The following is a 54,084-nucleotide window of genomic DNA, read 5'->3' as shown; positions in this document are numbered from 1 at the left end:
GAGCGTCACCTCGCGCGGCGCCCCACCCTCCCCGTCCGCGTGGACCGAGCGGGCGGCGGGGTCGATCACGAGGTCGGCGGCCCGCAGCCGTTCCGCACTCGGAGCCTCCGCGACGGCGCCTCCGCGCGTCCGCCGCAGCACCGCGCGGATGCGGGCCAGCAGCACGCGCGGGTTGAACGGCTTCGAGACGTAATCGTCCGCACCCATTTCCAAGCCGAGCACCTTGTCGATGTCCTCGTCCTTGGCGGTGAGCATCACGACCGGCGGCCCGCCGCCCTCGCGCAGGCGGCGGCAGATGGACAGGCCGTCCTCGCCGGGCAGCATCCAGTCGAGCACGATCAGGTCCGGCGCCGGCCCCTGGGCGAGGCGCCGGTCGAGGGCGGCGCCCCCGTCGAGACTCTCGACGCGAAAACCCTCTCCCTCCAGGAAGCCGCCGAGCAGCGCCCGGATTTCGGGATCGTCCTCGACGATGGCGAGCGTGGTGCCCTCGTTCATAACGGGAAGAATAGGCGCCCCGGCCCCGCCCGCAACGGCGGAAAAGCCGCCGTCACAAAACGTTACAGGACGAAAGCACGCCTTTACCTCGGCCGTTGCCGTGCCATAACCCCGTCTTGAGGAACGCCAGAGCCGAAGGCCGCACGCGATGAAACTGCCCCGCCGCTTCTTCCAGCCGCTCGCGACCGGCGCGCCGGCCCCCTTCCGGGACCTGCCCGTGAAGCTGGAGCGGATGATCCACTTCGTGCCGCCCCACAACGACAAGGTGCGCGCCCGCGTGCCGGACCTCGCCCCGACCGTCGACGTGGTGCTCGGCAACCTGGAAGACGCGGTGCCGGCCGACCAGAAGGAGGCCGCGCGCAAGGGCTTCGTCGCCATGGCGCAGGCGACTGACTTCGCCGCCACCCAGACGGGGCTGTGGACGCGCATCAACGCCCTGAACTCCCCGTGGATTCTGGACGACCTGTTCACCATCGTCGCCGAGGTCGGCGACAAGCTCGACGTGGTGATGGTGCCCAAGGTCGAGGGCCCGTGGGACATCCACTACATCGACCAGTTGCTGGCGCAGCTCGAAGCCCGCCACGGGGTGAAGAAGCCGATCCTCGTCCACGCCATCCTCGAGACCGCCGAGGGTGTCGCCAACGTCGATGCCATCGCCTGCGCCTCGCCGCGGATGCACGGCATGAGCCTGGGGCCCGCCGACCTCGCGGCCTCGCGCGGCATGAAGACCACCCGCGTCGGCGGCGGCCACCCCGATTACCGGGTCATCGCCGATCCGGCGGGCGACGCCCCCCGCGCCAGCGCGCAGCAGGACCTCTGGCACTACACCATCGCCCGGATGGTCGATGCCTGCATGGCGAACGGCATCAAGGCCTTCTACGGCCCGTTCGGCGACTTCTCGGATCTGGCCGCCTGCGAGGTCCAGTTCCGCAACGCCTTCCTCATGGGCTGCGCCGGGGCCTGGACGCTGCATCCGAGCCAGGTGGCGCTGGCCAAGACGGTATTCGCGCCGGACCCGGCCGAGGTCGCCTTCGCCGCCCGCATCGTCGCCGCCATGCCCGACGGGACCGGCGCCGTGATGCTCGACGGCAAGATGCAGGACGATGCCACGTGGAAGCAGGCCAAGGTCATCGTCGACCTCGCCAAGCTCGTGGCCGCCAAGGACCCGGATCTGGCGAAGGTTTACGATCTGGGGTGAGGCGCCGCCAGCATCCCCTCTCCCTGCTTGCGGGGAGAGGGCTGCGACGACCTTGTCGTCGTCGCAGCGAGGCGACAGCCGATGGTGAGGGGCGCTGCCGGAAGAGTCTCTTACGGTGAGCCCCCTCACCGTCGCTCGGGCTTCGCCTCCGCTCCCGTTTGCACGACGAGGTGCAAACGGGCCTCTCCCCGCAGGCGGGGAGAGGGGAGCCCCCACGTCTCACACCGTCTCGCTGCCCCACAGCCACGCCGCCCCGCGCACGCCGGAATCGTCGCCGTGCAGGCTTGCGCGGACGGGGGTGTCGAACGCGTCGGAGAAGATGTGCGGGCGCATGGCGTCCGGCAGGCCGGCGATCAGCTCCGGGATGCGCGAGAGCCCGCCGCCGACCACGATCACGTCCGGATCGAGGACGTTCACCACCTGCGCCGCCGCCCGGCCGAGGCGGTCGAGATGGAGCGCCAGGGTCTCCCGCGCCGCCGCGTCGCCGTTCCGCGCGGCGGCCACCACGGCCTCGGCGGTCGGCGTGCCGCCGTGACGCCGGGCGTGGTCGGCGGCGAGCGAGGGACCCGAGACCCAGGTCTCGACGCAGCCCCGCCGGCCGCAATAGCAGGCCGGGCCCGGCCGCTCGTCGTCGTGAGGGCCGGGCAGCGGGCCGTGGCCCCATTCCCCGGCGATGCCGTTGCGCCCCGCATGCAGCCGCCCCTCGATGGCGAGGCCGGAGCCGACGCCCGTGCCGAGGATGATCGCCCAGACCACGCGCCCGCCCGCCCCCGCCCCGTCCGTCGCCTCGGAGACGGCGAGGCAATCGGCGTCGTTGGCGACCCGCACCGGGCGGTCGAGCCGGGCGGCGAGGTCGGCGCCGAAGGGATGGCCGATCAGCCAGTGGGAGTTGGCGTTGCGGACGAGGCCGGTGGCCGGCGACAGGCTGCCGGGCATGCCAATGCCGACGCTGCAGGGGCGCCCCGCCTCCCGCTCCAGCCGCAGGACGAGATCGGCCACCGCCGCGACGGTGGCCCCGTAATCGCCCCTGGGGGCCGGGACGCGCGCCTGCGCGAGGCGGCTCCCGTCCCGAGCGAGGACGACCCCGGCGATCTTGGTGCCGCCGAGGTCGATCCCGAGCCTTGCAGGTCCCTTTGCCGTCGCTGTCGTCACTCCGCGGCGGCGACCTTGGTGTCGGTCGCGATCGGGGCGGGCGAGTTGTCCGTCACCGCCGTGCCGATCCCGATCGGGTTGGCCATCACCTCGTTGAGCTTGGTCCGGTCGAGTTCGCCTTCCCAGCGGGCGACCACCACGCAGGCCACGCCGTTGCCGACGAGGTTGGTGAGGGCGCGGCACTCGGACATGAACTTGTCGATGCCGAGCACGAGGGTCATCGCGGCCACGGGCACCGGATTGTTCGGGATGGCCGAGAGGGTGGCGGCGAGGGTGATGAAGCCCGCGCCCGTCACGCCCGAGGCGCCCTTCGAGGTCAACATCGCCACGAGGATGATCGTCGCGTACTGGCCGATCGACAGGTCCGCCCCCACCGCCTGCGCGAGGAACAGGGTGGTGAGCGTCATGTAGATGTTGGTGCCGTCGAGGTTGAACGAGTAGCCGGTCGGCACCACGAGGCCCACGACCGAATCCGACGCGCCGAGGCGGCGCATCTTGGTCATCATGTGCGGCAGCACCGTCTCGGAGGACGAGGTGCCCAGCACGATCAGCAGCTCGTCCTTGATGTAGGCGAGGAACTTCAGGATCGAGAAGCCCGACACCCGCGCGATGGTGCCGAGGACCACAAGCACGAACAGCAGCGAGGTCAGGTAGAAGGTCGCGACGAGCTGGCCGAGGTCGTAGACCTTCTGGATGCCGTATTCGCCGATGGTGAAGGCCATCGCGCCGAACGCGCCGAGGGGCGCGAGCTTCACGATGATGCCGATGATGCGGAAGAAGATCTGCCCGGCGGTGTCGATGGCGCTGCTGACCACGGCGGCCTTCTCGCCGAGCCCCGTGACGACGCAGCCGGTGAGGATCGAGACGAGGAGCACCTGCAGCAGGTCGCCCGTGGCGAAGGCGTCGAAGAAGCTCTTCGGGATCAGCGCCATGATGTGCGCGACGGTCGAGTCGGCGGCGGCCTTGCTCGCGTAGCTCGCGACCTTGCTGGCGTCGAGCTTCGACGGGTCGGCGTGGAAGCCGGCGCCGGGCTGGATGACCTCGCCGACGATGACGCCGATCAGTAGCGCCAGGGTGGAGACCACCTCGAAGTAGACGAGCGCCTTCAGGCCGACCCGGCCGACCTTCTTCAGGTCGCCGATCGAGGCGATGCCGTGGACGATGGTGCAGAAGATGATCGGCGCGATCATCATCTTGATGAGGGCGATGAACGCGTCGCCGAGCCACTTCAGCGACTTGCCGGTGGCCGGGTCGTACCAGCCGAGCAGGATGCCGAGCGCGATCGCGATCAGCACCTGGATGTAGAGCACCTTGTACCAGGGCTCCTTGGGAGCGGTCGTCGTGCCCCCCGTCGCGTGGATCGCCTGTGCCATTCTCTATCCTCCGCGCGATCCCCGCGCGCCTCCCTACGTGTCACGCTATCCGGCTTCGGAAGCCTTCTCAACGGCGTCTCCGTAGTCCGCCGCGAGCCCCCGGTGACAAAAACCTGTCAATTGCCGCCGCCACTCGGTCTCCACAGGACCGGCAATGCGTCACCTTAGCTGTAGGCGTGCGCGATACTGCAACCAAGAGGGTTCGTGTCGACGCCGGCCGCCGCGACAGCCTCCGGTGACACCCCATGTCGAGGACTTTCCATCTCCGTGCCGCCCTCCTCGGGGCGGCGCTGACCTGTCTACTGCCCGCCCTCCCCGCCGCAGCGGGCGTCGTCGCCCGGATCGATCAGGGGCAGCAGCGGATGCGGGTCTATGTCGACGGGGCGCCGGCCTTCGAATGGACGGTCTCCACCGCGCGGCGCGGCTTCGTCACGCCGAACGGCGCGTATCGGGTCGGCCGGATGGCCACGATGTGGCGCTCGCACAAGTATCACGGCTCGCCGATGCCGCACGCGATGTTCTTCCGGGGCGGCTATGCCATCCACGGGACCTATGCCACCGGCGCCCTCGGCCGGCGGGCGAGCCACGGATGCATCCGTCTCTCGCCCGGCCATGCGGCGACCCTGTTCCGCCTCGCCAGGAACTATGGCGGGGCGGCGGTGATCATCCGCAACTGAGGGGGTTTCCCCCTCAGCCCTGGTTCTGGGTGCGGCGGGGCCGGACGGTCCAGCGCTCGAACACCGCGCCCGGATCCTCCGGCTTCTCGGCCTGGGCCGGGTTCTGGTGGATCGCCGCGCCGAGGGCCGCCGACAGGCTCTCGATCACGTCGTCGATCCGGGCATCGCCATGCACGGCCTCGGCCGGGGTGCCGGACGCGGCCGGCTGGCCGTGATCCTCGGCGCGGGGCGCCTCGTGACGGGGCTCCTCGACCGGCTCGTGCTGCGGCTCGGGCTCGGGGGCCGGCAGCTCGGCCAGCGCCGGGGCGGGCTCGGGGGCCGGGATCGGCAGCGGGGCCGCCATGTGGATCTCCGGCTCGGGGGCCGGGCGGGCGGGCTCGGGGGCCGGCGGCGGGGCCGGACGGCGCAGGGTGCCGGCGAGGCTGTCGAGGTTCTCGGAGGCGCGCGTGGGGGAGTTGTAGCGGCCGAAGCCGAAGCGCGGCTCGATGATGTCCAGCACCGCGTCGAGGGCGGCGTTGCTGAGCGACAGCTCGGCCGCCGCCGGCACGCCCTGGATCGCCAGGGCGGAGCGCTCGAAGGTCGGCTCGTTCGTCACCTCGCGGCCGAACCACACCGGGGCCTGGAAAGCGGAGGCCTGCCCGGCATCGTCGAACACGACGCTCACGAGGTCGATGCTGCCGGGGGAGACGTAGCGGTCCACCACGATCTCCCGGCCGCCGGCGGCCAGGGTCGTGCGGTCGTAGGCGGCCTTGCCGGGGCAGACGTCGAGCAGGGCGTCGCCGTGGGCGCGCGGCACCTCGGTGCGCTCCTCGACGCCGTTGTTCACGAGGATGAGCTGGCAGGCCTGTCCGTCCACGCGGACGAAGGAGTTGCGGCCGCCCTGCGGGGCGAAATGACCTTCGGTGATGCGGCTGCTGCCCCGCTCCTTGCGGAGGAGCCTCACGAGGGCCGGGGCGACGAGGAACCTGCGGGTTGTGCTCATGGACTGTTTCACTCCTCACGCCCGGCCCGGCATGGCGCTCGGGTACGACCGATTGGTCCGGTCACCTTCGACGCACCGAGTCACGTGCAAGTCGAGCGAACGGTTCGGTGGGTTTCGACCTTGCGCTGCATCGCGAAAAAGCAAAGCCTGACTGTAGCTTTCCGCAACAGGCGCATGACCAATCCCGTACTCTTTAGAGCGACTACGCAAAATGGCGCCGGAATCAAGGCGCGAAGCATGGGGCAAGGGGGATCGTGAGGGGAGTTTCCCCACGATCCCCGCTCCCCATCCACGGGATTCGTCAGGCGGGCTCGAAAGCCAGGGCCGCGCCGTTCATGCAGTAGCGAAGGCCGGTCGGGGCCGGGCCGTCCTCGAAGACGTGGCCGAGATGGCCCTTGCAGCGGGCGCAATGGACCTCGGTGCGGGACATGCCGTAGCTGCGGTCGGTGGTGGTCTCCACCGCGCCGTCGAGGGGCGCGAAGAAGCTCGGCCAGCCGGTGCCGGACTCATACTTGGTGCCCTGCTCGAACAGGGGCTGGCCGCAGCCAGCACAGGCGAAGGTGCCGGCCCGCTTCTCGGCGAGGAGGCAGGACGTGCCGGCCCGTTCCGTGCCGTGCTCGCGCAGCACGCGATACTGGTCCGGGCTGAGGCGGGCGCGCCATTCCGCGTCGCTCAGGGTCTCGGCGGGGGCGGTGATGCTGTCGGACATGGAGATCTCCTTTCCCCGAATATAGGAAGCCTCCCCCCGCCCGTCATGCCGCCGCGCCGACCGTGTCGGCCATCCGCGCCCGGCGGGCGCCCAGCGGCAGGGGTTGGCCGGTGGTGGTGTCGCGCCCGGTCTGGTGCTCGATCTCGGCGTTGATCTCCCCGCCGAGTAGCACGATCGTGGACGAGATCCAGATCCAGGTCATGAAGCCGATCACGGCGCCCAGCGACCCGTAGGTCTCGTTGTAGGTGCCGAAGCTCGACACGTACCAGGAGAAGAGCAGCGAGGCGACGAGCCAGAGCAGCCCCGCCACGAGGCTGCCGACGCCGACCCAGCGCCAGCGGGCGTGCTCCCGGCTCGGCCCGAACCGGTAGAGGACCGAGAGCGCGCCGAGGATCACCAGCAGCAGGGCGGGCCAGCGGAGCGCCGCGATCAGCCACGCCTCGGAGCCCAGGCCGAGGAAGTTGAACACCACCGGCACCACGACGATGGCGTTCAGGGCGATGATCGCGAAGATCAGCCCACCCACCGTGAAGGTGAGGGAGCGCAGGTTCAGCATGAAGAAATTGCGCTTCTCCTCCTCCTCGTAGACGACGTTCAGGGCATCGAACATCGCCTTCATGGCGGCGTTCGCGCTCCAGATCGACACGAGCAGGCCGGTGAAGAAGGTGAGGCCCAGCGTCCCGCTGGGCTTCGAGGCGATGCGCTTCACCTGATCGCCGATGATCTCCACCGCGCCCGAGGGCAGCACCGCGTGGAGCTGCGCGAGGTGCTCGTTGATGACGCTGGCATCCGCGAACAGGCCGTAGAGCGTCACCAGGGCGATGATGCCGGGGAACAGGGCGAGCAGGGTGTAGAAGGTTACGCCCGCCGCGACGGCGAGCACCCGGTCCTTGATGAACTCCAGGTAGACGCGGATCAGGATGTCCTTCCAGCCGGAGGCGGGGATATCCGCCGGGTGCTCGGCGTGGCGCCCGCGCTCGGGCTGGGTCGCGGTGATGAGCCTCGCGGCGTGACCCTCGATGGAGCGCGCTCCGAGGGTCGAGGCCGGTTTGCGGTTGCCCTTCGGTTCCGGCTCCGGCGCGGGGATCGCCGCGGCGTCCCGCCTCGGCTGGGCGAGGGCCAGCGCGACGAGCGCCGAGCCGAGCATCAGGATCCACAAGGTCGAGGCTTGATCGGGCGGGCCGCCCGGGCGGGGGGAAGGCGTCGTCATCGGGGTTCGGCCGGGGCGAGGTGGGCGGTATTGCCACGCTCCGCTGTTTCGCAAACGTCGGCCCCGCGCGCCCGTTCCGCGTGACGGAACGGCACTTCGCGCGTTAGGCCCCCATGCCAAACCGCGCCCCCTCGCCTGCACGCCTCGGATTCTGCTGCACCTTCGTCCTCGACGAGCCGCCGGGCACCCATGCCACCCTCAAGGCGGCGCGGGAGGCCACCCGCGCCATGAACCTGACGACGGTGACGATGGCGCATCTCGCCAAGCTCGACCCCGCCGCCCGGCGGGAGAAGCTTTTCGGCGTCGTGACGCATAATCTGACGGCCCTGTCGCGCCAGATCGCCTGGGTCGGCGCCCGCCCGCCCCTGGAGCGGCTGCTGCGCATGGGCAGCAACGTCCTGCCCGGCTACACGCACCACTCCGTACAGGCGCTCTATGCCGAGCCGGAGATGCGCAAGACCGTCGAGACGGGCCTCGCCGAGGCCGGGGCGCTGGCGCGCAAGCTCGGCGTGCGGCTGAGCTTCCATCCCGGCCCGTTCTGCCTGATCGCGAGCCGCAACCCGGCGGCGATCGAGAACGGCCTGTCCGAACTCGACTACCACGCCGAGCTGTTCGGCCTGATGGGCTACGGCGACGGCTGGCACCGGCACGGCGCGCACATCAACATCCATGTCGGCGCGGGCGACCCCGGCGTCGCGGGCTTTCGCGAGACCCTGCCGCGGGCGAGCCGCCTCGCCCGTGACCTCGTGACGGTGGAGAACGACGAGAACCTGTTCGGCCTCGACGAGGTGCTGCGGCTGGCCGACCTCGTGCCCGTGGTCCTCGACCTGCACCACCACTGGGTCCAGAGCGGCGGCGAATATCTCGAACCGGACGATGCCCGGATCGGCCGGGTGATCGAATCCTGGCGCGGGGTGCGGCCGGTGGCGCATATCAGCGTCTCGCGGGAAGCCGTCATCACCGACGGCGCGGAGAGCCGCCTCCCCGACTTCCCCGCGTTGCGCGAGGCGGGCCATTCGGTGCGCGACCTCGCGGCCCATTCGGACCTGATGTGGAACCGGGCGGTGAACGACCTCGTGTCCCGCCACCTCGCCTGGGCGGATTTCGAGATCGAGGCCAAGCACAAGAACCTCGCCTCCATGCAGATCGCCGCGCACATCCTGGCCCTGGAGCAGGCGGCAGCGGCCTGAGTGCCGAGGCTTGCGCGGCGCCGGGGGGCTGCTCTAGGCATCCTGTGATGAAGACCGCCGATTGTGACATCCTGATCGTGCCCGGGCTCGGGGGTTCCGAGGAGGGCCACTGGCAGGCGCGCTGGGCCGGGCGCCTCCCGACGGCCCGGATCGTCGCGCAGGACGATTGGCACGTCCCCACCCCCGAGGAATGGTGCGGGCGGGTGGCCGAGGCGGTCGCGCAGGCGACGCGGCCCGTCATCCTCATCGCCCATAGCCTCGGCGTCGTGGCCTGCGTCGAGGCGGTGCCGCGCTTTCCCGAGGGCGTGGTGCGCGGCGCCCTGTTCGTGGCGTTCCCCGATGTGGAGGAGGCCCCCAACCTCCCCGACACGGTGCGCGCCTTCGCCCCCGTGCCCCGCGACCCCCTGCCCTTCCCGTCCCTGCTCGTGGCGAGCCGTACCGACCCACACTGCGCTTATGACCGCGCCGACGACTTCGCCCATTCCTGGGGTGCGCTGACCGTCGATGCGGGCGAATCGGGCCACATCAACGTCGCCAGCGGCCACGGGCCCTGGCCGGAGGGGTTGATGCGGTTGGCCGGGTTCTTGAGGGGATTGTGATAGCGCAATGTGCTTGCACTATGTGAGGTGCAGGCATATTTTGCCATCATGAACAGCCGCCAGCTGAAGACGTTGCGTGCGGTCTTCACCGACCCGGTGTCGCCTGACATCGAGTGGCAGGCCATCGAGTCGCTGTTCGTCGCCGTTGGCTGCCGCGTGATCGAGGGATCCGGTTCTCGGGTGAGGTTCGAGTGCGAGGGCCTGATAGCCTCGTTCCACCGTCCGCACCCGACCAAGGAGGCCAAGCGGTATCAGGTTCGCGACGCGCGCGAGTTCTTGAGCAAGATTGGTGTCACGCCATGAACACGATGAGCCACAAGGGCCTCCACGCCCGGGTCGAGTTCGACGCCGAAGACGGTCTTTTCGTCGGCCGGATTGCGGGAATCGATGACGTGGTCGGCTTTCACGGCGAGAGCGTGTCCGAACTGAAGGCCGCGTTCCAGCAGGCCGTGGACGATTACATCGAGACCTGCCTCAAGAGCGGGAAGGAGCCGGAGCGAGCCTATTCCGGCAAGCTGATGCTGCGCGTGTCGCCTGATCTCCACGCCAGGGCGGCGCGAGCGGCGGAACTCTCAGGCAAGAGTCTGAACCAATGGGGCGAGGACGTGCTCCGCGCCGCGACCGCGCGATAGGATCGGCTGGTCGCAGGATCAAATCGGGGCGGCTTTCACCCCCCGTTAACCCCGCGTTTACCCTCGGGGCGTCGAGTGGTGGCCCTGGGGTGGCGTGCTGCCGTCCCGCCCCCGGAGAAACCCGTGACGCGCAAAGAGCTCCTCGCCCGCCTCGACGCGGTCCAGGCCGCCCTCGGCCCCCGTGCCCACAAGACGTTCAACTCGTCGCTGTTCAACGATGCCGCCCTTTTGAAGCGGATCGAGGCGTTCGAGGCTCAGGTCGGCGAGCCTGAGAAGCCCAAGGTCGCCGATTACACCGGCAACATGTTCTCCCGCATCGCCAACCGGCGGGCGGCCGCCGGGCGCTGAGCGCCCGACGACGGTGAGGGCGATCAGGCCGTCTCGGCCTCGCCCTCGCCTTCCTCTTCACCCTCGATATGCTCCACCGAGACGACCTTCTCGGTCTTGTCGGTGTTGAACACGGTCACGCCCTGTGAGGCGCGGCCGACGATGCGGATATCGTCCACCGGCACGCGGATCAGCTGACCGCCATTCGTGACCAGCATGATCTGGTCCGACGCCTCCACGGGGAACGACGCCACGAGGTGCCCGTTGCGGGCATTCACCCGCATCGCCGTGATGCCCTTTCCGCCGCGCCCCGACGTCCGGTACTCGAAGGACGAGGACCGCTTGCCGTAGCCGCGCTCGGAAATCGTCAGCACGTATTGCTCGGCCCCGCCCATCTCGTTGTAGCGGTCGAGGGAGATCGCGGCGGCCTCGGCGCCCTCCTCCGGCTCCTCGTTGCCCTCCTCGACCTCGCCGGTCACGGCGCGGCGCATCTTCAGGTAGCCCGAGCGCTCCTCGGGCGTGGCCTCGAAGGCGTTGAGGATGGTCATCGAGATGACCCGGTCGCCCTGCGCGAGGTTGATGCCGCGCACGCCGGTCGAGTCGCGGCCCTTGAACACGCGCACGTCCTCGACGGGGAAGCGGATGCACTGCCCGAGCGCCGTGGTCAGCAGCACGTTCTGGTCCGGCCGGCAGATCTCGACATGGACGATGTGGTCGCCCTCATCGAGCTTCATGGCGATCTTGCCGTTGCGGTTCACGGTGGTGAAGTCCGACAGCTTGTTGCGCCGGACGTTGCCGCTCGCGGTGGCGAACATCACGTCCAGCGTCTCCCAGGAGGCTTCGTCCTCCGGCAGCGGCATGATCGTGGTGATGCGTTCCGACGTGTCCTGCAATTGCAGGATGTTGACGAGCGCCTTGCCCCGGGCGTTCGGCGCGGCCATCGGCAGGCGCCACACCTTCTCCTTGTAGGCTTGGCCCTGGCTGGAGAAGAACAGCACCGGTGTGTGGGTGTTGGCCACGAACAGGCGGGTGACGAAATCCTCATCGCGGGTCGCCATGCCGGAGCGGCCCTTGCCGCCTCGCCGCTGCGAACGGTAGGTCGAGAGCGGTACGCGCTTCACGTAGCCCGCGTGGGACACGGTGACGACCATATCCTCCCGCTGGATCAGGTCTTCGTCCTCGACGCTCGAATCGAAGTCGACGATCTCGGTCAGGCGCGGCGTGGCGAATTGCTCGCGGACTTCCGCCAGTTCGCCCTTCACGATGCCCTGGATCCGAGCCCGCGAGCGCAGGATGTCGAGGTAATCCGCGATCTCGTCGGCGAGCTTCTTCAACTCGTCCCCGACCTCGTCCCGGCCGAGGGCCGTGAGGCGCTGCAGGCGAAGGTCGAGGATCGCGCGGGCCTGCAACTCGGAGAGGCGGTAGGTCCCGTCCTCGGCGACGCGGTGGCGCGGATCGTCCACCAGGGCGATGAGCGGGGCGATGTCGTGCGCCGGCCAGTCGCGGGCCATCAGCGCCTCGCGGGCTGAGTTCGGGTCCGGCGAGGTGCGGATCAGGCGGATCACCTCGTCGATGTTGGCGACGGCGATGGCGAGGCCGCACAAGACGTGGGCGCGCTCGCGGGCCTTGCCGAGGAGATACTTGGTCCGGCGGGAGACGACCTCCTCGCGGAAGTCCACGAAGGCCTGCAGCAGGTCCTTCAGGTTCATCAGTTCGGGGCGGCCGCCGTTGAGGGCGACCATGTTGCAGCCGAAGGAGCTTTGCAGCGGCGTGAAGCGGTAGAGCTGGTTCAGCACCACCTCGGCCATGGCGTCGCGCTTGATTTCGACCACGATGCGCATGCCGCTGCGGTCGGATTCGTCGCGCAGGTCCGAAATGCCCTCGACCCGCTTTTCCTTGACGAGTTCGGCGATCTTCTCGACCAGCGTCGCCTTGTTCACCTGATACGGGATCTCGGTGAAGATCAGCGCCTCGCGCTCCTTGCGAAGCTCCTCGACATGGGACTTCGCCCGCATGATCACCGAGCCGCGGCCGGTGGTGTAGGCCTGCCGGGTGCCGGCCCGGCCGAGGATCATGCCGCCGGTCGGGAAGTCCGGCCCGGGGACGATCTGGTTCAGTTGCTCGATGGTCAGCTCCGGCTCGTCGATCAGAGCGATGCAGGCATCGATCAACTCGCCGAGGTTGTGCGGCGGGATGTTGGTCGCCATGCCGACCGCGATGCCGCCCGCCCCGTTGACGAGGAGGTTCGGGAACCGCGCCGGGAGAACCAGGGGCTCCTCGCGGGACTCATCGTAGTTCGGCCCGAAATCGACGGTGTTCTTGTCGATGTCGCTGAGCAGCGCGATGGCCGGCTTGGCCAGGCGGGATTCGGTGTAGCGCATGGCGGCGGGGGGATCGCCGTCCACCGAGCCGAAATTGCCCTGCCCGTCGATGAGCATCAGGCGCATCGAGAAGTCCTGGGCCATGCGGACCAGGGCATCGTAGATCGATTGGTCGCCGTGCGGATGGTAGAGACCGATCACGTCGCCGACGATGCGGGCCGACTTGACGTATTTGCGCTCCGGCAGGTGCCCCGACTCGAACGCCGAGTAGAGGATGCGCCGATGCACCGGCTTCAGTCCGTCGCGGGCATCCGGCAGCGCGCGGCTCACGATCACGCTCATCGCGTAATCGAGGTAGGAGCGGCGCATCTCGTCGGTGATGGAAACGGGGCGGATGTCGCTGGCGGGCGGCGGGGCGCCCGTCGGATCGGTCTCGGCCAAGTTGTCTGTCCGTCTGTGTCCGGGCCTCAGGCAGCGTCCTGCCGGGGCCACGCGGGTCGCTGTGGAAGCGCAAAGATATCAGACGGTTGGTTAAGGGCTTTCGCGTGCGCGCGCAAGGCGCGCCCCGGCGTTTCGGCCGGGGCGCGACGGTGTCACTCAGTAGAAGAAAGCCGGGCCGCGACGGTAGTAGCGCGGGCCGAAATGGCGGCGGTAACCCCAGTGACGACGGTAACCGTAATGGCGACGGAAGCCGTAGTGACGGCGGAACCCATAGGGGCGGTAGCCGTAGTGGCGGCGGTAGCCGTAGTACTGGGTCTTCTCCACGGCGGCGGCCGGGGCGGTCTCGGCGGCGGCCATCGGCACGGGGAGCGGGGCGGCGCTCACCGGGGCGGCGGTCGGGCCGAAGAAGAAGGCGGCCAGCAGAATCAGGATCGGCCAGCGCGGCAGTCTCAAGGAGCGCATAATCTCGTCTTCCTCCCGGTCATCGCAGACGGCCCGCAGGATCGCAGGTCCGTCCGCGAGCAACGGCGGGAGGCGCGAAACGGTTCGATCGTTCCCGCATAGCTTGTGTCGCAGACTGCGCAGACGGCTAACCGGAGGTGACTCGGCGCCCGCCGCGTCGCCGCACCCGCCCTTGCGGCGGCGGACTGAAATCCCATTATGCTCCCCCGTGACCGAAATCCGTCGAGTCGAGCCCTCATGACCGCGTTGTCCGAACGTTTTCGTGCCTTGCTGCCGGGCCGCCTGCGCAATCGGCGCCCGCGCGTCGCGGTGGTCCGCCTCTCGGGGACGATCGGTGCGGCCTCGCCCTTGAGGCCGGGCCTCTCCATCGCCTCCGTGGCGGGCAGCCTGGAGCGGGCCTTCACCCTGCCGGGGGTGAAGGCGGTGGCGCTGGTCATCAACTCGCCCGGCGGCTCGCCTGCGCAGTCGCACCTGATCCATCGGCGCATCCGGACGCTCGCGGAGGAGAAGGGCCTGCCGGTCGTCGCCTTCGTGGAGGATGTCGCGGCCTCGGGCGGCTACATGATCGCCTGCGCCGCCGACGAGATCGTCGCGGACCCGACCTCCATCGTCGGCTCCATCGGCGTGGTCTCGGCGGGGTTCGGCTTCCCCGGCCTGTTGGAGAAGCTCGGCATCGAACGCCGGGTGCACACGATCGGCGAGGCGAAGGCGATGCTCGATCCGTTCCGGCCGGAGGACCCCGCCGACATCGATCGGCTGAAGCGCATCCAGGCCGACGTGCAGGGCCTGTTCACCGAACTCGTCTCCTCCCGGCGGAAAAGCCTGCTGGCGGGGGAGAACCTGTTCACGGGGGCCGTCTGGACCGGGCGTCAGGCCCTGCCCCTCGGGCTGGTGGACGCCATCGGCGACCTGCGCGGCACGATGCGTGCCCGCTTCGGCGAGAAGGTCGATCTCGTGGTGGTCGCGGAGGCGAAGGGCGGCTTCTTCAGCCGCATCCTCCGCCGGGGGGCGCCGGGCGGGATCGGCGAAGCCGTCGCCGCCCTGCCCGGGGAAACCCTGGCCGCCCTCGAAGAAAGGGCGGCCTTTGCGCGCTTCGGTCTCTAGGCCGCGACCTGGGCGAGGAACTGGCCGATCTCGCTTTCCAGTTCCGAGGCGACGCTGTCCACCGAACCGGCGGCGGCCGTGACCGTCTCGGCCAGCCGCGCCGAGCGCTGGGTCGCGTCGCTCACCACGCTCATGCCGTGGGCGATGGCGCCCGTGGCTTGCGCCGTCTCGGCGACGTTGCGCGAGATCTCGGCGGTGGCGTCGCCCTGGGCCGAGACGGCGATTGCGATGCCGGCGGTCGTGGCCTGGACGGCGCGCATCTGCTCGCCCATCCGGCCGATGGCGGCGACCGTCGTGCCGGTGGCGGCCTGGACCGCACCGATCTGATCGGCGATCTCCTCCGTGGCGCGGGCGGTCTGCGCGGCTAGCTGCTTCACCTCGGCGGCGACGACGGAGAAGCCGCGCCCCGCCTCCCCGGCGCGGGCGGCCTCGATCGTGGCGTTGAGGGCGAGCAGGTTGGTCTGCTCCGCGATGGTGCGGATGAGGCCGACCACGGTGCCGATCCGCGAGGCCGCCTCGGCGAGACCGCCGATCTGCTGCTCCATGGCGGAGGACTCGCCGGCCGCCGACGAGACCAGGGTCTCGGCCTGCCCGAGCTGGCCGCCGATCTCGGCGATGGAGGCGTGCAACTCCTCGGCGGCGCTCGCCACCGTCTGCACGCTCGATGAGGTTTCCTGCGAGGCCCGCGCCGTGCCGGCCACGGCCGCCTCGGCCTCTCCGGCGCGCAGGCGCATCTCCTCGGCGCGGCCGCGCATGTCGCCGGTGCTGGCGGTGAGTGTGCCCTTGAGGGCATCGACCCGGCTACGGAAGGCGGCGATGGTCTGGTCGAGCATCATCCGGCGGCGGGCGGCCTTCTCCGCGTCGGTGCTCTGCAGGCCTTCGAGTTCGTGGGTCCGGCGCACGGCCTCGCGCAGGGTCTCCAGGGAGCGTGCCACGGCGCCGATCTCGTCGCCGCGCTGGGTGTGGCCCACCGGGCTGTCGGTGTCGCCCGCCGCGAGCGCTTCGATCCGGCTCGACATGGCGGCGAAGGGGCGGAACAGCCGCGAGGCGGCGATGCCCACCAGGGCGCAGGCGACGACGGCGATGACCAGGGCGGCGAGGCTCAGCTGGCGCATCGTCTCGGCGTGGGCGTCGTAGTACATCTCGATGGGCAGGCCGACGAAGAGCACGCCGTTCACCTTGCCGGCGCCGTCGAAGACCGGCTGGTAGACGGTGTAGAAGCGGCGCCCGAACAGCACCGTCGGCCCCTCGTAGGTCTTGCCCGCGCGCAGCACACCCTGGGCCGGGCTGTCGGCGGCGAGCGCCGTGCCGACCGCGCGGGAGCCGTCCTCCTTGCGGACGGTGGTCTGCCGGCGGACGAAGCTGTCCTTGGCCGCGTCGTAGGAGAAGATCGTGGCGACGCCGCCGGTATAGGCGACCGCATCGTCCACCACCGACGTGTCCGCGAAGCCCGCGAGATCGGGCGAGGTCACGCGCGAGACGCGGGTGCCTTCGAGGTCGGTCTTCGCCCCCGGCAGGCGTCCGGCGAGGACGAGGGCCAGCGTCCGCAGGTTGCGCTCGCCGTTCAGCCGCTGCCGATCCTCCATCTGCGACCAGGTTTGGCGCGAGACCGATGCCCAGATCGCGCCCGTGGTGAGGGTCACGGCGAGCATTGCGAGGAGAATGACTTTGGCCGAGAGCGTGAGCGCTCGAGACTTGCGGCGGACATATGAAAGCATGACGGGTCCCCGGATATCGAGAACCCGTACTTCGCTCGCGCAACTCAACGTTCGATTAAAATCGACTGGATCTGATCACGCGAATGTCACTCAGTGCACAATGTCGCAGGCCGTGTCGCAGTCAGCGCCGGCCGCCACGTCGCCGTGCCACCTCGGCGAGGGCGGAAAGGTCCTTCTCGCCGTCGCCGTGGCTCATCGCCTCGATCAGCCCGTCGCGGAGCACGCTGGCGAAGGGCATCGGCACGCCGGCCGCCTCCCCCGCCTGGAGGGCGAGGCGCACGTCCTTCGCGCCGAGGCGCAGGCCGAAACCCGGCGGCTCGTAGCGGCGGGCGGCGATGGCCGCGCCGTAGTTCTTGTAGACCGGCGAGGCGAAGATCGTGTTCGTCATCAGGTCGAGGAATTCGGCGCCGGTGACGCCGTGGCCCTCGGTGAAGGCGCAGGCCTCGCCCATGGCCTCGATGGCCGCGATCAGCATGAAGTTGCCCGCGAGCTTCACGGCGTTGGCGCGCTTCGGCTCCTCGCCGTAGCGCCAAGTCTTCGCGCCCATCGCGTCAAGGAGCGGCGCGGCGCCGTCGATCGCCGCATCGGGGCCGGCGGCGACGATGTTGAGCTTGCCCGCCTCGGCCACGTCGGGCCGGCCGAAGACCGGCGCGGAGACGTAGGGGATGCCCGCCCGCCCGTGGATCGCGGTCAGCCGCTCGGCCAGCGCCACCGAGATCGTGCTCATGCCGAGATGGACGCCCGGCCGACCGGCGCCGTCGAGGAGCCCGCCCTGGACGAGCACCGCTTCCAGCGCCGCGTCGTCGGCGAGCATGGTGATCACCGCGTCGCCTCGGAACGCCTCCGCCGCGCTGGCCACGGCGGTGACGCCCGGCAGGCCCCGCGCCGCCTCCGGCGAGCGGTTCCAGGCGCGGACGCTGTGCCCCTGCTCCGCGAGGCGGGCCGCCATGCCCCGGCCCATGCGCCCCATTCCGATGAACCCGACATCCATGTGACTCTCCCTCGTCTACGGTCGCCAAGATGGAAACCATCCGGCGCCCGGAAAGTGCGGTGGCGCATGGGCCGCCCGTTCCGGCCGGTCCCGGCCCGTGGCACAGTCAGGCCATGAGCGATTCCCGCCGGAGCGGCCTTCTCACCGACATTTCCGGCATCACGGTCGGCCACGCCCAGGATCTGGCGGTGCGCAGCGGCGTCACCGCGATCCTGTTCGACCGGCCGGCGGTGGCCTCCGTCGATGTCCGCGGCGGCGGGCCGGGCACCCGCGAGACCGACCTGCTCGATCCCGAGCGCACGGTGGAGGCCATCGACGCGCTGGTCCTCTCCGGCGGGTCCGCGTTCGGCCTCGACGCCGCCGCCGGGGTGACGGGCTGGCTCGCCGAGCAGGGACGCGGCTTTCCGGTCGGTGGAATGCGCGTGCCCATCGTGCCGGCGGCGATCCTGTTCGACCTCCTCAACGGCGGCGACAAGGGATGGGGCGCCGACCCGCCCTATCGCACCCTCGGCCGGCACGCCGCCGAGGCGGCGGCGCGGGATTTCGCCCTCGGTTCGGTGGGGGCCGGGACGGGGGCGCGCACCGCCACCCTGAAGGGCGGCCTCGGCTCGGCCTCGGCGGCGGTGCCGGGCACGCCGTTCCAGGTCGGCGCGCTGGTGGCGGTGAACGCCTTCGGCAGCGCCGTGGTGGGGAACGGCCCACATTTCTGGGCGGCGCCCTTCGAGGTGGGGGACGAGTTCGGCGGGCTCGGCCTGCCCTGTCCGGTGCCGGAGGAGGCCCACGCCTTCCCCGCCCGCGTCGCCGCCGGCTCCGCGACGACGCTGGCCGTCGTGGCGACCGACGCCCGCCTCACCAAGGCGCAGTGCCGCCGCCTCGCGGTGGCCGCGCAGGACGGCCTCGCCCGTGCCCTGGTGCCCGCCCATACGCCACTCGACGGCGACCTCGTCTTCGCCGCCGCGACGGGGGAACGGCCCCTCACCGACCCCATCGCCGACACGGCCCGGCTCGGCCACGCGGCGGCGCGGGTGCTGGCGCGGGCCATCGCCCTCGGCATCCACGCGGCGACGAGCCTGCCCGGCGTGACCCCGACGCCGCCCGGCGAGGGCCGTTACGAGGGCCTGCCGCCCGCATGGCGCGATCTCTACGGGCGTCCCTGAGGCGCGGAACGGAGAAACGAGCTTGGCCGTTGCGTTTGGCTGCCCGGACCAGAGGGGCAGCCACGGGCGGACCCGCGTCACGGATTTCCGCCCCTTACGGGAGAAACGACCCATGCGACTGTCCGGGATGATCCTGGCCGCTTCCGTGGCCCTGTTCGCGGGCGGTGCCGCTCAGGCGGCGCCCTTCGCCCCCACCCCCCTTTCCGACGGCGAGGCCTCCGTGGTGCTCGTGCGCGGCGGCTGCGGCTTCGGCGAGCATCGTGGCCCGATGGGCGGCTGCCGCCTGAACCGCGGCCCGCGCGGCGCCATCCGCCGGGCGATCAGCGGGGCCCCGCGCGGCTGCCCGCCCGGCCTCTACCGCACCCCGCGCGGCTTCTGCCGGCGCTAGCCGACACACCGGGCGCCCTGCACCGGGGCGCCCGGATTCAAAGCTCTTCGCGTTCCTCGGCTATGAGCTGATCTCGGTCGGCGAGAAAATCGTCACTGAGACGCGCTGTCTCGGCGAAAAGGTCGTCCCACCTCGTGCCTTCGAGGGCGATTGTTCGATTGCATTCATCTGTGAGCTGAGCCGCACTCTGCATCGCGATCCTATCCTGTTCGATTGAGCCACGCGGAGTTTACACGCCGCCGTCATTGCGAGCCGGATTAGACCGCGTCCTTGGCATCCGCCAGCAACTCGGCGAGACCCTTGTCGACCTCGGCGCCGAGCAGGGCGCGTTCGGCGTCGGTCAGGTCCCTCGCCCAGGCCGTACCGCCGAACCCTTCCGCGCAGCGGGCGCGTTCGGAGGCGATGAAGGCTTCCGTCTCCTCGGGGCGGGTGCGCATGGCGTGGACGAGGCCGAACCATGCGGCCCGCTCCACCACCGCGAGGCGCGCGCGCAGGCGGATCGCCACCGCCTTGTCGGGATCGACCGTGTCGCTCATCCGTCCTTCTCCGCCAACTGTTCGATAAGGCCCTGAATCCGGCCGGGAACGGTCTCGTTGACCGACCGGGCATAGAGCACCCGCAATTGCCGGCCGATCTCGGCGAGGCTCAGCGAGCCCTTCGAGATCACCCGGTCGGCCTGCGCGCCGAGGCTCGCCTTCTCGGCGGGGGTGATCTCCTTCGCCGTCAGCACCACCACCGGCACGTCGCCGTCCGGCCGCGAGCGCAGGGCGCGGAGGAAGCCGAACCCGTCCATCTCCGGCATCATCAGGTCGAGGAGGATCAGGTTAGGCCGCGAGCGGTCGTAATGCTCCAGGGCGAGGCGTCCGTTGGCGGCCTCGTCCACGGTCCAGCCCTCGCGGGAGAGGGAGCGGCGCAGGCGCTCGCGCCCGTCCGCGTCGTCGTCCACCACCAGCACCCGCGCCTCGTTGGGCGCCTGGGGCCGGTAATGCTCCATCAGCCCCTTCAGCCGGTCCCAATCGATGGGCTTCACGAAGTAATCCGTGGCGCCGAGCGCCTGCCCGAGTCCCTGCTCGGCCACCACCGAGGTCATGATGACGGGGGTGCCGGCGAGGTCCGCGTCGTTGCGCACCGCGTGGAGCACCGCCCAGCCGTCCATGCGGGGCATCTCGACGTCGAGGAGGATCGCCCGCGGCCGCAAGGCCCGCGCCAGGGTGAGGCCCGCGCGCCCGTCCGCGGCGGTGCGGACATGGAAGCCCTCCCGTTCGAGGAAGCGCTGGAGCAGTTCCCGCGCGGCCGGGTCGTCGTCCACGAGGAGCACGGTGTCGTGCTGCTCATGCGCCTCCACGGCGGGCAGCTCCTCCGCCGGATCGTCCTCCGTGATGAGGATCGAGGGCAGGCGCATGGTGAAGGTCGCGCCCCGGCCCGGCTGGCTCTCGACGCCGATCTCGCCGCCCATGGTGATGCAGAAGGCGCGGGTGATGGCAAGCCCGAGGCCGGTGCCGCCGAATTGCCGCGTGGTCGAATCGTCGGCCTGCACGAAGCGCTGGAACAGCTTGCCCATCTGCTCCTTCGTCAGGCCGATGCCGGTATCCGACACGGCGAAGGAGAGCCAGTCGGCGCCGTCCTCCCGGTGGCGGCGCGCGGTGAGGGTGATCGTGCCGTTCTCGGTGAACTTCGCGGCGTTGCCGACGAGGTTCAGCAGGCACTGGCGGATCTTGGTCTGGTCCTGGTGCATGGCGCCGAGATCCGGGCCGGCATCAAGGACGAAGCGGTTCGCCTTCTTCTCCACGAGGGAGCCGGTGGCGTCGGTCACGTCCTGCAGCAGGTCGGCGACCGTGAAGGTCTCGGCGGAGGCGGTGACGCGCCCGGCCTCGATCTTCGAGATGTCGAGGACGTCGTTGATGAGCGAGAGCAGGTGGCGGGCGGCCGACTCGATCTTGCGCAGGTCCGGCAGCAGCGCCGCCTGGCCGATATCCTCCAGTTCCTCGCCCAGCATCTCCGAATAGCCGATCACCGCCGAGAGCGGCGTGCGCAATTCGTGGCTCATGTTGGCGATGAACTGGCTCTTCGCCCGGTTCGCCGCCTCGGCGGCCTGCCGGGCCCGCTCGGCCTCGGCCTCGGCCTCCTTGCGGGCGGTGATGTCGGTATGGGTGCCGACCCATTCCCGCAGCGACCCGTCCGTGGCGAAGACGGGCACGCCCCGCGCTTCCATGTCCCGCCAGACGCCGTCGTGCCGGAGGAGGCGGTGCGTCACCGCGTAGGGCACCCGCTCCTCGACGGAGCGCGCCCAGGCCTCGGCGATCTCACCCCGGTCGTCGGGATGGACCGCGTCGATCCAGCCCCAGCCCTGGTAGCCTTCCTCGGTCTGACCGGTATAGGCGCCCCAGCGCGGCTGCGGCGGCAGCAATTCGCCCTCCGCGTTGGTGTTCCAGATCACCGCCGCCGAGGCATCGACCAGCGCGCGGAACCGCTCCTCGGAATGGCGCAGCCGCTCCTCGGTGACGCGGCGGCGGGAGATGTCGGTGTTGGTGCCGTACCAGCGCAGGATCGTCCCGTCCGGCGCCCGGTGCGGCATCGCCTGGGACAGGAACCAGCGGTACTCGCCGTCGGCGCCCTTCAGGGGGAACGTGTCCTCCCACGGCACCCCCGCCTCGACGGACAGGCGGTAGCGCACCTCCACGGCGGCGATGTGGTCCGGGTGGTGGATGTTGCGCCAGCCCCACCCCTGCATCGCGTCGAAGGTTGTGCCCGTGTAGTCGTACCAGCGGGCGTTGTACCAGACGATGTGCCCATCGGCCCGGGCGATCCAAGCGAGCTGCGGCAGGGCATCCGCGAGGTTGCGGAAATCGTCGTCGGTGACGGCATCGCCGTCCACTGGTTCGCTCATCGGTCCCGCCGGTCCTGGATTGCGCAAGAGGTAGGGCGCGTGCCCGCGAAAGGTATCCGCGCGGCTCACGCCCGCAGCGGTGCCGCCTTCATCTCGGCCCGCCGGCCGCGCAGGGCATCGACGGTGTAGAGGGCGAGGCCGAGCCAGATTAGCCCGAACATCGCCGCCCGGTGCGGCTCCACATGCTCGTCGAAGACCATCACGCTCAGGATCAGCAGGCAGGTCGGGGCGACGTACTGGAGGAGGCCGAGGGTCGTCAGGCGCAGGCGCACGGCGGCGGCGGCGAACCAGATCAGCGGCAACGCCGTGGTGAGGCCGGTGAGCAGGAGCAGGCCGAGCTTGTGCGGGTCGGCGGGCAGGAACGGCTCCGGGGTGAGCACCAGCCAGACGACGGCGATGGGCAGGAGGAGCAGCGTCTCGGCCAGGAAGCCCACGAGGGAATCCACCGCCACGATCTTCCGCACCAGCCCGTAGAGGGCGAAGGAGGTGGCGAGCGCCAGCGACATGAGCGGCAGGTCGCCCGCCCAGATCACCGCCACCAAGACCCCGGCCGCCGCGATGCCGATGGCGACCGCCTGCACCGGCCGTAGCCGCTCCCCGAGGATGAGCCGGCCGAGCGCCACGTTCATCAGCGGGTTGATGTAATAGCCGAGGCTCGCATCGAGCAGATGCCCCCGGTCGATGGCGATGAGGTAGAGCAGCCAGTTCACGCCGATGAACAGCGCCGAGAGCACGAGGAGCCCGTGCTTGCGCGTCAGCGGGATCGGCAGCCGCAGGCGGTTGCGCCAGGCGAGCGCGAGGCATCCGGCGAAGACGGTCGACCACACGACGCGCTCGGCCAGGATGTACCAGGGGCTGAACCCGCCGAGCAGCCGGAAATGCAGCGGGACCACGAGGCCCCAGCTCAGATAGGCGGCGAGCGCGTAGACGAGGCCCACGGCGTTTCCCTCAACCCGGCTCGCGTTCGAGGAGCCGGCCCGCGCGTCTCTAACCGAGACCGGGCCCTGTCGTCAGGCGCCTGGATGCAAAGCTGCTATCCGGGCGTCACTCCGGCGGCGTTCCTCCGCCAGGATCCAGTCCCGGAAGCGGCGGATGCCGGGGGCGTCGTCGTCGCGGGCGCGCCAGCAGAGGAAATGCAGGTCGCGCCGGATCCCCGTGCAGCGGCCCTCGCCGAGCCGCACCAGGGCACCGGAGGCGATCTCGTCCTCCGCGAAGCGCAGGGTCTCCAGGGCGACGCCCAGCCCCTGCACCGCCGCCGAGATCACGAGGGAGCCCCGGTCGAAGGCCGGGCCACCGCGCGCCTTCGGCGGCGCGAGGTCGTTCTGCGCGAACCAATCCGCCCAGCGCACGGGGCTGAACGAGGATTCAAGCCAGGTCAGCCGGGCGATGGCGGTGGGGGAGAGGTCGGCGGCCGCGTGGGCGAGATCCGGCCGGCACAGGGCGGCGATCTCCTCCGGCCCCAGGGGCTCGACCCGCAGCCCCGCCCCGCGCGGCGGCTGGCCGTAGGCGACCAGCACGTCGATCTCGGCGTGGCGCATCAGGTCCACGGGCTCGGCGCCGGAGGACAGGCGGATCGCGATGGCTGGGTTGGCCGCCACGAAGCCCGGCAGGCGCGGGCCGAGCCATTTGGTGGCGAAGCTCGGGGTGCAGTGGACCGCGAGCGCCTGACCCGTGGCCGGCATCAGCTCCGCGCAGGCCGCCTCGATTCCGTCGAAGGCCCGCGACAGGCCAACGAGCAGGCGTTCCCCGTCGGCGGTGAGGCTCGCCTGCCGGTTCTCCCGCCGGAACAGTGCCCGGCCGAACTGCCGTTCGAGCGCCCGGATCTGGTGGCTGATCGCGGAGGGCGTGAGGCACAGTTCCTCGCTCGCCCGCGCGAAACTGCCGAGCCGCGCCGCCGCCTCGAAGGCGCGAAGCGCCGGAAAGCTCGGGATCCGCCGCATCGCCCGATCCATGAATTCCATTCACCTGTCGGTGAAAAATCGTCGTTTGTCAAAGGGCGGCGAGAGGCAGAAAAATAATTCCCATGCCGCGCAGACGGCAGACACAAAACCAATGATCCTGGGAGGATAACGACAATGGCGCAGGGGGTCGCAGCTCTTGCCGGACCGGTCATCGACGAGGCGACACGGGTCTACCGAAAGGTGACGTGGCGTCTCGTGCCGTTCCTGTTCGCCTGTTACGTCGCGGCCTATCTCGATCGCGTCAACGTCGGCTTCGCCAAGCTGCAGATGCTGAACGATCTTCAGTTCAGCGAGACCATCTACGGCCTCGGCGCGGGCATCTTCTTTATCGGTTACTTCCTGTTCGAAGTGCCGAGCAACATGATCCTGCACAAGGTCGGCGCGCGGGTGTGGATCGCCCGCGTGATGATCAGCTGGGCGATCATCTCGGCCGCGATGATGTTCGTGACGAGCCCGACCATCTTCTACGTCCTGCGCTTCCTGCTCGGCGTGGCGGAAGCCGGCCTGTTCCCGGGCGTGATCCTGTACCTGACCTACTGGTACCCGTCCGAGCGCCGGGGCGGCATCATCGCCCTGTTCATGACCGGCATCCCGATCGCCGGCCTGATCGGCGGCCCGCTCTCGGGCTGGATCATGAACGCCTTCACCGGGATGCACGGGCTCGCCGGTTGGCAGTGGCTGTTCCTGATCGAGGCCCTGCCCTCGCTCGTCCTCGGCTTCTGCGTGCTCGCCTACCTCGACAACGGCATCGCCAAGGCGAAGTGGCTCAGCGCCGACGAGAAGGCGCTGCTTCAGCGCAACATCGCCGCCGACGCCTCGACCGTGGCCGCGCATCGCTTCCGCGACGGCTTCACCAGCGGCTGGGTGTGGCTGCTGAGCGGGATCTATTTCTTCTTCATCATGGGCCTCTACGGTGTCGGCTTCTGGCTGCCGACGCTGATCAAGGGCGCGGGCGTCTCCGATCCCCTGCAGATCGGCCTGCTCACCATGCTCCCCTACGGCGCGGCGGCGGCGGCGATGATCGCGGTCGGCCGGATGTCGGACGCGGCCCGCGAACGGCGTTGGCACATCGTGGTCCCTGGCCTCGTCGGCGCCGCCGGCTGGCTGGTGAGCATCTGGTTCAGCCGGGACCTCGTCATCGCCGAAGCCGCGCTCACCGTCGCCACCATCGGCGTGCTCGTCACCCTCGCCCAGTTCTGGTGCCTGCCGACCGCGGTGCTCGCCGGCGCGGCGGCGGCCACCGGGATCGCGGTGATCAACTCGGTCGGCAACCTCGCGGGCTTCGTCAGCCCCTACCTGATCGGCTGGATCATCGACGCGACGAAGTCGACGAGCCTCGGTGTCTACACCCTGGCCGCCTGCCTCGCGATCGGCAGCATGCTCGCTCTCACCATGCCCAAGCGCCTCGTCAACCGCTGACGGCGCGTCTCCCCCTCGACCCCACACCCTCACCCTCACCGAAAGGACACGCCATGCTCGACGAACACGATCACCACGACACCGTCGCCATCGACCTGCCGAACGACGATTCCGGCCGCAAGCGGACCTCGATCTACCAGCCCGAGCAGGCCGGCCTGATCTTCCCGGAGATCCCGGACTTCGCCAACCACGCCGAGGAGCGCGAGTACCGCAAGAAGCACCTCGTCGCCGCCTGCCGTTCCTTCGCGATGCACGGCTTCGATTACGGCTTCGCCGGGCACCTGACGATCCGCGACCCGGAGCGTCCCGAGCTGTACTGGACCAACCCGATGTGCGTTCACTTCTCGCAGGTGAACATGTCGAACCTCATCCTCGCCGACCATAACGGCCGGGTGGTCGAGGGCCGCTACGCGATCAACCGGGCCGGCTTCGTGCTGCACGCCGCCGTGCACGAGGAGTATCCCGAGGTCATGGCGATGTGCCACGCGCACACCACCTACGGCACCGCATGGTGCGCCACGGGCCGTCCGCTCGACATGATCAGCCAGGACGCCGCCGCCTTCTACAACAGTCACGCGGTGATCGGCGCCTCGGCCGGCGCGGTGGCGGTGGAGAAGGGCAGCGGGATGTCGGTGGCCCAGCAGATCGGCCGCAACCGCGGCGTGCTGCACCAGAACCACGGCCTGCTGACCTGCTCGCAGCACAGCATCGACGACGCGGCCTTCTGGTTCATCGCCCTGGAGCGCGCCTGCAAGCAGCAGCTGATGGTCGAGGCCACCGGCATCAAGCCGCAGCTGCTCTCCGAGAAGACCGCCCGCTACAGCCGCGAGCATGTCGGCAGCGACTATATCGGCTGGCTGCACTTCCAGACCATCTACAACCACATCGCGGCGACCCAGCCGGATATGTTCGCCTGATCGCTCCTTCGCCGGCCCGCTCCCTCAGGACAGCGGGCCGGATTTGGCGAGAGCGGCATCGAGCAGAGGATGCCGCGGGGACGCGAAGGGGTTGGCGACGGTGACGCCACCCCATCGGAAGCCGTCCTGAAGATCCTCCGTGAGGAGGAGGCGGCAGCCCGCCTGCGAGGCGGCGGCGAGGATCACCGCGTCCCAGATCGCGAGGCGATGCTCGGTAGCGATATCCGTCGCCGCCGCCAAGATCTCAGGCGTCGTCGGTACGGTGGTGTAGAGATCGAGCCAGCCGAGAACCGTGGTGCGGGCTTGATCTCGCGTCCGTCTTCCCTTTCGGACCAGGACGTTGAAGGATTCTCCGAAGGCCTGAAGGGGAATGATCGTTTTGTCCCTGGGGATCTCGTTGATCATTCCGACCGCGATGTCACGCTTCTCCGCCGTGTCGATGCCTTCCGCATACATCAGGACATTGGTGTCGAAGGCGACCTTCACGGTTCATCCTCGTACAATTCCTCCCTCGTCCAACGTCCAGCATTCATGAGGGGCTGATTTCTCAGGCGTTCAAGCAAAGCTTCCTTCTTCGCGTCGCGCGCGGCATCATCCCGTTCGGCGGGGACGATGCGCGCGACCGGGCGTCCGTGGTTCGTCACGACGTAGCTGTGACCGTCGCGGACGCCACGCAGGATCTCGGAGAACCCACGGTTGGCCTCCGCCGCCGAGATGGTCTTCTCCATGGGCGACCCCCAATCTAGTGAGATTGCCTACTTTAAGGGACGAGCTGCACCCCGGCAAGGCTTACGGCGCCACCCAGCCGCCTTCCCAATCGGCCCCGTTCCGGCACCATGCCGCGCGGCGATGGCCCCTTCGGTCGAGGTAGAGGAAGTCGAGGCGCTGCGCTCGCACCACCACCGCGCAGAAATTCCGCCGCCCCATCGTGGCTGCCATCGCCTCGTCGGGGAGGGTGTAGGCGTTGCCGGCGGTCAGCGCCGTTCCGGGGGCCGGCTCGGCGCCGTAGCAGACCCGGCTCATCGCCCGTGAGCCGGCCCAGGCCGCCTCGGCCACCGCGTCGTCCGTGTGCAGGACGGCCCGGCCCTCGATGCGGATCTGGATCTTCGCCGCCCCATCGTAGACGGCGAGCGCGCAAACCGGGTTCTCGGCCAGTTCGAACGCCTTGTCCGAGCGGCGGTCGCAGTGGAACCGCAGGGTCCCGGCGACGGGATCGGCCTCGCGCATCACAACCGTGCGCAGGCGCGGCCCCTCCCCCGCCACGGTCGCGAGGGTCGGCAGGTGGAAGCCGCTGCGCCCGTGCGCGGCCCCGTCCGCCAGGAGCCGCCAGAGCTCCGACAGGGTGGCGTCGAGGTCGTCGTAGAAGGAAGGCAGCGGGGTCATACCGCCGCGCCGCGCTTGCGCTGCCGCTCCCGGAAGATCAGCGCGAGGTTGCGGACATAGATGCCCGTCGAGAGGCCCTGGCCGATGATGATCACCGGCTCCTTGCGCACGAAGCCGTAGACCAGGGTCATCAGCCCCCCGGCGATCGAGAGGAACCAGAAGGAGAGCGGCATCACGCTCTTCCCCGCCCGCTCGCTGGCGATCCATTGCAGAATGAAGCGGGAGCCGAAGATCAGCTGCGCCAGGATGCCGAACACGAGCCAGAAATCGAAGCGCGTGACGAACACGTCGTAGAAGTAGTCCGGCAGGTCGTGCGCGAGTTGGATCAGCATCCGACGTCTTCGTCCCTCGTGGCATCCGCCTCCCGCGCCGCCGTCTCGACGGCGCGCGGCGTGGCGCGCTTGCGCCGGATGAGCCACCACACCCCGGCGAGATCGAGGAGCCCGACCCAGAGCCGGTCGAACAGCCCGTAATTCGAGGTGCCGGTGAGGCGCGGCCGGTCGATCACATCCCGATGGACGACCGTGTAGCCCTCGCGGGCGACGAGGGCCGGCATGAAGCGGTGGAGCGCGTCGAAATAGGGCAGGCGCAGGTAGACGTGCCGCCGGAACAGCTTCAGCCCGCAGCCGGTGTCGCGGGTGGAATCCTTGAGGATCCGCCCGCGCACCCCGTTGGCGATGCGCGACTGGATCATCTTGAAGCGCCCGTCCTTGCGGCCGCGCCGCTGGCCCTGCGCGAGGCCGGCGCCCTCCCCGGCCTGTTCCAGGGCCTCCAGCAGCGCCGGGATGAAGGCCGGATCGTTCTGGCCGTCGCCGTCGAGGGTGGCCACGATGGTGCCGCGCGCGGCCAGCACGCCGCTGCGTACCGCCGCCGATTGGCCGGCGCTGGCCTGATGCCGCAGCACCCGCAGCCAGGGGCGGCCGGCGCGGGCGGCCTCCAGGGCGGCGGGGGTGGCGTCGGTCGAGCCGTCATCGACGTAGATCACCTCGAAGGGCAGGCCGGCGCAGGCCTGCTCGATCTCGGCGACCAGCGGGGCGATGTTGCCGGCCTCGTTCTTGACGGGGACGACGACGGTCAGGTGGGGGGCGTCCGGGGACATCATGGGGTTGCCGCATAGGCCGTCACGAACACGCGACGGCCGGTGTTGAGGTTGAAGCCCTCGACCACGCCGACCGGCGGCGGGGCGGGGCGGCCTACGGGCCAGGCGAAGTTGAACGCATCGCGCTCCTTGCCCTCCACGAAGAGCAGCCGGCAGCCGCCCCCCTGCAGGAAGGCCTTGGCCGCGTCGGCGTCGGGCAGGAGGTCGAGATTGGTGCCGGTGAGGAAGACGAGGCTCGGCTCACGGTAGCCGAGGCTCGCGATCAGCGGGTCGCGGCAGGGCAGCGTGTCCTTCAGGGCGGCGAGGCGCGGCGAGACCTTCAGTGCCGGCAATTGCCGCTGCGCGAGGCCGAGCACCGCCGGCCCGAGCAGGCAGGAGGCGAGGATCGCGAGGCCGAAGGCCCGCTCCGGCAGGTCGCGGGCGAAGGCGAGCCAGCTCGCCCCGGCCACGAGGCAGGCGGCGCCGAGCACCGGCAGGGCGAACCAGGGGATCGCGTGGTTGTCGAGCTTCCAGCCGGTGAGGCAGAGGCCGAGGGTCAAGCCGAGGGGAATCGCCGGCACCAGCAGGGCCACCGCCCGGGCGCCGCGACGGCGGGGCGTGATCTCGCCGCGTGCCAGGGCGATCACCGTCAGCACGGCGATCCAGGGCATCAGCGGCAGCACGTAATGCGGCAGCTTCGTCGGCACCGCCTCGAAGACGAGCCAGGCCGGCAGCACCGTCGCGATCAGGAACGCGATGGCGTCGTCCCGGCGCTCGCGCCACGCCAGCGGCAGGCCCATGGCGGCGAAGGCAGCGCCCGGCCAGAAGGTGGCGAAGAAGGCGAGGCTGTAGGCGCCGGGCGGGCCCCAATGGCGCTCGGCCGCGCCGCCGACCTTGCCGAGCATGTCCTTGCCGACCGCCTCGGCATAGAAGGCGCTGCCGCTCTTGAGGGTGATCGCCACGAACCACGGGGCGACGATCAGCGCCGTCAGCCCGAGCCCGGCCCAGGGGCGCAGGGGCTTCAGCCACCCGCCCGAGCGCGCCTTCCACGAGAGGAAGAGGGCGGGCAGCGCCACGAACAGCGGCACCATCGGCCCCTTCACGAGGATGCCGACGGCGAGGCCGAGCCAGAAGGCGAGGAAGACCGGGGTGCCGAGGCGCGGCTCCCGTCGCAGCCACACCCGCGCCAGCGCCCCGAGGCTCGCGGTGGCGCAGGCAGCCAGCAGCGCGTCGGTCTTGGCGAGATGCGCCTCGGCGTTCAGCATCAGGCATGCGCCGTAAAGGGCGGCGGCGAGGAGCGCGCTCCGGCGGGGCAGGAAGGCCAGCGCCCCCCAATAGGCGAGCAGCACCGAGCCCAGCGCCCCGAGGAGCGAGGGCAGGCGGTAGAGGGCGATCTGCGTGCGGGCGTGGGGCACGCCGAGCGCCTCGCCCGCCGCCACGGCGGCGGCCTGCGCCCAGTAGATGCCGACCGGCTTCTTGTTGCGGGCCTCATCCTGGAAGCGGATCGACACGAAGTCGCCGGTCTCCAGCATCTGCTTGGAGGCCTGGGCGAAGCGCGGCTCGTCCCGGTCCATTGGCTGCAGGGAAATCTGCCCCGGCAGGAACAGCAGCAGGCACAGCAGGGCGAGCGCAGCGCAGGCGCGGGCATGGCTGGCGGACAGCCGGTCGAGCAGGACGATGCGGCCTTCGCGCAGAGGACCGGGCGGGGCGTCGCCGTCGCGTGGGAGCGCGCCGGCTGAGAGGCGTGTGGTCATAAGCTCCGGGTCGCGGCTCTCCGATCCCGGTTCCTCAATCGGGATCGGGCGGGGAAAGTCAAATCCCGCCGGCGGTCGCCCGCAGCCGCGCGAAGCCGGCATCGAGGTCCGATTTGAGGTCGGCGAGGTCTTCCAGGCCGATGTGGAAGCGCAGCGTCGGCCCGCCCGGCTCCCAGCGGGTGGCGGTGCGGAAGCTGGTGCAGTCGAAGGGGATGCACAGGCTCTCGAAGCCGCCCCAGGAAAAGCCCATCCCGAAAAGTTCGAGCCCGTCGAGCATGGCGGCCACGGCGGCCTCCGGCACCGGCTTCAGCACCACGCCGAACAGGCCCGACGCACCGGAGAAGTCGCGCTTCCACAGGGCATGGCCGGGATCCTCCGGCAGGGCCGGATGGAGCACGCGCAGCACCTCCGGCCGGGCCTGGAGCCAGCGGGCGATGTCGAGGGCTTGGCGCTCGTGCTCGCGCAGGCGCAGGCCCATCGTGCGCATCCCGCGCAGGGCGAGGAACATGTCCTCCGGCCCGGCGCAGACCGAGAACTGGTGGTAGGTGCGGTTCAGCGCCGGCCAGTACTGGGCGTTGGCCGAGGTGAGGCCGAGGAGCAGGTCCGAGCCGCCGCTGAGGTACTTGGTGCCCGCCTCCACCGCGATGTCGACGCCGCGCTCGTGCGGCGGAAACAGGAGCGGCGTCGCCCAGGTGTTGTCCATGATCACGCAGGCGCCGCGCGCATGCACCGCCTCGGCGATGGCGGGGATGTCCTGCATCTCGAAGGTCAGCGAGCCCGGCGCCTCGACCAGCACGGCCTTCGTGTTCCCGCGCATCAGGTCGCCGATGCCGGCGCCGACCAGCGGATCGTAATAGGTGGTCTCGACGCCGAAGCGCTTCAGGACCTCGTCGCAGAAGATGCGGGTCGGGCGGTAGGCCGAGTCGGTGACGAGGAGATGGTCCCCCGCCGAGACGGCGGCCATCAGGCCCATGGAGAGCGCGGCGAGGCCTGAGGGTGTTGCGACCGTGCCGGCGGCGCCGGCGATCTCGCTCCAGGCGTCGCAGAGCGCGTCCGAAGTCGGCGTGCCGTGGGTGCCGTAGGTGTAGCGCCCGCGCCGATGCTGGAGGTCGTCGTAGGTCGGGAACAGGACCGTGGAGCCGCGATAGATCGGCGTGTTGACGAAACCGTGCTGCTCGGACGGATCGCGGCCCGCATGGACGAGGCGCGTGGCGGGGCCAAACCGCTTCTTCGAATCGGGCTTCGGCGTCAGGGACATCGGGACCAGGGGTGAGGGTTAAGGGTTCCCGGCACGAAGCCGAGGCCGCCCTCCCCCGTCAAGCCATACGGTCAGTTGAACCGCACGCCGATCTCGCCGAGGCTGCGCCATACCACTCGGCAGGTCCAGGGATCGCCGCCGGGATCGAGGGACAGCGTGAAGGTCTCCGGCACATGCCCCGCCTCGGGCAGGAGCAGGCGGGCGCCCGCCGCCGAGATGTCCCGCACGATGCAGGCATGCTGCGCGCCCTCGTCCGCCACGACCCGTCCGGGGCGGTCGAGGGGTACCCGCTTTCCATGCCTCGCGCTCATCGGACTCGCTCCACCACAACTCATGGGCGAATAATGGGGGAGCCGTTCCTTAATAGGCCGTCCGGTCGATCTTCGGATTCTCGCAGTAACGGCCAAAAAGCGCCGTGTGCCGCGACTTTACCTTAGCGGAGTGTTTGCGGCGGATCGGATTGCTGCGCCTCGTCGTAGGCCTGCATCCAGGCCTTGTAGTCCTCGGTGCCCTCGGCATAGGGGCACTCGCTTTTCGGCTTACCGTAGAGCCGGGCGTTGCGGCCCTGGATGAAGGGGCTGTCGCTGGCGGTGGCCTGCACGTTGGACATGGGGTCTCGCGGGCGTCGGGGGTGGGGCTTCGTTAACGGCCACGGGCCTATTCTGTTGCCGTCCCGATCCCGTGTTCCCGAGTCCTGCGGCGTGCGTATCCTGCGTCCCTTCCTCGGCGGCCTCGTCGTCACGCTGTCGACCGCCATCGTGGTCTTCGTCAGCGCCGACAGGCTCACCCATCTCGCGCCTCCGGCGCCGGTGGCCCGCGCCGTCGCCTTCGAACCCTCCGCGACCGGCTCGATCCCGGCACCGCTCCCTGCCCCCGTGGCCGCGCCCAAGAAGGCCGCCCCGGCCATTCCGAACGGCTACGACACCGAGCGGCTGCGCGCGCTGATGGCGGGCGATCCGATCATGCGGGGCCGGTAGGCCGGCCCCGCCCGTCGCCTCAGCGGGCGGTGCGGAACACCTGCAGGTCGAGGTCGCGCACCTTCTTGCGTAGGGTGTTCCGGTTCACGCCGAGCAGTTCGGCGGCCCGGATCTGGTTGCCGCGCGTGGCCGCGAGGGCCGCGCCGATCAGCGGGCCTTCGATCTCCCGCAGGATGCGGTGATAGAGGCCGGGCGGCGGCAGAGTGTCGCGGTAGCCCGAGAAGTAATCGGACAGGTGCCGCTCCACGGCGCTCGACAGGCTCTCCGATTCCCCGGCGGCCTTGCGCGACGCGCCGTTGGTGCCCCCCGCGGAGGCGGGCTGCGCGAGCGGTAGGGTGTCGAGTTCGGCCTCGATGACGGGGCCGGTGATCGTCTCCTGCGGGTAGAGGGCGGCGAGTCGCCGGACGAGGTTTTCCAGCTCGCGGACGTTGCCCGGCCAGCGGTAGCGCTTGAGCTTCTCCATCGCGTCGCCGTCGAGGGTCTTGCGTGTCAGACCCTCGCGCTCGACCAGCACGAAGAAGTGGCGGATGAGGTCGGGCACGTCCTCCGAGCGCTCGCGCAGGGCCGGGAGCCGCAGCGGCACGACGTTCAGACGGAAGAACAGATCCTCGCGGAAGATGCCCTGCTGGATCGAGACCCGCAGGTCCTTGTTGGTCGCCGCGATGATGCGCACGTTCGTGCGGATCGGCACCCGGCCGCCGACGGTGGTGTACTCGCCCTGTTGCAGCACGCGCAGCAGTCGGGTCTGCGCCTCCATCGGCATGTCACCGATCTCATCGAGGAACAGCGTGCCGCCCTCGGCCTGCTCGAACCGGCCCGCCGAGCGCTGGAGCGCCCCGGTGAAGGCGCCCTTCTCGTGGCCGAACAATTCGGATTCGATGAGATCGCGCGGGATAGCAGCCATGTTCACCGGCACGAACGGACCGGTGCGGCGGCGGCCGTAATCGTGGAGCGCGCGCGCGACCAGCTCCTTGCCGGTGCCCGACTCGCCGGTGATCATCACGGTGAGGTCGGTCGGCATCAGCCGGGCGAGCGCCCGGTAGATCTCCTGCATGGCGGGCGAGCGGCCGACCAGCGGGATGTCCTCGTTCTCCGGCCCGGCGCCGGGCGTGGGCGCCCCGCGAGGCCGGGAGAGCGCGCGGCCGACGATGGCGATCAGCTCCTTCAGGTCGAAGGGCTTGGGCAGGTACTCGTAGGCCCCGCGCTCCGAGGCGCGGATCGCGGTCATGAACGTGTTCTGCGCGCTCATCACGATGATCGGCAGTTCCGGCCGCACGCGCTTGATGCGCGGCAGCAGGTCGAACACGTTCTCGTCCGGCATCACCACGTCGGTGATGACGAGGTCGCCCTCGCCCTGCGCGACCCAGCGCCAGAGGGTGGCGCAGTTGCCCGTGGAGCGGACTTCGTAGCCCGCCCGTGACAGCGCCTGGTTCAGGACGGTGCGGATGGCGGCGTCGTCGTCCGCGACGATGATGTGGCCGTTCGGCATGACTGTTACTCAGAACCTCCGGCAGGCATCTCGATCATGGCTCGACATTGGGCTCGCGCCCGTCACGCGCACTCGACATCGGAAGAAGGATGCGGAACGTCGTCCGGCGTGGGGCGGGATCGCACTCGACGATCCCTCCATGGTCGCCGACGATCTTGGCGACCAAAGCAAGACCGAGGCCGGAACCCTGTGCCTTCGTCGTCACGAACGGGTCGAACATGTCGCTCAGCATCTCGCTGGTGATGCCGGGGCCGTTGTCCCGGATCGCCACCTCGATGGGCAGGCTCACCCGCTCCCGCGAGCCGGGGATCTGCAACCGCAGGCCGGTGCGGAAGGCGGTCGCCAGGGTGATCTCGCCCTCCACCGCGTCCGGGCCGATGGCTTCGGCGGCGTTCTTCACGAGGTTGAGGATCACCTGAACCAGCTGGTCGCGGTTGCCGAGGACCGGCGGCAGCGAAGGGTCGTAGGTCTCGATGAAGCGGATGTGACGGGCGAAGCCCGACTGCGCCGAGCGCTTCACCTGATCGAGCACCCCGTGGACGTTCACCGGGCCGCGCTCGGCCGGGCGCTCGTCCCCGAACAGCTCCATCCGCTCGACGATGCGCACGATCCGGTCGGATTCGTCGCAGATCAGGCGGGTGAGCAGCCGGTCCTCCTCGGCGCCGGTGCTTTCCAGCAACTGCGCCGCGCCGCGGATGCCGGCGAGCGGGTTCTTGATCTCGTGGGCGAGCATCGCGCCCAGCGCCACCATCGAGCGCGCCGCGCCGCGGTGGGTGAGCTGGCGGTTCATCTTGTCCGCGATGGTGCGCTCCTGCAGCATCATCACCACGGCGTCGCCCTCATCGAGGGGCGTCGCGAACACGTCGACGCTGCGCTCGGTGCCGAGGCGCGGCTGCGTGAGGTCGACCCGGTACTCGCTGACGCTCGCCCGGCGGCGGCGCACCTCGTTCACCAGGGAGATGATCGGCGAGCCGAAGGGGATGATGTCGCGCAGGCGCCGCCGCTGCATCAGCCGCGCCGAGTATTCGAAGAACGCCTCCGCCGCGTGGTTGCACTGGAGGATGCGCTCGTCCCCGCCGATGGTGAGCACCGGCAGCGGCAGGGCGTTGAGCACGGCCTCGCTGCCCGAGAGCTTGTAGCCGGGAGGGGGAAAGTCGTCGCCGCTCACGCCGCTTCCCTCATCATGGGCTCCGCGCCCGCGAAGGCGCGCGTCAGGAGGGTCAGCGCCGCCTGCGGATCGGTGGTGGTCAGGAGTGCCGTGCGCTCCGTCCCGCTCAGCGCCCCGCCGGTCTCGGCATAGGCGGCGAGATGCTTGCGCGCGTGGCGCACGCCCATCTGCGGCCCGTAGAGCGCCAGCAGTCCTTCGTAATGTTCGGCGGCCAGGGCGGCCTGCTCCGCGCGGGTCGGGGCCGGCACCGCGCGGCCCGCCAGCGCCGCCGCCACCTGCCCCACGAGCCAGGGCCGTCCGGTCGCCGCCCGGCCGATCATCACCCCGGCCGCGCCGGAGGCGGATAGGCAGGCGCGGGCCTCGTCCAGGCCGGTGACGTCGCCGTTGGCGATGACGGGAATCGACACCGCTTCGACCACGGCGCGGATCGCCGGCCAGTCGGCCCGGCCCTTGTAGAATTGCTGCCGGGTGCGGCCGTGGACCGTCACCGCGTTGAGCCCCAGCCGCTCCGCGCGAGACGCGAGATCGGCGGCGTTGCGGCTCGCATCGTCCCAGCCGAGGCGCATCTTCACCGTCACCGGGATCGCCACCGCCGCGCGCGCAGCGGCGAGCAGGCGCTCTGCATGGTCGAGGTCGCGCATCAGCGCCGAGCCGGAGGCGATGCCGGTCACGATCTTGGCCGGGCAGCCCATGTTCACGTCGATGGCGTCGGCGCCGTTCGCCTCCGCGAGGCGGGCGGCCTCCGCCATGGGCGCGGCCTCGCAGCCCGCGAGCTGGACGATGTGGGTATCGATGCCCGCCCCTTCCGCCCGAAGTGTCGCCTCAGCCAAGCCCTTCGCGAATTCCCGCGCGGCGACCATCTCGGAGACGACCGCGCTCGCCCCGCAGCGCAGGGCGATGCGGCGCATGTGCAGGTCCGTCACGCCGGACAGCGGCGCCAGCAGGCAGAGCGGCGGGTCCTCTGCCGAACGTCCACGGCGCAGGGCGCCCAAATAATGGTCAGTCTTCATTCTGCTCAACAATGAGGCAAAGCGGGGCCGGACGCAAGCGCGGCCTTTGCGTTGATTTCGCCCCCTCCCCCGCTTAAACGCAGGGCACGTTTCACAGGTATGGCGCCGGCCGCGCGGCAGGTCTGCCGCCGTTCGCGCCGGGATTTCCACCGCCCCATGTCCGCCCCCGCAGAGAGTGAGAGCGTCGCCGCCATCGTCGTGGCGGCCGGGCGCGGCATCCGCATCGGCGGCGGGGTGCCCAAGCAATACCGGCGCGTCGGCGGGCAGGCCGTCCTCACGCGGACCTTCGCGGCGCTCGCCAGCCACCCGGCCATCGCGACGATCCAGCCGGTGATCGCCGCCGACGCGGCGGACTTCTTCCGCGAATGCCTCGAAGACCTCGACCCGGCGATTCGCGCCCGCATCGCGGAGCCCGTCGAGGGCGGCGCGACGCGGCAGATGTCGGTGCGCGCCGGGCTCGAGGCCCTGGCCGGAGGCGAGGCGCCGTCCATCGTCCTCGTCCACGACGCGGCGCGGCCGTTCATCCGGCCGGAGCTGATCGCGCGGGCGATCCGCGCCGGGCGGGATTACGGCGCTGCCGTCCCCGGAGTGGCCGTGACCGATACGGTCAAGCGCGTCGAGGAGATCGAGCCCGGCATCGGCCGCGTGGTCGAGACCCCGGCGCGGGAGACGCTGCGCGCGGTACAGACCCCGCAATCCTTCGCCTTCGGCCCGCTGCTGGACGCCCACCGGGCGGCGGCGGCGCAGGACCTCCATGCCTTCACCGACGACGGGGCCCTCGCCGAATGGGCGGGCCAGCCCGTCGTGGTGTTCGCGGGCGACCTCGACAACCGCAAGATCACCCAGGCCGCCGACCTCATCGAGGCCGAGCGGGCCTTCTCAACCGCCACGCCGGAGCGCCAGCCATGACCCAGTATGTGACCCGCCTCGGCACGGGCTTCGACGTCCACGCCTTCACCGAGGGCGATCATGTCTGGCTCGGCGGCATCCGCATCCCGGCCGACCGGGGCGTGCTCGCCCATTCGGACGGGGACGTGGCCCTGCACGCCCTCACCGACGCGCTGCTCGGCGCCATCGCCGACGGCGACATCGGCACCCACTTCCCGCCCTCCGACGAAAAGTGGCGCGGCGCCTCGTCGGACCAGTTCCTGGCCCATGCCTGCGGGCTGGTGCGGGCGCGGGGCGGCCGGATCGACCACCTCGACATCACCGTGCTGGCCGAGGCGCCGCGCATCGGCAAGCACCGCGAGGAGATCCGCGCCCGCATCGCCGCCATCGCCAAGGTGCCGCTGAGCGCCGTGTCGATCAAGGCGACGACGACCGAGAAGCTCGGCTTCGTCGGCCGCGCCGAGGGCTTGGCCGCGCAGGCCGCCGCCACCGTGCGCCTGCCGGACGAGGAGGCGGGCGCCTGAGGGCGCCCCCCGTCCCGGATCACACCAGCAGCAGCACCGCCGCGACCAGCACCGCGCCGAAGGTGAGTAGGATGCCGCCGCCCCGGCAGGCGAACTGGCGCGGGGAGTTGGCGGGGGCGAACATGCCCACCGGGTGCAGCAGGCGGCCGACGAGCAGCGCGATCAGCAGGGCCTGGACGATGGTGTGGCTGGCGCCGCGCCCCTCCAGCAGGCCGATCAGGATCAGCGCGATCGGCACGTACTCGCCGAAATTGGCTTGGCTGCGGATGCGCTTCTGCAGGTCGGCATCGCCGCCGTCGCCGTGCAGGACGTTGCCGGAGAGGCGCCCGGCCATCACCCACCCCGACAGGCCGAGATAGACCAGGGCGAGGATCGCCGCGTAATACGCCGTCGTTGCCGGAAAGATCATGAGGCCACCGTCTCCATGGTTGAGCAGCCCTGCAACGCGGGGCTAAGGTCGAAGCTTCCGCGACATAGGGCGCCTGCGGCCCAAGGAAGTCCTCGCCCGTGATCGACGATCCCGACCTCCTCGCCCGCGCCGACGCCCTCGTGGCGGCCTATACGCGCGCCGGCCGTACCCTCGCCACGGCGGAATCCTGCACCGGCGGCCTCGTCGCCGCCCTGCTGACGGCAGTGCCGGGCTCCTCGGCGGTGGTGGAGCGCGGCTACGTCACCTATTCCAACGCGGCCAAGGCGGAGGCCATCGGCGTCGATCCGAACCTGATCGCGCGCCACGGCGCGGTCAGCGAACCAGTGGCCCGCGCCATGGCCGAGGGCGCGCGGGCGGCCTCCCGCGCCGACGTCGCGGTCGCCATCACCGGCATCGCCGGGCCGGGCGGCGGCAGCGCGGAGAAGCCCGTGGGGCTCGTCCACCTCGCCGTCGCCGGGCCGCACGGGACACACCACCTCGCGCGCCGCTACGGCGATCTCGGCCGGGCCGGCATCCGCCGCGCCGCCGTCGCCGATGCATTGTCTCTCCTCGAAGGTGCGCTCGCGCCGGCCGAGTAGAGGGCGACGACGGGCTTTCAAGCGAAAGCAAACAAGCGGCCTTAACCACGATCGAACGCGAAGGCGGTGAAGTAAGGGATTATTCGATCGCGGTGGTGATACTGCCGATGCATCTCGCTGTGACCACGATGCAGATCGATCTCCACACTCTCTACTTCCTTCTCGTCGGCACGCTGCTCACCGGGGCGGCGATGATGCTGTGGGAGCGGATGGCGCAGCCGTTCCGCGCGACGGAGCTCGGCTTCTGGGCCTCCGGCTCCGTGATCTTCACGGCCGGCGCCATCATGGCGATGAACCGCTTCAGCCTGCCCGGCATCACCGGGCTCGCAGCGGCCAACATTCTGTTCGTGTTGGGCTACCTGACGTGGCTGCACGGCGTGCGCCTTCTCGACGGGCCCGTCGGCGGCGTGCGCTGGTACGCGGCCCTGCTCCTCGCCCTCGCCCTGCTCTGGGCGGTGGCGGGGGTGCATTTCCCGGCGGCCTTCTGGAACCACGTCGCGGCGCTGCCCATCGCGGCGATCTGCGGCCTGACCGCCCTCGTCACCTATCGCTGCCGGGCCCTGCGGCGCCTGCGCTCCCGGCCCCTCGCCGTGGCGATCCCCGCCGGGCACGCCCTGTTCTACTGCGCCCGCGCCTTCGTAGTGCCGCCGCTCGCCGCCGCCTACGGCCCCGACATCCTCTCCGTGGTCGCCAAGATCACCATGTACGAGGCGGTGCTGTACTCGATTGCGGTGCCGATGACCTTCGTCTCCCTGGTCCGTGAGGAGGCGCAGGACCGCCTGCGCGCCGCCGCGCGGACGGATTACCTCACCGGCCTCTCGAACCGGCACGGCTTCTTCGAGCAGGGCGAGTTCATGCTGGCGGCGCGCGGCACCGACGCCCCGGTCTCGCTGCTCGCCTTCGACCTCGACCACTTCAAGGCGATCAACGACCGCCACGGCCACGCGACCGGCGACGCGGTGATCCGCCTGTTCGCCACCGTGGTGCGCGACCTGATCCGCGACGTCGAGGTGCCGGACCCCGTGGTGGCGCGGCTCGGTGGGGAGGAGTTCGCGGCGCTGCTGCCGGGGCGCGGCCTCGCGGAGGCGCGCCGGATCGGCGAGGCGGTGGCCGCGCGGTTCGCGGAAACCTCCGTCGAGGGCATCCGGGCGACGGTGAGCGTCGGCCTCGCGGAGGCGCGGCCCGGCCGGAGCGATCTCGGCCAGCTTCTCGCCAACGCCGACCGGGCGCTCTACCGGGCGAAGGCGCTGGGGCGGAACCGGGTCGAGGTGGCGGGCCCGGCGGCAGCCTGAGCGGTCAGGCGACGCCGTAGATCCGCGCCGCCCGGCCCTCGAAGGCGTCGGTGAACTTGCGGAAGGCGCGGTCGAACATCGAGCCCATTAGCAGGCCGAGCGCTCGGCTCTTGAACTCGTAGGTGATGAAGAAGTCGACGTCGCAGGTGCCGCCCTCGGCCTCCTTGAACGTCCAGCGGTTCTCCAGATGCCGGAACGGGCCGTCGATGTACTCGGCCACGATCTTCCGCCCCCCGGGATCGAGGGAGACGCGGGTGGTGAACCGCTCGCGGATCGCCTTGTAGCCGACGCCCATCTCCGCGATCAGCACATGCCCACCCTCCGGCATGTCCTGCCGTCGGATGACGCGCAGGGACTCGCAGAGCGGCAGGAACTCGGGGTAGCGTTCGACGTCGGCAACGAGGTCGTACATCTGCTGGGCAGTGTGCCGCACCCGGCGCGTGACCCGGAAGGATGGCATTCCGAACGGACTTTCCTCAGGCGGACAGCGTGGGCGACAGCTTGGCGAGCCGGGCCGCCTGAAGCCGGGAGAAGTCCTCGCCGGCGTGGTGGGACGAGCGCGTCAGCGGCGTCGCCGACACGAGGAGGAAACCCTTGGCGTAGGCCGTGGTTTCGTACCCCTTGAACTCGTCCGGCGGGACAAAACGCATCACCGCGTGGTGCTTCTTCGACGGTTGGAGATACTGGCCGACGGTGAGGAAATCGACGTCCGCCGAGCGCAGGTCGTCCATCAGCTGGAGCACCTCGTTCCGCTCCTCCCCGAGGCCGACCATGATGCCGGACTTGGTGAAGATCGTCGGATCGAGCTCCTTCACCCGCTGCAACAGGCGCACCGAGTGGAAGTAGCGGGCGCCGGGGCGCACCGTTAGGTACTTTGAGGGCACCGTTTCCAGGTTGTGGTTGAACACGTCGGGCCGGGCCGCGACGACCGTTTCGAGGGCGCCGTCCTTGCGCAGGAAATCGGGGGTCAGGATCTCGACGGTGGTGCCGGGGCTCGCCCGGCGGATCGCGGCGATGGTGCGGGCGAAATGCTCCGCGCCGCCATCCTTCAGGTCGTCGCGATCTACCGAAGTGATGACGACGTGGTGCAGGCCGAGCTTGGCGACGGAATCACCGATCTTCTCCGGCTCGGCGGCGTCGAGGCCTTCCGGCAGGCCGGTGCGCACGTTGCAGAAGGCGCAGGCCCGCGTGCAGGTGTCGCCCATGATCATGAAGGTGGCGTGCCGCTTCTCCCAGCACTCGCCGATGTTCGGGCAGCCGGCCTCCTCGCAGACGGTGACGAGGCCGTGCTCGCGCACGATGGCCCGCGTCTCGCCCCAGGCCTTGGAGCCCGGCGCCTTGACGCGGATCCAGTCCGGCTTCTTCAGCGCGACCTGCTGGTCGGGCCGGTGAGCCTTTTCCGGATGGCGCGGCGGCCGTGGGTCATTCTTGAGGATGTCGAGGACGACGGCCATGGGCAACCGGGTCGCGCCGGGGCGCGCATTCAGAAAGGATGCCGCTGACTTAGGCGCTTCATGCCGCCGCCGCAAACGGGCGCGACCACGGAGCGCGACGAGAGCCCGCTCTTGTCTCAAGCCACCGGGGGGTGAAGGAGCGCCGGAGGACCTAAATGCCAACAGGTTGCGTTGGCCGCGGCTCCGGGAGTCCGTCATAATATCGAGGGTTGTATAGCGGGTTATTCTCTATTTTTGGCTGATTGACCACAGCTCTCGGGCATGAATGATGGGCGCAAGACGGTTGGGGTACTATATCTGGCAATGAACAACGTGGGGGATGTGGCGGCGAATGCCATCGCCACCGGAGAGTTCGAGGCCGCAGAGGCGATGTTGACAGCCGCCCTCGCGACCGATCCCGGCGATGCCATGGATCTCCGCGTGGTGCTCGCCCAGTGCCTCTCGAAGCAGCTGCGCTTCGAGGAGGCGATCGCGCTATGGATCCGCATTCTCGAGACGCCGGACGTGCCCGGCGGCGCCAGGTTGTCCGCCACCAACGGCCTCGCGATCTGCGCCATGCAGAGCGGCAAGCCGGGGATCGTCCGCCCCTACGTCGACCGCATGGGTTTCCGGACCTCGCCCTATCCCAGCGACCGGTGCTGGCGACCCCGCATCCTGGGGGTGGCGGGCTACGTCGAGGAGGCCGAGGCGGAGTTGCGGGAGCTGCTGGCCGAGTGTCCGGGCGACCCGTTCATCACGCATATGCTCGGCTCGACGATGATGCAGCGGGGCGATCCGGCGGGACAGCTCCACGATCTGGCTTATTCCAGCCGCGCGTTCTTCGGCCCTTATTACCCCCACACGCCGCTGTTGGACCGGATGTGGGAAGGGGAGCCCCTCGAAGGCCGATCTCTCGCGATTATACCGCATGGCGGCTACGGCGACTACTTCCAGTTCGTCCGCCATGTGCCGCAACTGCGGCGGCTGGGCGTCGGCCGCATCGTCGCGGTGGCCCATTCGCGGTGTCACGGGCTGATCCTGAGCACGGGCGTCGATGCCGTCGTCGACCAGGACGAAGCCGAGGAGGCCCGAAGCGCCTGCGACCTATGGGTCACGACCTTTGGACTCGCGCGGGCCGGCGGTACGAGCGCCGCACCGTATCTTCGGGCGCCCCCGAGCGCGGGGGTGGACGCGATCCTCCGAAGCATGCGGGCGCGAGCGGCGGGCCGCCCCTGCATCGGCCTCTATTGGCACAGCGACATGCAAGGGGGCGAGATCAAGAGCATTCCGCTCCCCCCCCTCGCCCCCGTCTTCGCTCGAAAGGACATCCATTGGGTCGTCCTGCAGCGTGGCTTCGCCCTGCGGGAGATGCGGAGGGCTGGGGTCGGCCTCGACGCCACGGTGATGGGCGAGGACATGACCTTCGACGAGTCGGGCGCGCTCATCACCGGGCTCGACGGTGTCGCGACGATCTGCGCGTGGCCGTTCCATCTTGCCGGCGCCCTTGGGACCCGGACCTGGCTGCTGGCGGGCCGCGTGATGGACGCCCGGCACATGAACCGCGAGCGGGAGTCGGTGCTCTATCCCGGTTGCGCCACGCTGGTGCGCCAGCCGTCGCCGGGAGACTGGCCCGGTGCCATCGCCCGTCTGATGGCGGAGCTGGATGCCTTCATCCTTGCGCGCGGTCTTCCCGTGCCTCCCGCACCAGCGCCATGTTGAAGCGCGGGTCGTTGTACATCTTGAATTGGCGGTAGGTGCGGAACCGCGCCCGTCCCCTGCGGCACTCCCTGAGAAGGGCGTCGAGGCAGCCGGACAGGTCGGCGCGTTGCATGCGGAGCTGCGCGAGTTTGCCCGCGCAGTTATCCCGGTGGGCGTCGTCGACGTCCGTCCGCGCGATCTGTGCCGCCATGTGGAAGATCTTCAGGCTGGCGATCGAGAGCCGGTCGATGATGGAGCCCGGTGTTTCGCTGTTCAACCGCGCCGGCCCTGCGACGGGCACCGACAACAGCGCTTCGAGAACCTCGTCCATGCGCTCGACCGCGTCGTTGCGTGCCTGATTGAAGCGGTCGATCGCCCGCTTGTTGGCGGCGATCTCTGCGTCCCCTACGTGGATCCGCCGGGCGAGATCCTCCTCGGCCCAGAGCTGCATGTTGTTGCGGTGATTGTCCGTCAGGGCGAGCCAGAGCGGCGTGGTCTCGCTCGGCGCCACTAGGCTACCATCCGTAAAATAGGCCCTCGTTCCTTCGGCATGGAAGGCGGTGACGGCAACACCCGTGATGGGGAGGGAAGGGTTTCGGCTCATGCGTCCCGCATCAATAGGAGATCGCAGGAACTCAGGGCATTGGTCTCGTCGAGTCGGGAGCGGATCGCCGCGATACCGGTCTCTGTCGCCGGAAAGTGCGGCACATCCGGTGCATTCACCATGATCAGGCGCGCGAAATGCTTGCATAGGAAGGCTTCGAGGTCGTCCAGCATGCCGTTGCGCCGGAGGCCATAGGGCCAGAATTCGACGACGAAGGCAGCCCCGCCCGCGATGGCGGCCGGCGCCCCGCGTAGCACCTGTAGCTCCCACCCTTGCACGTCGATCCAGATCAGGGAGCGCGGCAGCGCGCCCGTCAGGCCATGGTGGATCAGGAGATCATCCACCCGCGTCGAGACGACCGTGCAGGTCGGCCAGTTCTCCTCCCCGAACGCCCCAGGCTCGGAGAAATGCTTGACCCGGTGATCGCCCTTGTTGTCGGGCGAGATCTGGATTTCCAGTTCCTCGCCGGATTCGGCTCCGGCGGCGGCATTGACCACGACCACACGATCTTGAAGATCGTCGAGGTACAGGTTGGCCATGAGCGTGCGGTAGTTCAGCCGGTCCGGCTCGACCGCGAGAACCTGCTCGGCGTGACCTCGAGCGATTGCGGGGATCGTGACCGTGCCGAGGTTGGCACCGACATCGACGAGCAGGTCGCGCGGGCCGCCGAGGAGCGCCACCGCGCGCTCGAAGCTTTCGAACTCGAAGCTGCCCGTCCTGGCCAGGGAACGGGAGATATAATTGTCGTGCTGGAGCGAAACGAAGACTTCCGGCCCTGCATTGGACAGGCTGAAGAGGCTGTCGTGGCTCTCTTCGTATTCGATCTCCCGCAGTTCCGGCAGGTTCGTGGTGCGCGCCAAACGGAGCATGGCGCGCCAGAGGTTGCCGAGCTGGCCGGTATCCACCAGCCCGGATGGGCGCAACGTGTGCGGGTTCTGGCTATGTGTCGACACATAGGACATGACCCGCACGCCGCCCGTCTCATCGCTATTGATGCAATGCGACGCTTATAGAACTTCCGTATTCCGCCATCTACTGCGTTAAGATTGAATATAAAACAGAAGATCTATTCGAGATTGTATTGCCTCTCTGTTAGATCCCAAGCAGCCGCACGAACAATCCCGCCAGGATCGCCCCGATGGCCGGCCCCGCCACGGGGATCGGCGCGTAGCCCCAATCGGACGAGCCCTTGCCCGCGATGGGGAGCACGGCGTGGGCGATGCGGGGCCCGAGGTCGCGGGCGGGGTTGATGGCGTAGCCGGTGGTGCCGCCGAGCGAGAGGCCGATGCCCCACACGAGCATCGCCACGAGGTAGGGGGCGACGCCGCGCGGGAAGGCGCCGGCATTGCCGGAGGTGCTCGCCACCAGGGCGGCGATGGTGAGGACGAGGAAGAAGGTGCCCACGATCTCAGAGATCATGTTGGCCGGCGCGTTGCGGATCGCCGGGCCGGTGCAGAACACGGCGAGCTTCAGGTCGGCCTCCGGCGTCTCCGCCCAGTGCGGCAGGTAATGCAGCCACACCAGGACCGCGCCGAGGAAGGCCCCGAGGAACTGCGCCGGCAGGTAGATTGCGAGCTTCGTATAATCGCCCGTGCTGATCGCCCCGCCGAGTGTCACCGCCGGGTTGATATGGGCGTCGGCACTGCCGGTGGCGTTCGCCACGAACACCCCGGCGAGCACCGCGAAGGCCCAGCCGGCGGTGATGCCGATCCAGCCCATCGCCTCGCCCTTGGAGCGCTTCAGCAGCGCCCCCGCCACCACACCGTCGCCGAGCACGATGAGCGTCATCGTGCCCAGCATCTCGCCCAGGAACGGCGATGCCATGACGTATTCTCCCCGTAGTTGCAGTCTTGTTCTGGTTCGGCGGCCGATCAGTCCTCGTCGGCCTTCCAATCGAAGGAGCGTTCCACCGCGCGGCTCCACATGGCCGCGGTGGTCTCGCGGCGGGCGGCATCCATCTGCGGCGTCCAGCGCTTGTCGACGCCCCAGTTGCGCTTGAGGTCGTCGAGGCCCTTCCAGTAGCCGACCGCGAGGCCGGCGACGTAGGCCGCGCCCAGCGCCGTCGTCTCCGAGACCTTCGGGCGGACCACCGGCACGTCGAGGATGTCGGCCTGGAACTGCATGAGGGTCCCGTTGGCGACCATGCCGCCATCGGCCCGCAGCTCCTTCACCGGGATGCCGGAATCCTTGGCCATGGCCGCCAGCACTTCGCGGGTCTGGAAGGCGGTCGCCTCCAGCACCGAGCGGGCGATGTGGCCCCGGTTGGCGTAGCGGGTGAGGCCGATGATCAGGCCGCGCGCGCCCTCGTTCCAGTGCGGCGCGTAAAGCCCCGAGAAAGCCGGCACGAAGTAGACGCCGCCATTGTCCTCGACGGTGGCGGCCAGGGTCTCGACCTCGGCCGAATCCTTAATCATGTGCAGGTTGTCGCGCAGCCACTGCACCAGAGCGCCGGTGATCGCGATGGAGCCTTCGAGCGCGTAGACCGGCTTCTGCCCGTCGAGGCGGTAGCCCAGCGTGGTGACAAGACCGGCCTTCGAGGGCACCGCCTCCTCGCCCGTGTTCATCAGCGCGAAGCAGCCGGTGCCGTAGGTGTTCTTGGCCTCGCCGGGGGTGAAGCAGGTCTGGCCGAACAGGGCCGCCTGCTGGTCGCCGAGGATGCCGGCGATGGGCACGCCTGCGAAATCGCCCTTTGCCTCGCCGTAGACCTCGCTGGAGGAGACGATCTTCGGCAGCATCGCCCGGGGGATGGCGAATTCCCGGAGCATCCCCTCGTCCCAGTCGAGGCTCTTGAGGGACATGAGCTGCGTGCGGCTGGCATTGGTGACGTCGGTGGCGTGCAGGCCGCCCTCCGGGCCGCCTGTCAGGTTCCAGAGCAGCCACGTATCGATGTTGCCGAACAGCACGTCGCCGGCCTCCGCCTTCTCGCGGGCGCCGTCCACGTGGTCGAGGAGCCAGCGCAGCTTCAGGCCGGAGAAGTAGCTCGCCAGCGGCAAGCCGGTGAGGTCGCGAAACCGGTCGCGCCCGCCCTGGTGGGCGAATTCCGAGACGAGCCGGTCGTTGCGGGTGTCCTGCCAGACGAGGGCGTTGTGCAGGGGCTTCCCGGTCTTGCGGTCCCAGATGACCGTCGTCTCGCGCTGGTTGGTGATGCCGATGGCCGCGAGGTCTTGCGGCGTGAGGTTGCCCTTGGCCAGGGCCTCCCGCATCACCTTCTGCGTCTTCGCCCAGATCTCGGCGGCGTCGTGCTCGACATGGCCCGGCGCCGGGTAGATCTGCGCGTGTTCTTCTTGCGCGACCGTGATCACCGTGCCTTCACGGTCGAAGACCATGAAGCGGGTGCTGGTCGTGCCCTGGTCGATGGCCCCGACGTAACGGCTCATCGTTTCCTCCTTGGTCGGTCCCCTCCGGTCTGAGGCCGGTTCGGGGTCGTGGGATGTGTGCGGTCAGGCCGCCACGGCGTGGCGGTCGAGATAGGTGGAGAGCCGCGCCGCGCTCTCGGGGCTCGTGCGCAGGCCGAGCTTCGAGCGGCGCCACAGGATGTCCTCGGCGCTCACCGCCCATTCGTGGTCGCGCAGGTAATCGACCTCCGCCGCCGTGAGGCCGCCGTCGAAGGCTTCGCCGAGGTCGGCCATCGTGGTCGCATGGCCGAGCAGGATCTCGACCTTCGTGCCGTAGGCGCGGGCGAGGCGCCGGGCCAGCTCGTCCGGCAGGAAGGGACGGCGCCGCTTCAGATCGACGAGGAAGGTGTCGAAGTCGGCGTCGGGCATGTCGCCGCCGGGGAGGACGCCCTCCCCCGTCCAGGCCGGCTTCAGGCCGGGGAAGTACGGCGCCAGCTTCTCCAGCGCGTGCTCCGCGAGGCGGCGATAGGTCGTGATCTTGCCGCCGAACACCGAGAGCACCGGCAGGCGCCCGCCCGCATCCTCGACATCGAGCACGTAGTCCCGCGTGACGGCCGAGGCGTTCTCCGCCGCGTCGTCGTAGAGGGGGCGCACGCCCGAATAGCTCCACACTACGTCCGACGGGCCGATCGCCGTCTTGAACGAGCGGTTGATGCAGGAGCAGAGGTAGTCGGTCTCCTCTCCCGAGATCGAGACCGGGCCGGGCTCGCCGTCATAGGGCACGTCGGTGGTGCCGATGAGCGTGAAGTCCCGCTCGTAGGGGATGGCGAAGATGATGCGCTTGTCGGGCTGCTGCAGGATGTAGGCCTGATCGCCTTCGAACAGCTTGCGCACCACGATGTGGCTGCCCTTGATGAGTCGCACGGCGGCGCGGGAGTTGATGCCCAGCGTGCCGCCGAGCGTCTTGCTCACCCAGGGGCCAGCGGCGTTCACCACCGCCTTGGCGCGCACGGTGCGGTCGGTCCCGCTGCGCTCGTCGTGCAGCCGCGCCACCCAGAGGTCGCCCTCGCGCCGCGCCGACGCGACGCCGGTGCGGGTCAGGATCGTGGCGCCGCGCGTCTGCGCGTCCATGGCGTTCAGCACGACGAGGCGGCTGTCCTCGACCCAGCAATCCGAATAGAGGAAGCCCTTGGTCAGGCGGTCCTGCAGCGGGCGCCCGACGGGCGAGCGGTGCAGATCGACCGATTCCGAACCCGGCAGCGTTCGTAACCGCGCCAGGTGATCGTAGAGGAACAGGCCCATCCGCAGCAGCCACGCGGGGCGCAGGCCCTTGTCGTGGGGCAGCACGAAGCGCAGCGGCCAGATGACGTGGGGGGCGAGGCGCAGCAGGCGCTCCCGCTCGGCCAGGGCCTCGCGGACGAGGCGGAACTCGTAATATTCGAGGTAGCGCAGGCCGCCGTGGATCAGCTTCGTCGAGGACGAGGAGGTGGACCCGGCCAGATCGCCCCGCTCCGCGAGCAGGACCGACAGGCCTCGACCGGCCGCATCCCGGGCGATGCCGGTGCCGTTGATCCCACCGCCGACGACGAGGAGATCGTAGACGTCAGGCTCTCCGCGTGGGGGCGAGGCGGTCGCCATGGGTTCCTCCGCTTGTTCGTTGCCGGCGATCCTAATCCCGATTCAAATTTTCGCAAGCGAAAATTGAATGTTCGTTACGGCTCATCGGCGACGGCCAGGGTCACGCCGTCGCGCTCCATCATGGCGGCGATGCCGGGCGGGGGCGGCCTGTCGGTGAAGAACGTGTCGATCTGCGAGAGATGGCCCGCCTGCACCATCGGGCGGCGGGTGAACTTGGTGTGGTCGGCCACGAGGAAGGTGCGCTTGGCATGGGCCAGGATTGCCTGCGTGGCGCGGACCTCCTCGTAATCGTAATCGAGCAGCGCCCCGTCCGCGTCGATGCCGCTGATGCCGATCACGGCCACGTCCACCCGGAACTGGCCCAGCGTGTCGCTGGTCAACTGCCCAAGCACGGCGCCGTCGCGGTTGCGCACGGTTCCCCCGGCCACGACGATGCGGAAGGCGGTGGCGTCGGCCAGCGACAACGCGACGTGCAGGTTGTTGGTGATGACGCTGAGGTCGTCGTGGCGGGTCAACTCGCGGGCGACCGCCTCCGGCGTGGTGCCGATGTTGACGAAGACCGAACAGTGCGACGGGATCCGGCTCGCGGCGAGGCGGCCGATGCGCGTCTTCTCCGCGAGCAGCGTCACCCGCCTGTCGGCGTAGTCGATGTTCTCGACGCTGGAGGGCAGGCCGCCGCCGCCCCGGTAGCGTTCCAGGCGGCCCTCGGCGCTGAGTTCGTTGAGATCGCGGCGGATCGTCTGGACGGTGACGCCGAACTGCCCGGCCAGGGCCTCGATGGTCATGAAGCCGCGCTGGCGCACGGCGGTGACGATGGCCTCGCGCCGCGCCTCGACGCCGCCCTCGCCCCGGTGCTCCACCAGTTGCGCCATCGATTCCTCCCGCCCGGCTCGTTTTCGCTTCGCAACATAACGGTGTCGCGCGGGCGCGCAAACGCGCCGTCCGGGAGGCTCTGCGCGAAAAAAAGGCCCGCGAGGCGCGGGCCTGATCGGCTTACATGCCGTGGCGCATCATCTTGCGGTGATGCATCTTGCGGTGGTGCATGCGCTTGTGCATCCGGTGACGCTTCATCATCGGGCGGCCTTCCGCCATCGGGGCACCGGCCATCGGGGCGCCCGTCATCGGGGCATCGCCCATGCGGCGCTCCATGCCGCCACGGGGGCCACCGGCCTGCGCGCCGGACGTGTTGTAGGGCGAGCCGCCCTGGGCGAAGGCCGAGCCGGCGATCAGGGTGAGCGCCGCGGCGCCGAGCAGAATGCTCCTCATGGGTGTAGTCCTTCCATCTGCGAGCGCTCGCCCCTCGCATGAACAGCGTCGCCGCGCCTCGCCAAAGCCGTCAACGAGGACATGGTTCCGCAGTTAAGACATTTTCGGTGGGCAATGACCGATCGAGAACGTCGGCTTACCCTGAGCCGTCTCGGGAGGCTGACGTGGCGGGCGAATCGACGGCCTATCTGATCCTGGACGTGGCCGGAACGGCCTGCGCCCTCCCCCGCGAGGCCGTTGCGGAGGTGCTGCCCCTGCCGGAATTGCAGGTTGCGCCGGCCTCCGGCGGCTGGCTGCTCGGCCTCGTGAACCTCGGCGGGCGCCCCGTGCCGGTGCTCGACCTCGCCGCGCTGCTCGGCCTGCGCGACGCCTCGGCCGGGCCAGGACTCTATGCCCATCTGATCCTGGCCCGCGACCGCTCCCTCGCGTGGCTCGTGGACCGGGTGGCGGATCTCAAGACCGTGACGCCCGACGCGCACCGCGCGGCGGATCCGGAGGCGAGTCTGAACGGTTGCGTCGCATCAGGCCTCGTCATCAAGGACCGCCTCGTGCCCGCCCTCGACCCCGAGCGCCTTCTCACCCATGCCGAGCGTGCGCGCGTCGAGGGGCTGGCCCGTGCCGCCGCCGCGCGCCTGTCCGCCCTGCCCGATCCCGCATCGGCCTGACCCCGGATGCGCCGGCCGGGCAAGCCCCGACCCGACCCCGCCGTCGAGCCCGCCTACGCGGCGCTCAAGGCGCGGATCATCGCGCGTACCGGCCACGCCTATTACAGCGACAAGGACGACCTGCTGCTGGAGCGCCTGTACCGCCGGATGCGGGCGACGGGGGCGCCCGATCTCGCGGGCTTCGCCGCCCTCCTCGACGAGCCGACCCAGGGCGAGGCGGAATGGGCGCGGCTCGAAGCCGAGATCACCATCGGGGAGACGTTCTTCTTCCGCTACAGCGAGCAGTTTACTGCCCTGCGCGGCACGATCCTGCCCGATCTCGTCGCCTCCCGCCGGTCGGAGAAGCGGCTGCGGATCTGGAGCGCGGGCTGCTCCACGGGGGCCGAGCCCTATTCCCTGGCGATCCTCGTGCGTGAGATCCTGGGCGAGGCGCTGCCCGAATGGCGGGTGACGATCCTCGGCACCGACATCAGCGCGGAGGCCATCGCCACCGCGCGGGCGGCCGAATACGGGCGCTGGGCCCTGCGGACGATGCCGCCGGAGGAGCGCCTGCGCTACTTCACGCACCTGCCGCCGCAGCCGGGCGTCCGCCGCGAGGGCGGGTTCGCCCTGCGGCCCGAGTTCCGGGCGATGGTCCGGTTCGCGCAGGGCAACCTGCTCAAGGTCGCAGAGCCTCCGGGTGGCGGGGAGGAGGGCTACGACCTCATCCTCTGCCGCAACGTGCTCATCTATTTCGACGCGGCCACCGTCACCCGCGTGGTCCACGGCCTCGGCCGGCGGCTGCGGCCGGAGGGCTGGCTCTTGCTGGGCCATGCCGAGCCGAACCCGACCTTCTCGGCCTTTCTCGATCCGGTCAGCCTGCCGGGCACCGTCGCCTACCGGCCGGGGGGATGTTCTTCTCCCGAGCCGGTGCTTCCCGTGCCGTTCATGCTTCCCGAACTGCCCGTCCTGGCGAGCGTCGAAAGGGTGGTCGAGGTCTCAAAGCCAATCCTGGAGCCCTCCTTCGAGGCCGCTGACGCAACACCTCAGGATGAGGTTGAGGGAGAGACCGAAGAGGGGAACGAGGACGCCGCCCCCCTCGACCGCGTGCGGATGCTCGCCGATGCCGGCGAGACCGGCGCGGCGTGGCGGGTCCTGCGGCAGGCCCTCGACGCGGACCCGACCCATGCGGGCCTGCGCTTCTACGAGGGGCTCGTGGCCGTGAGCCTCGGGCGGGAGGCGGAAGCGGAGCGGGCGCTGCGGGCGGCGCTCTACCTCGACCGCCACTTCGTGATGGCCCATTACCATCTCGGCCTGCTGCTCCTCGGCCTCGGCCGCCGGGTCGAGGCGGTCAGGGCCCTCGACAACGCCTTCGCCCTCAGCCAATCCCTTCCCCCCGACACGGTGCTGCCGGAAGGCGACGGGGCGCTGGCGCGTGACGTCGCGGCCGGCGTCTCCGCCGCGCTGGGCCGGAGCTTTGAGACGATGCGGGGGCGGGCCTGACCATGCGCAACGCGACGGAGCGCGATTCCACCCGCATCCGGGACATCAAGGCCGCGCGCACCCTCGCCCTCGCCCGCCGCGCGGAGGGCGCCGCCGCGCCGGAGCGGGCGACCTTCCCGTATCTCGTCTGCACCTGCGGCGACGACCGGATCGGCCTGCCCCTCGCCAGCGTGGCGCAGGTCCTGCCCGGCCGCCCCTGCACCCCCGTGCCGGGGACGGCCCCCGCCCTCTCGGGCTACGTCGCCCTGTCGGGACGGATCGTGCCGGTGATCGGCCTCGCCCGCGCCCTGGGGCGGCCTGACGCGTCGGACGGCACCCGCGACCACCTCGTGGTCCTGCGCCGGGAGCCGCCCGTCGCCCTCAGCGTCGGGCGGGCGCTCGCCATCGTGCGCGCCGTGCAGGACGGCGCCCAGCCCGAGGGCGAGGACGGCCCCCTGGGAAACGGCTCCGCTTCCGCCTATGTCCCGGCCGCCGAGGGCAGCCCGGACTTCACCATCATCGACCCGGCGCAGGTGCTGCGACGGGTGATCGCCTGACCCTCTGACCTTCCGGAGCCCGGCCCTGACCATCTCGATCGGACGACGCATCCTCCTCGGCTTCTTCGCCGTCACGGCCGTGCTGGTGGCGCTGGGCCTCTACGCCATCGGGCAGGTCGGCGCCGTGCGCGAGACGACGGACCGCATCGTCGCGCGCGACCTGCTGATCATGCGCCAGCTCGACGAGCTCGGGAACCAGACCCGCGACCTCGGCGTGCTCCGGCGGGACGCGGTGATCGCCTCGCTCCTGAAGGCGCAGGGGCGGCAGGCGCGCGAGGCGGATATCCTCACGCAGTGGCGCAAGAACAGCGCGTCCTCCGACACGCTGTTCGGCGATTTGTCGCGCGAGGCCGCGGAGTTCCGGAAGGCCGCCATCTCGTCCGACCGCGCCGCCACCTTCGAGAAGCTGCAGGCCGCCCTGGCCCTGGCGAGCGACACGTTCCGCCGCTACCGCGACAGCGGCGAGCGGCAGATCCAGGCGGCGGTCGACGGCAACATCCAGGCGGTCGAGGACGGCAACGAGGAACTCGGCCGGCAATACGCGGCGACCACGGCGGCGGTGGAGCGTGCCCGCGCCTCCCTCGACGAGAGCGTCGCGGTGGGCCAGCGGGTGGCGACGGAGATCTACGAGCGCTCGCGCCTGTCGATCACCTTCACGCTGCTGGCGGCGGTGCTGCTCGCCTTCCTCGTGACCTACCTCGTCACCCGCGCCGTGGTGCGGCCGCTGAACACCGTGATGGCCTTCGTCGGCAAGGTCGGCGACGGCGATCTCACCGGGCGCCTGCGCCTCGGCGGGCAGGACGAGATCGCCCGCCTCGGGCGCACCCTCGACGGCATGGTCGAGAGCCTGTCGGACCTCGCCCGCACGAACCGGGCGGCGACCGCCGACCTCAACGCGGCGGCGGCCGAGATCCGCGCCTCGGCGCAGGAGCAGGCGGCCTCCGTCGAGGAGCAGTTCGCCGCCGTGCAGGAGACCGCCGCGACGGTGGACGAGATCACCCATTCCGGCGCGCAGATCTCGAAACGCGCAAGCGAGGTCATCGCCACCGCCCAGGCCACGGCCAAGACCTCGCGACAGGGCCTGCGCGCGGTCTCCGACACCGCCCAGGCGATGGACGCGATCCGCGAGCAGGCCGAGGCGGTGGCCGGCAACATCGTCGGCGTCTCGGAGAAGACCCAGGCGATCGGTGAGATCATCGAGAGCGTCAACGACATCTCGGAGCGCACGCATCTGCTCGCGCTGAACGCGGCCATCGAGGCGGCGGCGGCCGGCGAGAGCGGGCGCAGC

Annotated in this window: 56 protein-coding genes and 1 pseudogene (1 of these 57 only partly in view); 21 read left to right on the top strand and 36 right to left on the bottom strand. The window is 70.2% G+C overall.

Features of this window, described 5'->3' with window-relative positions; translation table 11 throughout:
* A protein-coding gene (locus tag MKK52_RS18400; protein ID WP_243956230.1) for a response regulator crosses the window boundary here: on the bottom strand, positions 1 to 495 show its 5' portion. It extends 240 nt beyond the left edge of the window; only the first 495 of its 735 coding nucleotides appear in the window; it begins with the start codon at positions 493 to 495; its stop codon lies off the left edge, out of view.
* Positions 496 to 643: 148 nt separating this feature from the next.
* Here MKK52_RS18400 and MKK52_RS18395 point away from each other — a divergent pair, with 148 nt between their 5' ends.
* Positions 644 to 1,693, top strand: coding sequence for an HpcH/HpaI aldolase/citrate lyase family protein (locus MKK52_RS18395; RefSeq protein WP_243956229.1), 1,050 nt, complete (start codon positions 644 to 646; stop codon positions 1,691 to 1,693).
* A gap of 219 nt (positions 1,694 to 1,912) precedes the next feature.
* Here the strand turns inward: MKK52_RS18395 and MKK52_RS18390 are convergent, their stop codons facing one another.
* Positions 1,913 to 2,845, bottom strand: coding sequence for an ROK family protein (locus MKK52_RS18390; protein ID WP_243956228.1), 933 nt, complete (start codon positions 2,843 to 2,845; stop codon positions 1,913 to 1,915).
* On the bottom strand, positions 2,842 to 4,218 hold the full coding sequence (locus MKK52_RS18385; protein WP_243956227.1) for a dicarboxylate/amino acid:cation symporter: 1,377 nt from the start codon (positions 4,216 to 4,218) through the stop codon (positions 2,842 to 2,844). Before MKK52_RS18385 ends, MKK52_RS18390 begins: the two co-directional genes overlap by 4 nt.
* A gap of 245 nt (positions 4,219 to 4,463) precedes the next feature.
* Between MKK52_RS18385 and MKK52_RS18380 the strand changes: the two genes are divergently transcribed.
* Complete coding sequence (locus MKK52_RS18380; protein WP_243956226.1) at positions 4,464 to 4,895, top strand: L,D-transpeptidase; 432 nt, start codon at positions 4,464 to 4,466, stop codon at positions 4,893 to 4,895.
* A gap of 13 nt (positions 4,896 to 4,908) precedes the next feature.
* On the opposite strand, the gene MKK52_RS18375 is transcribed toward MKK52_RS18380, so the two are convergent.
* The 3 genes from MKK52_RS18375 to MKK52_RS18365 form a co-directional block, all read right to left on the bottom strand.
* Positions 4,909 to 5,877, bottom strand: coding sequence for a hypothetical protein (locus MKK52_RS18375; protein WP_243956225.1), 969 nt, complete (start codon positions 5,875 to 5,877; stop codon positions 4,909 to 4,911).
* A 301-nt stretch (positions 5,878 to 6,178) separates the two neighbouring features.
* Positions 6,179 to 6,586: a peptide-methionine (R)-S-oxide reductase MsrB gene (gene msrB, locus MKK52_RS18370; protein WP_243956224.1), complete on the bottom strand. Its 408-nt coding sequence runs from the start codon at positions 6,584 to 6,586 to the stop codon at positions 6,179 to 6,181.
* Positions 6,587 to 6,629: 43 nt separating this feature from the next.
* A complete protein-coding gene (locus MKK52_RS18365; RefSeq protein ID WP_409564695.1) occupies positions 6,630 to 7,796 on the bottom strand; it encodes a YihY/virulence factor BrkB family protein in 1,167 nt (388 codons plus the stop codon).
* A 113-nt stretch (positions 7,797 to 7,909) separates the two neighbouring features.
* On the opposite strand from MKK52_RS18365, the gene MKK52_RS18360 reads away from it, so the two are divergent.
* The 5 genes from MKK52_RS18360 (at position 7,910) to MKK52_RS18340 (ending at position 10,565) form a co-directional block, all read left to right on the top strand.
* Complete coding sequence (locus MKK52_RS18360; protein WP_243956223.1) at positions 7,910 to 8,986, top strand: UV damage endonuclease UvsE; 1,077 nt, start codon at positions 7,910 to 7,912, stop codon at positions 8,984 to 8,986.
* A 47-nt stretch (positions 8,987 to 9,033) separates the two neighbouring features.
* On the top strand, positions 9,034 to 9,585 hold the full coding sequence (locus tag MKK52_RS18355) for an RBBP9/YdeN family alpha/beta hydrolase (protein WP_243956222.1): 552 nt from the start codon (positions 9,034 to 9,036) through the stop codon (positions 9,583 to 9,585).
* A 48-nt stretch (positions 9,586 to 9,633) separates the two neighbouring features.
* Positions 9,634 to 9,888 (top strand): type II toxin-antitoxin system HicA family toxin, encoded by a 255-nt coding sequence (locus tag MKK52_RS18350; protein WP_243956221.1) that lies wholly within the window; start codon positions 9,634 to 9,636, stop codon positions 9,886 to 9,888.
* Positions 9,885 to 10,217 carry a type II toxin-antitoxin system HicB family antitoxin gene (locus tag MKK52_RS18345; protein WP_243956220.1) on the top strand — a complete coding sequence of 111 codons (333 nt, stop codon included), beginning with the start codon at positions 9,885 to 9,887 and terminating at the stop codon, positions 10,215 to 10,217. Before MKK52_RS18350 ends, MKK52_RS18345 begins: the two co-directional genes overlap by 4 nt.
* 123 nt (positions 10,218 to 10,340) lie before the next feature.
* Positions 10,341 to 10,565, top strand: coding sequence for a hypothetical protein (locus MKK52_RS18340; protein WP_243956219.1), 225 nt, complete (start codon positions 10,341 to 10,343; stop codon positions 10,563 to 10,565).
* A gap of 23 nt (positions 10,566 to 10,588) precedes the next feature.
* Here the strand turns inward: MKK52_RS18340 and gyrA are convergent, their stop codons facing one another.
* Together gyrA and MKK52_RS18330 are read right to left on the bottom strand one after the other, a co-directional pair.
* The gene (gene gyrA, locus MKK52_RS18335; RefSeq protein WP_243956218.1) at positions 10,589 to 13,306 is read right to left on the bottom strand and encodes a DNA gyrase subunit A; all 2,718 of its coding nucleotides are present in this window, start codon (positions 13,304 to 13,306) and stop codon (positions 10,589 to 10,591) included.
* A gap of 156 nt (positions 13,307 to 13,462) precedes the next feature.
* On the bottom strand, positions 13,463 to 13,768 hold the full coding sequence (locus MKK52_RS18330) for a hypothetical protein (RefSeq protein ID WP_243956217.1): 306 nt from the start codon (positions 13,766 to 13,768) through the stop codon (positions 13,463 to 13,465).
* 237 nt (positions 13,769 to 14,005) lie between these two features.
* On the opposite strand from MKK52_RS18330, the gene MKK52_RS18325 reads away from it, so the two are divergent.
* A complete protein-coding gene (locus MKK52_RS18325; protein ID WP_243956216.1) occupies positions 14,006 to 14,872 on the top strand; it encodes a S49 family peptidase in 867 nt (288 codons plus the stop codon).
* On the opposite strand, the gene MKK52_RS18320 is transcribed toward MKK52_RS18325, so the two are convergent.
* A complete protein-coding gene (locus MKK52_RS18320) occupies positions 14,869 to 16,590 on the bottom strand; it encodes a methyl-accepting chemotaxis protein (RefSeq protein WP_243956215.1) in 1,722 nt (573 codons plus the stop codon). The two genes, MKK52_RS18325 and MKK52_RS18320, sit on opposite strands and share 4 nt — an antisense overlap.
* 121 nt (positions 16,591 to 16,711) lie before the next feature.
* Positions 16,712 to 17,581, bottom strand: coding sequence for an NAD(P)-dependent oxidoreductase (locus MKK52_RS18315; RefSeq protein WP_243956212.1), 870 nt, complete (start codon positions 17,579 to 17,581; stop codon positions 16,712 to 16,714).
* A gap of 113 nt (positions 17,582 to 17,694) precedes the next feature.
* Between MKK52_RS18315 and MKK52_RS18310 the strand changes: the two genes are divergently transcribed.
* Together MKK52_RS18310 and MKK52_RS18305 are read left to right on the top strand one after the other, a co-directional pair.
* Complete coding sequence (locus MKK52_RS18310; RefSeq protein WP_243956211.1) at positions 17,695 to 18,738, top strand: P1 family peptidase; 1,044 nt, start codon at positions 17,695 to 17,697, stop codon at positions 18,736 to 18,738.
* A gap of 112 nt (positions 18,739 to 18,850) precedes the next feature.
* Positions 18,851 to 19,126: a GCG_CRPN prefix-to-repeats domain-containing protein gene (locus MKK52_RS18305; protein ID WP_243956210.1), complete on the top strand. Its 276-nt coding sequence runs from the start codon at positions 18,851 to 18,853 to the stop codon at positions 19,124 to 19,126.
* A gap of 257 nt (positions 19,127 to 19,383) precedes the next feature.
* Here the strand turns inward: MKK52_RS18305 and MKK52_RS18300 are convergent, their stop codons facing one another.
* The 4 genes from MKK52_RS18300 to MKK52_RS18285 all read right to left on the bottom strand — a co-directional run bounded on the left by MKK52_RS18300 (position 19,384) and on the right by MKK52_RS18285 (position 23,974).
* Complete coding sequence (locus tag MKK52_RS18300) at positions 19,384 to 19,662, bottom strand: hypothetical protein (RefSeq protein ID WP_243956209.1); 279 nt, start codon at positions 19,660 to 19,662, stop codon at positions 19,384 to 19,386.
* Positions 19,659 to 22,013 carry a response regulator gene (locus MKK52_RS18295; RefSeq protein WP_243956208.1) on the bottom strand — a complete coding sequence of 785 codons (2,355 nt, stop codon included), beginning with the start codon at positions 22,011 to 22,013 and terminating at the stop codon, positions 19,659 to 19,661. The genes MKK52_RS18300 and MKK52_RS18295 overlap by 4 nt, the downstream gene beginning before the upstream one ends.
* A gap of 65 nt (positions 22,014 to 22,078) precedes the next feature.
* The gene (gene rarD, locus MKK52_RS18290; protein WP_243956207.1) at positions 22,079 to 22,951 is read right to left on the bottom strand and encodes an EamA family transporter RarD; all 873 of its coding nucleotides are present in this window, start codon (positions 22,949 to 22,951) and stop codon (positions 22,079 to 22,081) included.
* A gap of 72 nt (positions 22,952 to 23,023) precedes the next feature.
* On the bottom strand, positions 23,024 to 23,974 hold the full coding sequence (locus MKK52_RS18285) for a LysR substrate-binding domain-containing protein (RefSeq protein WP_243956206.1): 951 nt from the start codon (positions 23,972 to 23,974) through the stop codon (positions 23,024 to 23,026).
* Positions 23,975 to 24,088: 114 nt separating this feature from the next.
* Between MKK52_RS18285 and MKK52_RS18280 the strand changes: the two genes are divergently transcribed.
* Positions 24,089 to 25,393 carry an MFS transporter gene (locus MKK52_RS18280; protein ID WP_243956203.1) on the top strand — a complete coding sequence of 435 codons (1,305 nt, stop codon included), beginning with the start codon at positions 24,089 to 24,091 and terminating at the stop codon, positions 25,391 to 25,393.
* A 53-nt stretch (positions 25,394 to 25,446) separates the two neighbouring features.
* A complete protein-coding gene (locus MKK52_RS18275) occupies positions 25,447 to 26,310 on the top strand; it encodes a class II aldolase/adducin family protein (protein ID WP_243956201.1) in 864 nt (287 codons plus the stop codon).
* A 24-nt stretch (positions 26,311 to 26,334) separates the two neighbouring features.
* Here the strand turns inward: MKK52_RS18275 and MKK52_RS18270 are convergent, their stop codons facing one another.
* From MKK52_RS18270 to MKK52_RS18230, 9 genes are all read right to left on the bottom strand, one after another.
* Positions 26,335 to 26,796 (bottom strand): PIN domain-containing protein, encoded by a 462-nt coding sequence (locus MKK52_RS18270; protein WP_243956199.1) that lies wholly within the window; start codon positions 26,794 to 26,796, stop codon positions 26,335 to 26,337.
* On the bottom strand, positions 26,793 to 27,038 hold the full coding sequence (locus MKK52_RS18265) for a type II toxin-antitoxin system Phd/YefM family antitoxin (protein WP_243956197.1): 246 nt from the start codon (positions 27,036 to 27,038) through the stop codon (positions 26,793 to 26,795). The genes MKK52_RS18270 and MKK52_RS18265 overlap by 4 nt, the downstream gene beginning before the upstream one ends.
* A gap of 61 nt (positions 27,039 to 27,099) precedes the next feature.
* Positions 27,100 to 27,693 (bottom strand): pyridoxamine 5'-phosphate oxidase family protein, encoded by a 594-nt coding sequence (locus MKK52_RS18260; protein WP_243956195.1) that lies wholly within the window; start codon positions 27,691 to 27,693, stop codon positions 27,100 to 27,102.
* A complete protein-coding gene (locus MKK52_RS18255; protein WP_243956193.1) occupies positions 27,690 to 28,025 on the bottom strand; it encodes a lipid-A-disaccharide synthase N-terminal domain-containing protein in 336 nt (111 codons plus the stop codon). Before MKK52_RS18255 ends, MKK52_RS18260 begins: the two co-directional genes overlap by 4 nt.
* Positions 28,019 to 28,795, bottom strand: coding sequence for a glycosyltransferase family 2 protein (locus tag MKK52_RS18250; protein ID WP_243956191.1), 777 nt, complete (start codon positions 28,793 to 28,795; stop codon positions 28,019 to 28,021). Before MKK52_RS18250 ends, MKK52_RS18255 begins: the two co-directional genes overlap by 7 nt.
* The gene (locus MKK52_RS18245; RefSeq protein ID WP_243956186.1) at positions 28,792 to 30,525 is read right to left on the bottom strand and encodes an ArnT family glycosyltransferase; all 1,734 of its coding nucleotides are present in this window, start codon (positions 30,523 to 30,525) and stop codon (positions 28,792 to 28,794) included. The genes MKK52_RS18250 and MKK52_RS18245 overlap by 4 nt, the downstream gene beginning before the upstream one ends.
* Positions 30,526 to 30,583: 58 nt before the next feature.
* Positions 30,584 to 31,783, bottom strand: coding sequence for a cystathionine beta-lyase (gene metC / locus MKK52_RS18240; protein ID WP_243956185.1), 1,200 nt, complete (start codon positions 31,781 to 31,783; stop codon positions 30,584 to 30,586).
* 71 nt (positions 31,784 to 31,854) lie between these two features.
* Positions 31,855 to 32,094, bottom strand: a complete 240-nt coding sequence (locus MKK52_RS18235) for a PilZ domain-containing protein (protein WP_243956184.1) — start codon at positions 32,092 to 32,094, stop codon at positions 31,855 to 31,857.
* A 122-nt stretch (positions 32,095 to 32,216) separates the two neighbouring features.
* Positions 32,217 to 32,393, bottom strand: a complete 177-nt coding sequence (locus tag MKK52_RS18230) for a hypothetical protein (protein WP_243956183.1) — start codon at positions 32,391 to 32,393, stop codon at positions 32,217 to 32,219.
* A gap of 91 nt (positions 32,394 to 32,484) precedes the next feature.
* Here MKK52_RS18230 and MKK52_RS18225 point away from each other — a divergent pair, with 91 nt between their 5' ends.
* Positions 32,485 to 32,760 carry a hypothetical protein gene (locus MKK52_RS18225; RefSeq protein WP_243956182.1) on the top strand — a complete coding sequence of 92 codons (276 nt, stop codon included), beginning with the start codon at positions 32,485 to 32,487 and terminating at the stop codon, positions 32,758 to 32,760.
* A gap of 19 nt (positions 32,761 to 32,779) precedes the next feature.
* On the opposite strand, the gene ntrC is transcribed toward MKK52_RS18225, so the two are convergent.
* From ntrC to dusB, 3 genes are read right to left on the bottom strand one after another with little or no spacing between them, the layout of a single operon-like run.
* Complete coding sequence (ntrC, locus tag MKK52_RS18220) at positions 32,780 to 34,249, bottom strand: nitrogen regulation protein NR(I) (protein ID WP_243956180.1); 1,470 nt, start codon at positions 34,247 to 34,249, stop codon at positions 32,780 to 32,782.
* 34 nt (positions 34,250 to 34,283) lie between these two features.
* Positions 34,284 to 35,417 (bottom strand): two-component system sensor histidine kinase NtrB, encoded by a 1,134-nt coding sequence (locus tag MKK52_RS18215; RefSeq protein ID WP_243956178.1) that lies wholly within the window; start codon positions 35,415 to 35,417, stop codon positions 34,284 to 34,286.
* Positions 35,414 to 36,427 (bottom strand): tRNA dihydrouridine synthase DusB, encoded by a 1,014-nt coding sequence (gene dusB, locus MKK52_RS18210; RefSeq protein ID WP_243956175.1) that lies wholly within the window; start codon positions 36,425 to 36,427, stop codon positions 35,414 to 35,416. Before dusB ends, MKK52_RS18215 begins: the two co-directional genes overlap by 4 nt.
* A 156-nt stretch (positions 36,428 to 36,583) precedes the next feature.
* Here dusB and MKK52_RS18205 point away from each other — a divergent pair.
* Positions 36,584 to 37,839: pseudogene (locus MKK52_RS18205) on the top strand (bifunctional 2-C-methyl-D-erythritol 4-phosphate cytidylyltransferase/2-C-methyl-D-erythritol 2,4-cyclodiphosphate synthase).
* A 19-nt stretch (positions 37,840 to 37,858) separates the two neighbouring features.
* Here MKK52_RS18205 and MKK52_RS18200 read toward each other — a convergent pair.
* Positions 37,859 to 38,248 carry an MAPEG family protein gene (locus tag MKK52_RS18200; protein WP_243956174.1) on the bottom strand — a complete coding sequence of 130 codons (390 nt, stop codon included), beginning with the start codon at positions 38,246 to 38,248 and terminating at the stop codon, positions 37,859 to 37,861.
* Positions 38,249 to 38,346: 98 nt separating this feature from the next.
* On the opposite strand from MKK52_RS18200, the gene MKK52_RS18195 reads away from it, so the two are divergent.
* Both MKK52_RS18195 and MKK52_RS18190 read left to right on the top strand, forming a co-directional pair.
* Positions 38,347 to 38,847, top strand: coding sequence for a CinA family protein (locus tag MKK52_RS18195; RefSeq protein WP_243956173.1), 501 nt, complete (start codon positions 38,347 to 38,349; stop codon positions 38,845 to 38,847).
* 107 nt (positions 38,848 to 38,954) lie between these two features.
* Positions 38,955 to 40,139 (top strand): sensor domain-containing diguanylate cyclase, encoded by a 1,185-nt coding sequence (locus tag MKK52_RS18190; RefSeq protein WP_243956172.1) that lies wholly within the window; start codon positions 38,955 to 38,957, stop codon positions 40,137 to 40,139.
* Positions 40,140 to 40,143: 4 nt separating this feature from the next.
* On the opposite strand, the gene MKK52_RS18185 is transcribed toward MKK52_RS18190, so the two are convergent.
* Positions 40,144 to 40,599, bottom strand: coding sequence for a type II toxin-antitoxin system RatA family toxin (locus MKK52_RS18185; RefSeq protein ID WP_243956171.1), 456 nt, complete (start codon positions 40,597 to 40,599; stop codon positions 40,144 to 40,146).
* A 16-nt stretch (positions 40,600 to 40,615) separates the two neighbouring features.
* Positions 40,616 to 41,593: a lipoyl synthase gene (lipA, locus tag MKK52_RS18180; RefSeq protein ID WP_243956170.1), complete on the bottom strand. Its 978-nt coding sequence runs from the start codon at positions 41,591 to 41,593 to the stop codon at positions 40,616 to 40,618.
* 261 nt (positions 41,594 to 41,854) lie between these two features.
* Here lipA and MKK52_RS18175 point away from each other — a divergent pair, with 261 nt between their 5' ends.
* Entirely contained in the window at positions 41,855 to 43,291 is a 1,437-nt protein-coding gene (locus MKK52_RS18175) for a tetratricopeptide repeat protein (protein ID WP_243956169.1), read from the top strand.
* Here MKK52_RS18175 and MKK52_RS18170 read toward each other — a convergent pair.
* The 7 genes from MKK52_RS18170 to MKK52_RS18140 form a co-directional block, all read right to left on the bottom strand.
* Positions 43,242 to 43,874: a DUF4254 domain-containing protein gene (locus MKK52_RS18170; protein ID WP_279597912.1), complete on the bottom strand. Its 633-nt coding sequence runs from the start codon at positions 43,872 to 43,874 to the stop codon at positions 43,242 to 43,244. The genes MKK52_RS18175 and MKK52_RS18170 overlap by 50 nt on opposite strands.
* Positions 43,871 to 44,836: an FkbM family methyltransferase gene (locus MKK52_RS18165; RefSeq protein ID WP_243956452.1), complete on the bottom strand. Its 966-nt coding sequence runs from the start codon at positions 44,834 to 44,836 to the stop codon at positions 43,871 to 43,873. Before MKK52_RS18165 ends, MKK52_RS18170 begins: the two co-directional genes overlap by 4 nt.
* A gap of 130 nt (positions 44,837 to 44,966) precedes the next feature.
* Positions 44,967 to 45,698, bottom strand: coding sequence for an MIP/aquaporin family protein (locus tag MKK52_RS18160; protein ID WP_243956165.1), 732 nt, complete (start codon positions 45,696 to 45,698; stop codon positions 44,967 to 44,969).
* 47 nt (positions 45,699 to 45,745) lie between these two features.
* Positions 45,746 to 47,251: a glycerol kinase GlpK gene (glpK, locus tag MKK52_RS18155; protein WP_243956164.1), complete on the bottom strand. Its 1,506-nt coding sequence runs from the start codon at positions 47,249 to 47,251 to the stop codon at positions 45,746 to 45,748.
* Positions 47,252 to 47,314: 63 nt separating this feature from the next.
* A complete protein-coding gene (gene glpD, locus MKK52_RS18150) occupies positions 47,315 to 48,847 on the bottom strand; it encodes a glycerol-3-phosphate dehydrogenase (RefSeq protein ID WP_243956163.1) in 1,533 nt (510 codons plus the stop codon).
* Positions 48,848 to 48,921: 74 nt separating this feature from the next.
* Entirely contained in the window at positions 48,922 to 49,719 is a 798-nt protein-coding gene (locus MKK52_RS18145; protein WP_243956162.1) for a DeoR/GlpR family DNA-binding transcription regulator, read from the bottom strand.
* Between the two features lie 121 nt (positions 49,720 to 49,840).
* Positions 49,841 to 50,113 carry a hypothetical protein gene (locus MKK52_RS18140; RefSeq protein WP_243956161.1) on the bottom strand — a complete coding sequence of 91 codons (273 nt, stop codon included), beginning with the start codon at positions 50,111 to 50,113 and terminating at the stop codon, positions 49,841 to 49,843.
* Between the two features lie 164 nt (positions 50,114 to 50,277).
* Between MKK52_RS18140 and MKK52_RS18135 the strand changes: the two genes are divergently transcribed.
* From MKK52_RS18135 to MKK52_RS18120, 4 genes are all read left to right on the top strand, one after another.
* The gene (locus tag MKK52_RS18135) at positions 50,278 to 50,778 is read left to right on the top strand and encodes a chemotaxis protein CheW (RefSeq protein ID WP_243956160.1); all 501 of its coding nucleotides are present in this window, start codon (positions 50,278 to 50,280) and stop codon (positions 50,776 to 50,778) included.
* A 6-nt stretch (positions 50,779 to 50,784) separates the two neighbouring features.
* A complete protein-coding gene (locus MKK52_RS18130; RefSeq protein WP_243956159.1) occupies positions 50,785 to 52,260 on the top strand; it encodes a CheR family methyltransferase in 1,476 nt (491 codons plus the stop codon).
* Between the two features lie 2 nt (positions 52,261 to 52,262).
* Positions 52,263 to 52,796 carry a chemotaxis protein CheW gene (locus MKK52_RS18125; RefSeq protein WP_243956158.1) on the top strand — a complete coding sequence of 178 codons (534 nt, stop codon included), beginning with the start codon at positions 52,263 to 52,265 and terminating at the stop codon, positions 52,794 to 52,796.
* A gap of 25 nt (positions 52,797 to 52,821) precedes the next feature.
* Positions 52,822 to 54,084: methyl-accepting chemotaxis protein (locus MKK52_RS18120; protein ID WP_243956449.1), on the top strand; the 1,263-nt coding region annotated here is incomplete at its 3' end.

Source organism: Methylobacterium sp. J-067 (genome assembly GCF_022829465.1).
Taxonomy (GTDB): Bacteria; Pseudomonadota; Alphaproteobacteria; order Rhizobiales; family Beijerinckiaceae; genus Methylobacterium; species Methylobacterium litchii.
The sequence above is the reverse complement of the archived record's forward strand: the minus strand, read 5'-3'. Positions and strand labels throughout refer to the sequence as shown.

Coding starts and splice junctions, on each gene's coding strand:
- MKK52_RS18130 (WP_243956159.1), top strand. CDS start 50,785: ATGCGCCGGCCGGGCAAGCCCCGACCCGACCCCGCCGTCGAGCCCGCC.
- MKK52_RS18170 (WP_279597912.1), bottom strand. CDS start 43,874: ATGAGCCGAAACCCTTCCCTCCCCATCACGGGTGTTGCCGTCACCGCC.
- MKK52_RS18325 (WP_243956216.1), top strand. CDS start 14,006: ATGACCGCGTTGTCCGAACGTTTTCGTGCCTTGCTGCCGGGCCGCCTG.
- MKK52_RS18360 (WP_243956223.1), top strand. CDS start 7,910: ATGCCAAACCGCGCCCCCTCGCCTGCACGCCTCGGATTCTGCTGCACC.
- MKK52_RS18260 (WP_243956195.1), bottom strand. CDS start 27,693: ATGACCCCGCTGCCTTCCTTCTACGACGACCTCGACGCCACCCTGTCG.
- MKK52_RS18295 (WP_243956208.1), bottom strand. CDS start 22,013: ATGAGCGAACCAGTGGACGGCGATGCCGTCACCGACGACGATTTCCGC.
- MKK52_RS18305 (WP_243956210.1), top strand. CDS start 18,851: ATGCGACTGTCCGGGATGATCCTGGCCGCTTCCGTGGCCCTGTTCGCG.
- MKK52_RS18275 (WP_243956201.1), top strand. CDS start 25,447: ATGCTCGACGAACACGATCACCACGACACCGTCGCCATCGACCTGCCG.
- MKK52_RS18345 (WP_243956220.1), top strand. CDS start 9,885: ATGAACACGATGAGCCACAAGGGCCTCCACGCCCGGGTCGAGTTCGAC.
- MKK52_RS18350 (WP_243956221.1), top strand. CDS start 9,634: ATGAACAGCCGCCAGCTGAAGACGTTGCGTGCGGTCTTCACCGACCCG.
- dusB (WP_243956175.1), bottom strand. CDS start 36,427: ATGAAGACTGACCATTATTTGGGCGCCCTGCGCCGTGGACGTTCGGCA.
- MKK52_RS18375 (WP_243956225.1), bottom strand. CDS start 5,877: ATGAGCACAACCCGCAGGTTCCTCGTCGCCCCGGCCCTCGTGAGGCTC.
- MKK52_RS18320 (WP_243956215.1), bottom strand. CDS start 16,590: ATGCTTTCATATGTCCGCCGCAAGTCTCGAGCGCTCACGCTCTCGGCC.
- MKK52_RS18165 (WP_243956452.1), bottom strand. CDS start 44,836: ATGTCCTATGTGTCGACACATAGCCAGAACCCGCACACGTTGCGCCCA.
- MKK52_RS18385 (WP_243956227.1), bottom strand. CDS start 4,218: ATGGCACAGGCGATCCACGCGACGGGGGGCACGACGACCGCTCCCAAG.
- glpD (WP_243956163.1), bottom strand. CDS start 48,847: ATGGCGACCGCCTCGCCCCCACGCGGAGAGCCTGACGTCTACGATCTC.
- MKK52_RS18310 (WP_243956211.1), top strand. CDS start 17,695: ATGAGCGATTCCCGCCGGAGCGGCCTTCTCACCGACATTTCCGGCATC.
- MKK52_RS18200 (WP_243956174.1), bottom strand. CDS start 38,248: ATGATCTTTCCGGCAACGACGGCGTATTACGCGGCGATCCTCGCCCTG.
- MKK52_RS18365 (WP_409564695.1), bottom strand. CDS start 7,796: ATGACGACGCCTTCCCCCCGCCCGGGCGGCCCGCCCGATCAAGCCTCG.
- MKK52_RS18145 (WP_243956162.1), bottom strand. CDS start 49,719: ATGGCGCAACTGGTGGAGCACCGGGGCGAGGGCGGCGTCGAGGCGCGG.
- metC (WP_243956185.1), bottom strand. CDS start 31,783: ATGTCCCTGACGCCGAAGCCCGATTCGAAGAAGCGGTTTGGCCCCGCC.
- MKK52_RS18235 (WP_243956184.1), bottom strand. CDS start 32,094: ATGAGCGCGAGGCATGGAAAGCGGGTACCCCTCGACCGCCCCGGACGG.
- MKK52_RS18280 (WP_243956203.1), top strand. CDS start 24,089: ATGGCGCAGGGGGTCGCAGCTCTTGCCGGACCGGTCATCGACGAGGCG.
- MKK52_RS18140 (WP_243956161.1), bottom strand. CDS start 50,113: ATGAGGAGCATTCTGCTCGGCGCCGCGGCGCTCACCCTGATCGCCGGC.
- MKK52_RS18285 (WP_243956206.1), bottom strand. CDS start 23,974: ATGGAATTCATGGATCGGGCGATGCGGCGGATCCCGAGCTTTCCGGCG.
- MKK52_RS18330 (WP_243956217.1), bottom strand. CDS start 13,768: ATGCGCTCCTTGAGACTGCCGCGCTGGCCGATCCTGATTCTGCTGGCC.
- MKK52_RS18245 (WP_243956186.1), bottom strand. CDS start 30,525: ATGACCACACGCCTCTCAGCCGGCGCGCTCCCACGCGACGGCGACGCC.
- MKK52_RS18160 (WP_243956165.1), bottom strand. CDS start 45,698: ATGGCATCGCCGTTCCTGGGCGAGATGCTGGGCACGATGACGCTCATC.
- MKK52_RS18265 (WP_243956197.1), bottom strand. CDS start 27,038: ATGGAGAAGACCATCTCGGCGGCGGAGGCCAACCGTGGGTTCTCCGAG.
- MKK52_RS18230 (WP_243956183.1), bottom strand. CDS start 32,393: ATGTCCAACGTGCAGGCCACCGCCAGCGACAGCCCCTTCATCCAGGGC.
- MKK52_RS18175 (WP_243956169.1), top strand. CDS start 41,855: ATGAATGATGGGCGCAAGACGGTTGGGGTACTATATCTGGCAATGAAC.
- MKK52_RS18300 (WP_243956209.1), bottom strand. CDS start 19,662: ATGAGCGACACGGTCGATCCCGACAAGGCGGTGGCGATCCGCCTGCGC.
- msrB (WP_243956224.1), bottom strand. CDS start 6,586: ATGTCCGACAGCATCACCGCCCCCGCCGAGACCCTGAGCGACGCGGAA.
- ntrC (WP_243956180.1), bottom strand. CDS start 34,249: ATGCCGAACGGCCACATCATCGTCGCGGACGACGACGCCGCCATCCGC.
- MKK52_RS18355 (WP_243956222.1), top strand. CDS start 9,034: ATGAAGACCGCCGATTGTGACATCCTGATCGTGCCCGGGCTCGGGGGT.
- MKK52_RS18315 (WP_243956212.1), bottom strand. CDS start 17,581: ATGGATGTCGGGTTCATCGGAATGGGGCGCATGGGCCGGGGCATGGCG.
- MKK52_RS18250 (WP_243956191.1), bottom strand. CDS start 28,795: ATGATGTCCCCGGACGCCCCCCACCTGACCGTCGTCGTCCCCGTCAAG.
- MKK52_RS18190 (WP_243956172.1), top strand. CDS start 38,955: ATGCATCTCGCTGTGACCACGATGCAGATCGATCTCCACACTCTCTAC.
- MKK52_RS18380 (WP_243956226.1), top strand. CDS start 4,464: ATGTCGAGGACTTTCCATCTCCGTGCCGCCCTCCTCGGGGCGGCGCTG.
- MKK52_RS18395 (WP_243956229.1), top strand. CDS start 644: ATGAAACTGCCCCGCCGCTTCTTCCAGCCGCTCGCGACCGGCGCGCCG.
- lipA (WP_243956170.1), bottom strand. CDS start 41,593: ATGGCCGTCGTCCTCGACATCCTCAAGAATGACCCACGGCCGCCGCGC.
- glpK (WP_243956164.1), bottom strand. CDS start 47,251: ATGAGCCGTTACGTCGGGGCCATCGACCAGGGCACGACCAGCACCCGC.
- MKK52_RS18255 (WP_243956193.1), bottom strand. CDS start 28,025: ATGCTGATCCAACTCGCGCACGACCTGCCGGACTACTTCTACGACGTG.
- MKK52_RS18185 (WP_243956171.1), bottom strand. CDS start 40,599: ATGCCATCCTTCCGGGTCACGCGCCGGGTGCGGCACACTGCCCAGCAG.
- MKK52_RS18125 (WP_243956158.1), top strand. CDS start 52,263: ATGCGCAACGCGACGGAGCGCGATTCCACCCGCATCCGGGACATCAAG.